This window comes from Rickettsia sp. Tenjiku01, assembly GCF_001653015.1.
GTDB lineage: Bacteria > Pseudomonadota > Alphaproteobacteria > Rickettsiales > Rickettsiaceae > Rickettsia > Rickettsia rickettsii.
Genome location: NZ_BCMR01000003.1, coordinates 57,174 through 114,687 on the forward strand (window position 1 = coordinate 57,174; position 57,514 = coordinate 114,687).

The window sequence follows — 57,514 nt, forward strand, 5'->3', positions numbered from 1 at the left end:
AGATTAATATTTTTTAGAAATTTCTCAGTTTCATTAGGTAAATATTCTATTTTTACTTTAGTTATACCTTGATTTTTAAATGCTAAAATTTCAGCCGCTTTTTGAGAAACATCTATTATACGATTTTTCTTAAAAGGACCTCTATCATTAACCATTAAAATTACTGCTTTATTATTGGCTTTGTTGGTAACTTTAACTAAGCAAGGGAGCGGAAGAGTTTTATGTGCAGCAGTTAATAAATTTCTATTAAATCTATCGCCATTAGCTGTTTTTTTACCGTGAAAACCGTCTTTAAGTCCACCGTACCATGAGGCATAACCTGTTTCGGTAAAAGATTTAGGGTTGTGAGGTTTGTAAGTCTTTCCTTTTATTTTATAATTTTTACCGACTTTATAATGTCCTTTATAAGTGAGATTATGAGGATCATCTTTTGATAATTCTTTGTAAGCATATTTGTGGGAATAAGGTAATCTTTTTGAGGTATTACAACCGCTTAGACCAAAACAAAAAATTAACAAAAGTAATAAACCCTTTGCATAACTTGCTCCTAAAGGTAATTTGTATACCTTTGATACTTTAAGATTTGGTAAGTCAAATTTCGGGATTTGTCTGTGTTCACGTATTTTTATACGCTGTGCAGGCTCACCACTTATTTGATTTCCAACTTTTGAAATATCTGCGGTATACGTCAATCCGGTACTCGCATCCTCACGTACTAAGGTGTATGCTGCAGTGCTACATGCCGTGTTTCCGTCAAATTTCTCTTTATTATCTTCATTCTGCAAGAGGTCTAATTTAAATTTATGATTCTTCACTATTATCATTATTTGTGTTAAAGTTATTCATTATTTTAGCGTAACACACAACTTTTTCAACCCCTTTTATTTTTGATGCAATAGAAGCAAGCTTTTCTAGCTCTTCTTCTGATCTTGCAACTCCAAATAAATAAACAATATTATCTATAGTTAGAATAGTATAATTAGCAAATTTAATGTCTTTTCTGACTAAATTTTTAGCTTTAATTTGCGTGGTTATCATACTATCTTTAGTATATTGGGCTAAGTCAAAATGATTACTGTTTTTATTTACTTTCAACTCATTAATAACTTCTTTTACGCTTTTTTGATTCCAAGCAATTTCTATGGCTTTTAACGCATCAGATTCTTTTTGAATATTTCCTGTTAATAATACTCTTCCTTGTGATACTTCAACCTTTATTTTAGCACCTAAATCTCTAAAATTATTTTTTACTAAATCAGCTTTAATGCTGGCAGAAATCCTTGAATCATTTAATGTTTCAGATATTGGTTGATCTTTTGAAGCAACAATGCCGGTAGTGGTTGCTGCGGTAAAAATAGCAGGTAAACAAGCAGATAGACTAAAAGAAAGAGCTATAAAAATTAGAACTCGTAATATCATAACAAGAGTACCCTATGATTTTTAAAAAGATTGTATTTGTTCAAGAATTAACTGTTTGTTTATTATAGTACCGGACAATTTTTAAAAAGCCATCGGTGTTATCTCTGTGAAAGCAGGAATCCTGTGTCATCCCGCGACTTGATCGTGGGATCCAGCTTAAAATACTAATAATATTAGTATTTTAAATTGTTTGTATGGACCCCGTCGTCAAGCCACGGGGTGACACAGTGGATTTTACCGGTCCATGCAACAACACCTACGCTAAAGTAAAAATAGTAAGGTATTATATCTCATATCTTACTATTCGGTAATTTATTCTTTAATAAAAGAGGTAATTGCAGTAAAATAAATATAAAAGTAATAGGTATTACACCGAATACTTTGAATTTTACCCATGTTGCATCTGAGCAATTACGCCAAACTACTTCATTAACTACAGCCATAAAAAAGAAAAAAGCTGCTGTTCTATAGCTTAAGGTTATCCAACTTTCTTCTTTAAGACGTACTATACTCTCTAAAGCATATTTGATAAAAGGATTTTTTCTTATACCGCTCATGAGAAATATTATTCCAAAAATAACATATAATATAGTAGGTTTGATTTTTATATACATTGAATCGCCGCTAATTAAAGTAATGCTTCCCGAAACTAATAAAACAGTCGTAGAAATAATAGAAAGCTTGGATACTTTCTTATCTATAACATAACAAAGGGTAATACAAATAACAGAGGTAATAAGCATATAAAGAGTAGCGTGTTGTATACCGCCTCCATAAAAAAAGCCTGCAAAAAATGCTATTACCGGACCAATTTCTGATAAAAGTTTTAACATATTTAATTTAATTGTTCTCTTTGATAAAATTAATTTGATTCATTTTTTTGTACTGATATTAAGTTATTTTTGGAATATCTTAATTTTATTTGTATGAAAATATTTATCAGTAATATAGTAGTAAAATACGCCAGTACTTGTAGCCCGTTAGGTCTTGCAATATAACCGGTAACAATATGTAAGATTTTACCTATCATACTTCTATCTGCTACTAACCATGAACTATCCCAAAGTTGATCGGATAAAAACATAATTAGACCGGAAGAGGTTAAAATACCTGCAGCACTTGCTGCAAATCCGCCTGCTATTAGCATTAATAATATGGTAGAGATTTTAAAAATATATTTTTGATTAGCAATCTTAATGAAACCGAAATATATTACTAAACCAAGTAAGAAGCCACTTGTAGCACCTATTATCACTCCTTGCAAGTAAATACTGCTTGATATTGTTTCAACTGAAGATATACTATATACTAAAATAATAATTTCTGCACCTTCTCGTAATATAGTAGTAGCAACTAAAAAAAACAACATGAAATAACTGGCATTACCTTCATGAATTTTTACTGATAAGTCGTTTATATGTTGCTTTACTTTTATACCGTAACCTTGCATCCATATTATTGTCCAGCTAATCAGAATTGTTATTAGTATCATAATTCCGGAATCGAATAACTCGTCGCCTATTCCGCCAAAAGATAAAGATAATTTACGTGTAAAAAATGCAAAAATTGAAGCAAATACTACTCCAAGCATTACTCCAGCAATAATATAAAGACGAGATTTTTCGATTTGTTTTGTTACGACGAGTATTACACCAAGTAATAAGGATATTTCTAAACATTCACGAAACACTACTAAAGCAATTTTAAACATATTTTTTATCTAATCATTAACAATTATAAAACCCTGAGCCGTATCTTGATGAAAATCTCCAAAAAATTCATATTTTCCGGACTTGAGAGGTGCAAGTATAATATGTATTGACTCATTTGGCATAACTATTTTTTCACGATGTAAATCATGACTTTCAAACTCTTCTACCGTATCATCTTTATTATGCACAATTAACCTTATCTTAGTCGCTTTTGGTACTTCAACTATATTCGGAACAAATTTATGATCTTGTATAGCTATCTTTACTTCTAATATATTATCGTTTGTTTTATTATCGGAACTCTTACTTGTAGAGATATAAATAATTACTGCTAAAAATATTAAACCTACTAATATAATAATATTTTTGTTTTTTTTAATAATTTCCATACTATAATTAAAGTTTAAAGTAAGATGCTTATATACTCGTTTAATTTGAGTTTTAAATTTTTAATAATTACAAAATTTATCCTGCAATTTTTATTAATGCTATAAGATATACAATTATTATCATTATGACAAGGATAGATAATAAAATATAATTTTTTTGTCTTTGACTTTTATTTTGTTTCATATTTATTTAATTTTGTTTAAAGTCTCCTAGTTCAAGCAAAAGATATTCATTTATCGGTAACGATTCATGAGAAATAATTTTATTTATGTTAGAACCTAAAGTTTTAAATGTTTTGCCTTCAGCAATAACACTGCGTGTTCCAATCGTTACTTTACCTTGCAAGGCGTAAGAAAAAATTAAAGGATATGTAATATCGCCGATTTTCATATCTATTTGTTGTCCTTTTGCTTTTGAATCATATAGTATTTTACCGTTTGATAAGCGAGTAATTTTAGCATTAAAGCTTACTTTTTCACCACATAATAAAGGAACACGATAAGCTATCTCATCGTCATAAATTTTAACTTCATTACTTTTAACAAAATTTTGCGGTAATATGGATTTTAAAATTACATTAACTTTATAATTATAAGCATCATCGAAGATAATATTATTACTATTATTAACAGCATATTTTGCCGGAATAATAGCTTCTCGTGCTTCTCCTACCATCATACCGATTATTACATTATCTAAGCCAAGCATTACAGGAGCAGAGCCTAAAGTAAAAGTCTTAGTATCTTCAGATATTAAAGTATTGTTCATATCTGATATTTGATAAAATACGGTAACTACATGTCCACAAGAAGCGGGACCGATATTACCGCTACCGAGCGTATTAATTTTGAACAGTGTTTTTACTAAATCCTTACGTACTTCAATAGTGTAATCATTAGGATTGATAGGTCCATTTAACGGTTGTAAAATATTTTCAAAAAATGCTTTCCCTTCTTCGGTTTTAAGAGCATTTATTACTATTTTTGAAACCGTACGTTCAAATAAGTTGCCGTTTAATGAAATAGGAGGTTCATTATTTATACTAGTTTGGTTTTCATCGGTAGATGAATTATTTGAAGCCGTTTGCTCTACAGTTGTAAGATTATTGTTGTCGGGAGATATTTTTAACTTTACTATATTGTAAAGTATTAGAATTACAATTATTAAAGATAAAAATTTTTGCATATATATAATATTTTAGTATAACAAAGTTTACTATAACAATCAATTACTTAATAATCAAATGAGAATAAAAATAATTTGATTAATAAAAATAATTGATTTAAATTTAGATGCAGAATTTTATAAATATAGTGGTGAAAAGTGAAAAAATTTATATTTTGTTTTTTATGTTTATGGACATTAAACATATTTGCTGCTTCTAAAACTTACCCTAATAAGCTTAATCGTTGTAAAATTACTAGAAATATATTTAATGATTATGAACCGAAAGTTTTTGAAACTACTAATAATTTATTACGTAAAACAGGAAGATTATCAAAATTTTACGGTGAAAGGATATTAATTAAAGGAAAAGTATTAGATCAAAATTGCGTGCCGGTTGCGGATGCTAAAGTTTATTTATGGCAAGCAGGAAGCGGGGGTAAATATCCTTACGAACCTTTAAAAACTAGAGTTGATAAAAGAAGATTTACAAGTAAAAGCGATTCAAGTTTTACCGGTTCCGGTATTGCTACTACTAATAATAAAGGAGAATATTACTTTATTAGCATGTTGCCTTATACATCTTCTCGTTATTTGAGAAGTGCAAATATAAGAATAGAGCATCCTAGTCTTACTACTCTCGAAACACGCTTAGACTTATCTGCTCAAAATATGTGTGATAATGAGTGCGGTGAAGTAAATCCGATATTGATCGAACCGCAAGAAAATATGCCGTCTTATTGTTTTGACTTAGTTTTGCAAGGTACGACGTTTAAGAGGTATTGATACAGTACGTCATTGCGAGGAAAATTACGCAGTAATTTGACGAAGCAATCTCAGGATATTTGACGAGATTGCCACGCAGTCTACGACTGCTCGCAATGACGTTTTGCCTCTTTCTGCGGTGCTTCTAAAGGCTTTTTTATACCACAACTACATAATGTAAGTGCTAATACGAATAAATAAAATATCTTCATTATTATAAATTATTATATGACCTTAAGAAATTATAATAAATATCTTATATATATTATAGTATTTTTATTATCTATAATAATTTTTATTCCTAAAATTCATGCTAGGCTCTATGAGCAGCCTAAGGATAAATTAGCATTTTTAAGAGGTTCAAGCGTTCCTGATAATATAATTTTTTTTGATGAAGAAAAAAATCAATATTCTCTTGATCAGTTTGAAGGAAAGACTATATTGTTAGTGTTTTGGGCTACTTGGAGTGCTCCTTGTGTCAAAGAAATGCCTGACCTTGATATCTTGCAAAAAGATTTTAGGAAATTACCTTTTTCAGTAATTCCTATTTCAGAAGATTATCAAGACATAAAAGTTGTGAAAGAATATTTTAAAAGCTATCATATAAGATATTTGCCGATTTATCATGATTATAGAAATGAATTATTTAAAGCCTTAGGGGTTGTTAGTTTGCCGACTAGTATATTAATAGACCCAGACGGCAAAATAGTAACTAGCTTTGTTGGCAATACAAATTGGTATGACGAAAAAGTTAGAGGTACTATTTTATCTGCCATTTCCGGAAATTATCCTGAACCTAAAAATAGTTATAACGCGCAATCTCTGAATAGACCGGCTAAGCCTTTGCTGCCAATAAAAAAGGATGCTCTATAGTAACTCCAAGTAAATAGACGAAGTGTAATTTGGAAAAGAGCAAGGAGTCTATAAGGCGAGGAGCAGAGCGTATACTTAATAGGTGAGTACCACAGATCTTATAAGACAACATAGCCAATTTTTCAAATGAAACGAGTATATTAAATTAAAAATGAGTAAAATTAATGAATGAAGTAAATAAATCAACTATGGCGAATGCTGAATTTGATCAGATAATAACCAAACGACAGATAAGTAAATTAGATCAATTATTTGCTTCGGTTTTTGGTAATTCTAAAGAGGTGATTGCCGTTTTACGCCTTAGCGGTGTTATCGGTAAAGTAAGTACTATGCAATCGGGACTTACGTTAGAATCATTAAATGCTCTAATAGAAAAAGCTTTTAAAATAAAGAAATTAAAAGCATTATGTTTAATTATTAATTCTCCCGGCGGTTCTCCGGTACAATCTGAACTTATTGCAAAACGTATTCGTGACCTTGCTGAAGAAAATAAAATAAAAATTTATAGTTTTATTGAAGATATGGCGGCTTCAGGCGGATATTGGCTGGCTTGTAGCGGTGACCGGATATATGCTTTGCCGAGTTCGGTTATCGGTAGTATCGGAGTAGTATCAAGCGGATTCGGTTTTCATGAAGCAATTAATAAACTTGGGATAGAGAGAAGAGTGTATACGGAAGGCAAGAATAAATCAGTATTGGATCCGTTTAAACCTATTAATAAAGATGATCTTAAAATTATCAAAGATTTGCAAAAGCAGGTTTATGAACATTTTATAGAATATGTAAAAACAAGAAGAGCAGGGAAGTTAACTCAGCAAGACGAAATTTTATTTAACGGTGAATTTTGGGCAGGGCAAACGGCGCTTGATTACGGCTTAATTGATGGCATAGGTGATATGTATAGCGTAATGAAAGAAAAATTCGGTGATAATATTAAGTTTCAATATCTGTGTGCTAAGCAACCTTGGCTTAAAAAGAAACTTGGTATGGGAAGTAAGATATTAACCGATAATCTTGCTAGTTCTTTAATTGATGCGGTAGAAAATAAAATTATTAACGATAAATTTGATATGAAATAATATGACAATAACACAAGTTAAAATTAAAAAACTAGAAAATTTTTCCGGCAGTCTGCCGGAATATGCTACAGAGCATAGTGCGGGGATGGATTTAATAGCCGCAAACGAGCAACCTATAACAATAAAAGCAACCGCAATACAGCTAATTCCAACAGGCATCGCTATAGCACTACCGGATTCGTTTGAAGCCCAAATAAGACCCCGTTCGGGTCTTGCCGTTAAGCACGGTATCACGGTTGCTAATTCACCCGGTACTATTGATGCAGATTATCGAGGTGAAATAAAGGTCATTCTTATTAATCTCGGTAAAGAAGATTTTATTATAGAAAAAGGCATGCGAATTGCACAGATGATAATCGCAAAGTACGAACGTATATTATGGGAAGAAAGTAGTAGTCTTATGGAAACGATGCGTGGTAGCGGTGGCTTTGGTTCTACCGGTGTTTAGTGGGTCTCTATGTCATTCCCGCGTAGGCGGGAATCCAGAAAATTAACCTTAATATTGATACAAAAATTACATATTAGATAAACCTATAAAAAATAAGTTTTTTATAGGTTTTACTGGATTTCTGCTTGCGCGGGAATGACATCAACGAACCATACAACAATGCTTTTAGTAGTTCGTAATGACTATTAGGTATCCACGCAACAAATCATAAAACTTATGAAAATCACAATAAAATTGTTAACCTCTATATTGTTGTTATTAGCTTTGAAAGTAAATGCTAATTCTGATGCTGTAGATAATGTTAAGCAAGTTTTTACCTATATCGATCAAAAAAATTGGTCACAAGCCGAAGATTTAGCTCTAGAAGTAAATAATAAAATTTTAACAAAAATTGTATTTTCTCAGAAATATTTAGATAATAAATATTCAGATAATAGTTTTGAACATGTAATAAGGTTTTTATGCAATAACCCGGATTGGCCTCAAAATAAGCTGCTTGAAGAAAGAGCAGAAGAATATCTAAATAATAATACAAATAAAAAAGTAATTGTTGATTGGTTTAGTAAACATCCTCCTCTTACCGGCAAAGGTTATAAATTTTATGCGGTAGCTGCAAGTAGTTTAATCAAAGATCAGAAGATATTACTACCTATTATTAAAGAGGCTTGGGTATACGCTAATTTCACTCCTGAAGAAGAAAATGCATATTACAATAAGTGGCATAAATATTTAACTGCGAGTGATCATTTAGAGCGAATAGAAGAACATTTATGGAAAAATGATATTAGATCTGCTGAGCAATCCCTGAAATATGTAGAGCAAGGTTACCGTAATTCTTTTAAAGTCCAAATTGCGATTATAGGTAAATCGCCAAATGCTGAAAAGCTTTTTAAAAGTGTTCCTGAAAAATACTATACTTCCGGTTTATTATATCGTTATTTAGATTTGAAAAAAATGCAAAAGCCGACAAAGGAAATTATTACTTTGTTTAAGAAAGCTAAAAATAACCGTAAACATTTTGCTAAATGGTGTCGTATTCAGTCCTATTATGCTCGTGAATTCATCGATTACAAAGATTTTGCTAATAGCTATAGAATGGCAACGCTTCCTTTTGCTACTTGTCCTGAAACTATAAGGGAGCAGGAGTGGCTTGCGGGCTGGCTTTCTTTAAGTTTTTTAAAAAAGCCTGATCAAGCATTAGTACATTTTAATAAGTTTATTAAAGTTGTTAAGACTCCGATTAGTTTGGCACGTGGGTTTTATTGGCTCGGTCGTACTTATGCAGCAAAAGGCGATAAGCAAACGGCTAGAAAATTTTACGAGCAGGCAGCTAAATATTCTTTTACCTTTTATGGGCAGGTAGCAAATATTGAATTAAATAGGACAAAGTTAGTTTTACCTCCTATTCCCGTAATAACTTCTGAAGAAAGGAAAATTATAGAAAATAAAGAGATTATTAAAGCAATAAGGTTATTGGTTAAATATAATAAAAACTACTTAGCCCTGATATATTCCAAAGCAGCAATGAAAAATACTAAAAATTCTGCAGAAATTCAAATAATTGCGAATATTATTAAAGCAAATAATAATACTAATCATATGGTTGAGGTGGCAAAAATTGCTGCCCAAAATAATGCTTTTATTCCGGATTGTGCTTTTCCAACGCCTTATAATCTAGTAGGTTTGCCTATCCCACCTCATTTAACTTATGGAATAATTAGACAAGAATCGGTTTTTGATCATAAAGCAGTAAGTTATGCAAATGCTATGGGTCTCATGCAACTTATTAAAGGTACTGCTTGTGATACCGCAAGATCCATAAATGTTAAATGTAATGTAGCAGACTTAACTAGAAATCCGGTATATAATATTAAACTTGGTGCGCATCATTTCAAAAAATTATTAGATAATCATAAAGGTTCTTATATTCTATCCATTGCTTCTTACAATGCCGGAAGTCATAATGTAGTAAAATGGATAGATAGGTTTGGTGATCCAAGGGATATAAAAGATACAAGAAAAGTTATTGACTGGATAGAACTGATACCTTATCGAGAAACAAGAGATTACGTTCAAAGAGTACTTGAAAATGTTCAGGTTTATCGGGTAATCTTAAATAAGAATAGTAGTTTGTACTTTAAGCGTGACTTACATGCTTGTGATATAGCAAAAAGTTAATTTCTATTAGTGTTTTATTTTGACATATAGTAATATATATGTATAACATGGACACTAATTAAAAACTATGAATTAAGGAGGAGAGTATGAAAAAATTAGAGCAACACTTTAAAAAACAGCGCAATAATACCGATATTCAAGTAAAGAAATATAAAAACGATCTTAATGTAATCGGCATTAGATATGACCATAAATTTGCACATGTTGCAGTTCCAAATCATGCTACCGGCGGGTTTGAATATTTTAAATGGGATTGGATGACAAGCATTACGGGTAGTCATTCAGAAATAGTACCAAGATTTAAGACAATAGTAAGCATTTTAAAAGAAGCTAAAAGTAACCCAGCCCAGTATGAAAACTTAGTATCTAACTTGGATGCTAGTACTCAAAATGCACTTGAGGTTACTATTAAGAGTAATAATATTACTGTACCGACACAAGACACTAATAAGGTAATGTCAGAAATATTATTAGGAATGCAAACATGGCTAGATACAAAAAGTCATATCCCTATGGACCTTAAACAAAAATTCTTAGATTTAGGTTCTAATCATTTAGCACTATTCATAAAAGCTGCTTATAACAAATTTAACAATACGTGGATAGTTAAAGAGTTTGTTGATAATGCTGTAAAAACTGGAGAAGAAGGTAGAAAATATCTAGCCGATTGTGATTGTAGTTCAACTGACCAGCTATGGACAAAGCTTGTTGAACCTATAATAGAAAACCTTAGAATAAGCGAAAATTCAACTGATAAATCTGAAGATGATGAAATATCAGAGGCTTTGGCGAATAAACTTGGAGCAAAAGTAAAGACTTTAGCACTATCTAATACTCATGAACTACCAGCACAAAAAGAAGCATTAAAGCTTGTATATGATATGAGGAAAGGTAATTTAGATAAAGTTAATTTTTTTGGTCAGGACGATACTGTATTAGGTTGGTTTGTAGAATATAGTGGCCTTACTATTGACCAAATCAAGGCTAAAGCAGTAGAGATTGCCGGTGATGATGTTGCTTTTTATTTAGAATAGCTTCGTAAGGTTATTCTCATTTTCTATGTCATTTCTGTTCCCTTTTATGTCATCCCTAGCTAAAATGGGAATCCAGTGCTTGCCTCTGTCATAGCGTAGCTTGTCCACGGTATCTAGAAAAAATAAAATAAAGACTGGATGCCGTGGTCAAGCCATGGCATGACATAGTAGGTTTACCTGTTCATATAACAATACCTATCAATTATATTCATGATTCTTAAAAATATATCTTTACTAATAATATTATTTTTTTCAATATCAACTTTTTCTGCTGGTCATAGTCTAAAAAATATCTCTATTACTGTTGTTGCTCCGGCAACAGGAGCGGATAATAAAACCTTGTCGGATTTAAAAAATATTAATGGACTAAATTTACAAATTTCTTCTAAGTGTTTTGCTAAAGGTAAGCTACCCTTTCTTGCAAGTAGCGATGCAGTAAGATTTAATTGCCTGCGGGATGCATTATTTGATGAGTCTGATAATATAGTATGGAGTTTACGAGGTGGTTACGGTTCTGCGAGAATAATTCCCGATTTACTAAAGTTATCAAAACCAAATACAGAGAAAGTCTTTATAGGATATAGCGATATAACAGCGTTACATCTTTTTCTATCACAAGAATGGGGCTGGAAAACTATTCACGGCAGTAATATAGCCGATCTCTTAAAGCCGGAACAAGATCAAGGTAATTTTACCAAGCTTGCTGAAATATTAAAAGGTAAAGTAAAGCAGGTTACTATAGATAATTTAGTGCCTCTTAACGATATAGCAAAATCAAGTGATCTTGTTAACGGCAAACTAACAGGCGGTAACTTAACTATGGTACAGACTAGTATAGGAACGAGTTGGCAAATAAAGACTAAGGGCAAAATTCTTTTTTTAGAAGATGTGAATGTAGCTCCTTTTAGATTAGATCGTGAGCTTTTACACTTAAAGCAAGCAGGGTTATTTGAGGATGTTAAGGCTATAATATTTGGTTCATTTGGTAAAGATCTTGATGCCACAATGTTAGTGCTTCGTAATTTTGCAGATAGTTTAGATATACCGGTATTTAAAACAAATAGATTCGGTCATGAAAAAATTAACGATCCGATTATTTATAATACGAATAGTAAGATTATTAAAAGTAAAGAATTTAAGTTAGTGATGGGGTTGTAAGCACTATTGCGAGCAGTTGCTAAGCCGTCATTGCGAGCGACTGAAAGCCTTGTTGCATGGTTTGTTTATGTCATATTCCCGCGTAGGCGGGAATCCTAGGGTAAAGCGCAATAAATCGAGCTTTAAAAAAAGTTTTAAAGTACTGGATTCCTGCCTACGTGGGAATGACATCGAGTCTTAAGTTGACACCCATGCACATGCGCAGGAATGACATAATTAGCCTATCGACTCAAATGCGAATAATCATTATACTTTGATAAATTCAAATCATAAGAAAAGAATTTATTTGTAATATAATGTTCAAGTAATTTTACTAATCCGGCTTTATGTCTATTTAAAGTCTCGATGCTTAAAGCTATTTCCGTTGTGTGCACATAAGGTTCGGTACTAGTTATTTTTACGTAGGCGATAGTAATATTGTTATTTATAATTGGATTCCTGCTTTCGCGGGAATAACACAAAAGGGGCTGGGGATGACATAAAAGGGACAGAGAATTACATTTCGTAAATCCGTTTTCTAGTAACATCAAACTTTCTATGATAAGTTGCGGCGAGAGTCCAAGTTCTATTTCTTTCTTAGTCGGAATAGTACCGGTCTTATAATCTAGTATAGTTATATTGTTTGATTTACTTATTTCAATTCGGTCAGCTATACCGATTATTTTTATATCTTGACCTACAATATTTAGCCGTAACTCCCCTTTAGTTTCAAAATAGATTTCTTTGCAGTTTTTTCGGCGTTCTATATCAAATAAAATAAAAGCTTTGCTGAAAGCCGTGAGTTTTATTTGCCAAGTTTTTTTTGTGTAGCTTGGTAAAATAGTGCTATATAAAATATGATTACCGATATTTATTAAAGCATTTTGTTTATCAAGCAAATTTAAATTGATATATTGTTTGTCGTAATTTTTAGAATATTCCTCTAAAACTTTATGAATCAAATTACCGAAATCCGATATTTTAGGCTCTTCCCATATATGATCTTTTTTACGTAGTCCAAGAATTTTCTTAGCATAAAAACCGTATGGGTTTCTTATTAATGTTTCTATTTCGGTTACTGATAAGGTGGTTGGGAAAGAGGGGCTGTGGATCTCAATACTCTTGTTATACCGTGGCTTGACCACGGTATCAATATAATTACTGGACCCCGTGATCAAGTCACGGGGTGACACAGAACCTTTTGCTAGCTTCAAAAATAAATTACTCGGCACTGACAGTTTCCCATCATATTTTTTAGCATTCAGTATAACTATTTGCTTATTTTGTAGAAATAAATTGAAGTAATCTGAATATAGAGTAGGGACAATTTCATCGTAATCTATATTTAGTATCTGCAAGGCTTTCTTGCTAAGCCATGGGTGAGCTTTAGCACTCAGTGTCCAGTTTTCATTATTAAAATGCGGTAATATAATTAAGTCAAATTCACATAATACTAAATCTTCAGGCCGTCCTATAATAATACTAGCAGCGTCGGTATTTTTGTAATATTTGATATTAGAAAGTAAAAAAGAAAAAATTTTAGGAAAATCCTTTTTATCCGTTGAATTTATATATTTACTATATGCAGTTAAATTTGTTAAAAACTCAAGTAGTTCTGCTCCTCCTTCTTTTTCCCAAATAGTAGGCAAAAGTTTTTCAGTTATTTCTTTAGTTAAGGTTAGAATAGCTTGTATATTATGTGGAGTATCGGTAAATAAAATATCTATTAAGTTACGGCAATACTCTCTTATATCCTCATTATCAAATTGTAATTGCAATAAATATTTCGGTGAGGATATAAAACGATTTTTATTAGATAGCATTAACTCTAACTGCTGCACAGTAGGGCAGTTAATTAAAGGATTTTTAAGTAATAAAAATAGAAGTTTTAAATCAAAATTATTACATAATATTTTAATAATGGAAGTTAGTAATTCACCTATATTAGTAAGCCTTAAGTCATTACCTAGTAGATCTTCATATTTGTCTAAAAAATCACAATATACTCTTTTAAGCTTATTATTATTTGTAACGATTGCAATCCGTCTGTCTTGATTACGGCTACATATATAAGATATTTGTTTAGTTTCTTCATAAATGTCATTAGGTTCATAATAAGATATACCATCGCTAATCTGTTTGGATGCAGGATTATAGTGAATTATGTAATCCTTTAATTCTTCTTCAAATCTTTTTAACAAAATATTAGGCTTGAATATTCCGGCGAGTATTACCTGCTTATGTCCTGTTTTTATTTTTATTATTTCTTCTTGTAATAGCTTTAATTTATAAACTGCTTTAGTTTGTTTTTGAGTAAACGATATTTCTTCTTGCCATCTTAAAAAGCAATATTCTAGAAATTTATAAATCTTTTGCCAGTAGTTAGAATTGTTATAGACTTCAATTAATTTTATATCAATATTATTGATTATAAGATCATTAAACAATTTTCTTAAAAGTTCTGCAGCTTTTAATGATTCATTTTTATTCAAAGGTAATTCTTTATATTCGGTGATAATGGATGATAAAATAAGTAATTCTTCTATTTTAGATATATAATCCGCATCGGTTTTTTTTGAAATAAGAGAATTAAAAGGAATAATGATAGGTAAGTTAATTTTATATTTATCGGTTAAAATCTTCTTTAATTCTAGGCATGAGAAATTATTAGGCAATATTATTTGAACTTTTGTATCTTTACCTAATTTATCAATGATATACTCAGCAAAACTTTTCAAAAAAGAATAATCAGCAGTCATAAATAATGTTTTTGACGATAATATAGCAGATCAAAGGTCCGAAATCTTATTTAAAATGATAATATAGTACAATAAATAATATTTGATTATTAGTTTCTTATTAAATATATTAATTTACATTTAATAAATAAGGTATCATATGAAAATTTTTATTATATTATTTACTATTATTCTCTATAATATCATGAGCTTATGCTAATAATTTAAACTCACATATAGCTTATTGTGATAATATACAAGTAGAACAACAAGAAGATTTGGTAATACAAAAATTGGTTAAACTATTTGTGACTGAAATGAATTATATTATTAGCGGCTGTTTACAATAATGGGATGTGCAAGATAATCGGGTAAAATATTCAATTGCTTGGCAAGAACAATGTGGACCTGTAAGTTTATGGTCAGTATCAACTAGAAGGCAATGGTAGAGGTTCTACTTTCGTATATGAACGCTCTAAAAATTCCGTATGTTGTTGGCCGCTTGGATATGAATATAATAAAGCGTTTGTAATATGTTCATCTAATGATGTTAAAAACTAATATTTACTTACTAACTTTTACGAATTCTTTAAATAATTCTAAATCTACTCCATTATCGTTAAGATATTCAGGATGCCATTGAACGCCGATAACAAATTTATGTTTCGTTGATTCAATGGCTTCAATTATACCGTCTTCTGCTGTTGCAGATACGATAAGATCATTACCAAGTTGTTTAGCAGCCTGGTGATGAGTCGAATTAACCATAGTGTGTAGCTGATTATTAGCTATTTTAGCAAGTTTAGTATTTGCTTCTATATTAATTGCATGCGAAACGATATTTTTAGGCGAAGGTTGTGTATGATTAATTACAGTTTCAATATAATCAGGAATATGTTTAATAAGTGTACCCTTAAAAATAACGTTTAATAACTGCATACCTCGGCATATTCCTAAAACCGGAATATCTCTCTCTAATGCTTTCTTTAAAATTAATATCTCAAAATTATCACGTTCTTCATTAGAAACTACTATATCTTCGGCGTATTCCGACTCATAAAATTTAGGATGTATGTCCTCATCACCGCCTGGCATTACAACACCATCAACAAGTTCCATAAGCTGATTTATTGTATCACTTTGATAAGGTAATAATAGCGGTACACCGCCGGCTGCAATAATTGCATCGGTATAGTTTCTTCGCAAGGCGTACCATGGAAAAGCAGCGTAAGTATATTTTTCACAATTTTGAGCTAAATCAGGTGTAACACCTATTATCGGTTTTTTATACATATTTATTCTCGTTTTATTATCATTTTATTATTTTTCTGTCAGCTAATGCTTCATAGTACCGGACAGTTCATAAAGGTCCTGTCATTGCAAGCCAGCATTTATGCTGACGTGGCAATCTCAGGAGTGTTTTTTATATTATCTTATGAGATTGCCGCGTCGTTGCTAACGGCAACTCCTCGCAATGATGATGACTTGGCATCCACGCAGCAAAGCCACTATTACCCCTCAATATGCGGTGGTGTTTCAAAAGTATGGAACGGCGGTGGTGAGGTAAGTGTCCACTCTAATGTGTCTGCTCCTTCGCCCCAAGGATTATTTGGACAATCTTTGCCGTATTTTAGCGTATAGAAAACGATAAATACAAAATAAAGGGCAGCAAACATAGAAATACCTGCTCCTATCGACGAAACCATATTCCAGCCGGCGAAAGCTTCAGGGTAATCCGGTATTCTTCTTGGCATGCCCGCAAGACCTAAGAAATGCTGCGGGAAGAAAGTTAAATTAACGCCTATAAAGGTAATCCAAAAATGAATTTTGCCTAAAATGTCCGGATATTGTTTACCAGATATTTTGCCAAACCAATAATAAAAGCCTGCAAATGCCGTAAATAAAGCACCGAGCGACATCGTATAATGGAAATGTGCAACAACATAATATGTATCGTGCAGAACTCTGTCAAGTGCCGAATTTGATAGGATTATGCCGGTTACGCCGCCGATCGTAAATAATATAATAAATCCTATCGCAAATAGCATAGGAGTTGGGAATGTAATCGAACCACCCCACATAGTCGCTATCCAGCTAAATATTTTAATACCCGTCGGAACTGCTATAATCATCGTTCCGGCAGTGAAATATATAAGTGCATTATAAGAAAGTCCAACAGTAAACATATGGTGAGCCCATACGATAAATCCAACAAAGCCTATGATCACCATAGCCCCGATCATACCTTGATAGCCGAATATAGGTTTGCGTGAAAAAGTTGAAATAACTTGACTTACTATACCAAAGCCTGGAAGTATTACGATATATACTTCAGGATGACCGAAAAACCAAAATAGATGCTGAAATAATACAGGATCACCGCCGCCGTCAGGCTTAAAGAAAGTAGTTCCAAAATTACGATCTGTAAGTAGCATAGTAATAGCTCCACCAAGTACCGGCATCGCAAGAATTATTAGAAATGCGGTAACTAAAATAGACCAAACGAATAACGGCATCTTGAAAAGTCCCATTCCCGGAGCTCTCATATTAAAGATAGTAACGATTAAGTTAATTGATCCAAGGATTGACGATAGACCGGTTAAATGTAAACTGAAAATAGCCATATCAACGGCTGCACCAGGGTGACCGCTTAAATTACTTAAAGGAGGGTATAGCGTCCAGCCCGTTCCTGGCCCACCGTCAACAAAAGCTGATCCCATAAGTAAAAGAAAAGCAGGCACTAGTAGCCAAAAACTGATATTGTTAAGGCGTGGAAATGCCATATCGGGAGCCCCTATTAACAGAGGTACAAAATAGTTACCAAAGCCACCGAACAAAGCCGGCATAATCATAAAGAATACCATAATAACCGCATGTGCTGTGATAAGCACGTTATATAGCTGGAAATCATGATTTAAGAAAGTGCCGCCGGGCATTGCAAGCTCTAACCTAAAAAGCAGTGAGAACAAACCTCCGACAATTCCGGCAAAAACGGCAAATATGATATACATAATGCCGATATCTTTGTGATTGGTAGAAAAAAGCCATCGCCTCCAACCGTGTGGGGTGTGGTGGCCATCGTGATAAATTTCGGTAGTAGTTATATCCATAATTATTATTCTGCCTGTTTTAATTTTTCGATATCTGTTCCAACAATTGCCGGAATATTCCGAGTGATTTTATCATAATCCCAATCCCACCATTGAATTTCAAGTAATTGCTCAACTATCTCATCAGGCAATCTATATCTTTGCAGGATTACCGACAACAATACTATACTAGTACCCATAGCAATAGCACAAAATTTTCCTATAATCCATTTAACAAAATAAGCTCCTCTAACATTTTCATATTCAAATTTCTCAGGGTGATTAGCGTCATTGTAATAAGTGTAATCTATTATATTTAGATTATGGATAAAATGTAAAAATATCGTTTCTTTTGCTTGTTTAGGAAAAAGATGGGGATAAGGGTTATTGTGGTTAGTCATATATTAAAAAATTTAAAGTAATAGTTTTAGTTTATAAAATACTTTCGTTATAAATTACCATGCTTCTTTACCTGCTGAATCATCACTACTTCATAATTTCTTGATGTCGATTAGAATCGGTTATATCGTTTAGTAATTTATCTAGTTCAGATATTTTTGTATTATAATTTTCCATAGAACTTCTAAATATAATTAGTTAACTGCCAATTTTGGCTTCTTGCCATTCATAGCAGTCTTATTCTTGCTTGCAATCCAATTGTCGAAATCCTCTTTACTTACTACTTCTATAGCAATCGGCATAAAGCCGTGATGGATGCCGCATAGTTCGGAGCATTGTCCGTAATATACGCCTTTTTTAGCCACTCTTGTCCAGGTTTCGTTTATTCTGCCTGGGACTGCGTCTATTTTAAATCCAAGTGATGGAACGGCAAAACTATGTATTACGTCACCTGCGGTAATGAGAAACCTTACAGTAGCATTTTCAGGGATAACAATTCGATTATCAACATCTAATAATCTTTTGTGGTTAGGTTTTAAATTCTCATCAGAGATCATTACGCTATCAAATTCTAAATTATCATGATCAGGATATATATAATGCCAATACCATTGATAACCTACTACTTTAATAGTTAAATCCGTTTCGGGTATTTTTTCGGCATGACGCAATATTTTAAAAGACGGCACTGCAATAATAACTAAAATTATTATAGGTATTACAGTCCAAATTATTTCTATTAAAACATTATGTGAAAATTTTGCCGGTACGGGATTATTTTTTGCATTAAATCTGATGCATACAAAGCCAAGTAATCCGGCAACAAATAAAACAATAGCTGTTGAGATATAAAGCAGAAAATTATGAAAATGATGTAATTCCTCCATAATCGGACTTGCCGGTGGCTGGAACGTTACTTGCCAAGGTAACGGCTCGGAAGCAAAGCAATTACTGCTAACAATCAAAAAACAAATTAAAGTAATAGACATTTTTCCAAATTTTGCTTTTGGAGGTAATGTATAAGTCAATCCGGTACTCGAATTCTCACTTACGCTTTTGTACTCTGCGGTTCGAGTGGAAGTGTCTTCTTTAAATTCCTCTCTATAAGCTGGTTGGGAAAGATGTCTAATAATATTTTTCATAGCACATATAAAGTTATTTATATTTAATATAAATGGATATACACTTTTATTAAAGTAAAAATCGATAAATTTTTGTAAAAACTACATATTTTTAATAATATTTGAGCTAGAAAGTGTACCTATATTAGACTGTTGCAGTAAGTCAATAACTTCTATTACTTTCGCATTTCTTAATTTTGCTTGAATTTATTTATTAACTGAGGATCGTGCTTTGTTACGGCGATTACAGAAGGACAAATATTTTGCACTAACCGAGCATAATCATTAAAATCTTTTAGTTTAGGTAATATAAGTACTTTATCAACAAATGTGAAAGAACTTAAAATTTTTGCTCGTTGTAATTGATTATGGATAGGTTGACGTTTTTTATATTTAATAATTGTTTCATCCGGCTCTAAAGCAACGATTAAGTATTTACCGTGTTTTTTAGCTTTGCGTATAAATTCTATATGACCGTAATGTAATAAATCAAAACAACCGCCTACTAGAACTATTTCACTATTTATAGGACAGTTTTTATTTAAAGAAATATTCTCATAATATTCTATTTGGGTAATTTGAAAGTATTATGGCTAGATGAGCAGGACATAAGATTTATAAAAATTAATAAAAATAGGAAAAGTCTAGGCATAATATTTATCTATATAAGTTAATAGAAATTAACTTATATTAAAAATTAAATTTTAATCAATAAAAAACTAATTAAGACAGAAATAAAACAAAATTTTACAATTTTCTATTGTAATTTGTTTGTATATAGTTCATACTATTATTAGTAATGAAAAATTGATTCAAATAATCTTCAGAGCAATTTTAATGAATGATACCGCACTATCTTATGATTTTAATGGCATATTACCATCATCTTTTATTAGTGCACGTCTCAGGAAAATCCTCACCTCTGCCTCCTTATTATTATTTATAGGATTAGTTGTTTTTGTCTCTTTTGCCGTTAATAATTATGTTAACAACACTTTATCCATAACTTTAGTACAACCTGATAGTAGTGAAGAAGAAACAATTGCATTTAAAGAAGTAGTAGTAAAAAAAGGCGATACTATAAAGTCAATTTTGATAGAACAACATATCCCTAAAAATGAAATAGACAAAATTGTAAGTTTAATAAAAGAGGGAAAATTATCTTCTGCTCTTAAAATAGGGCAGCAAATTACTTTTGAATATGAAACAAAAATTATCGAAAATGAGGATGAAGATTTAACCTCAGAGGTAGCATTCTTAAATAAAATCGTTATAATTATCGATAAGCTAAAAACTATTGAAGTAATTAGAGAAGGTGATAATTTTAAAGTTGAAGAAATTGTAGTACCTTTAAGTAAAAAAGTTGCTAAATCGTCGGTAAGTATTGAAGCAAATTTTATGTCAGCTCTTAAAAAACTGGGCTTATCGGATAACAGTATAATAGAGCTGATTAATGCTTATGCTTATCAAATCGATTTTCAGCGTCAAATAAAAAGCGGTGATACTGCAACCGTAATAACGGAAAAATACGTAACGGAAGATGGTAAATTTTCCCACCACGGTAAAATTCTATATGTTTCATTAAATCTTTCAGGGAAAGAATATAATATATATCGTTATTCTCATGATAATAACGCAAATAATCATGCATTTTTTTCCGAAGACGGTAAAAGCGTAAAAAGAAGCTTACTTAAAACTCCGCTAAAAGTTATAAAAGTTTCTTCACATTACGGTAATAGAAAGCATCCGATACTCGGTTATACTAAAATGCATAAGGGGGTTGACTTTGCAGCTCCAACCGGTACGCCTATATATTCCGCAGGAAACGGAGTTATAACAGAAATAGGTTGGAAGTCGGGTTATGGAAAATTTATTCAGGTAAAACATAGCGGTACGCTATCTACTGCTTATGCGCATGCTTCAAATTTTGCAAAAAATTTAAAAGTGGGAAGTATCGTAAAACAAGGACAAATCATCGCATATGTCGGAAGTACCGGCAGAGCTACAGCTCCACATTTACATTATGAAGTTAAAATTGATGGCAAACATGTTAATCCTATGTCAGTTAAAACAACACCGGGTATAGAATTAAACGGACAAAATTTAGAGAAATTTAAACAATTTAAAAAAGAAATAAAAACTTTAAGTGTTAAGCTTGATAAGGAATTGCAAGCTGATAAAGCAGCCACAGTTTCATTGTAGAGTGAATCCTTGTCATACCGTAATCAACTTGGTGTTGTACGACTCTTAATGTCATTCCCGCGAAAGTGGGAATCTAGTAAAATCTATAAAAAACTTGTTTTTTATAGGTTTATTTTATCAAATATATAATTTTGTATTAATATTAAGGTTGTTTTTTCTGGATTCCCGCTTTCGCGGGAATGACATTTACAATTATGCTCTCACTACTAAAAAAACTATATCTCACATTTGCTCGTAGTAGTCGTATAATAATAACCTTAGTGATTATTGATCAGTTAAGTAAATGGTGGTTTATTGATAATTTGAGATGGAAGCCGGGCTTAATGCTTAAGGTTACTTCTTTCTTAAATATGGTTTATACTTGGAATTACGGTATTAGCTTTGGTCTAATGCGTGAATATTATCAATATAGCAATGTTATTTTCTTAATAACGAACACGATTATTGTCTGTTATTTATATTATTTGATGATACGTTCAAAAACGATCGGAAGCTTTGCCGGTTATAGCTTTGTAATCGGCGGAGCTGTTGGTAATCTAATTGATAGATTTTTTAGAGGAGCAGTTTTTGACTTCATCCATTTTCATTATCAGAATTATAGCTTCCCCGTATTTAATTTAGCTGATTGCTTTATTACAATAGGAGTAATTATCTTAATAGAAGATTATTATAGTACTAAAAAAGTTATTGAAGAAAAGGCTAAAGGGAATTATGATAATGCTCAAGTTGAAGCTATGGCTAAAAAAATTCGTAATACCGATAAGGGTGCTAACGATAAAATAGCCTCCTTGCAAAATTAAACTTATAGAGAGGAATTTGAAGGAAACACAGAACGCAGAACCGTAGCGTAGTAGACCTACGTGAGGATTCAAGTACCGGATTGACGTACAAATTACCTCTAGAAGTTATTTTGCAAGGAGGCTATTATAATTTTAATTTATAGGTGTTTAAGTGAAAAAGATTTTTTTATTATTTACTGTCTTATTAATTACTTCTGCTTGTAGTAAAAAGTTAAAAGAAACCGTAGGTATATCAACAGTTGGACCTAATGAGTATCAAGTACAGCGTGCTAAAGCACTAGAAGTTCCGCCTCATTATTATTTACCTGATCCTAGGTATAGCAAAACAACTTACAGTAATGTAAAAGGACAAGGTGAATTTAATGAAGGTGAACAAGCATTAATGCAGGACATGCATTAGTATACTTGATCAACTTCAAAAATTGGCTACGTCGTTTTACAAGATCTGCGGTGCTTACATATTAAGTATACGCTCCGCTCCTCGACTTGTAAACTCCTTGCTCTTTTTGAAGTTGATCTTCATATACCTGTTCTTGAATACTAAGACTGCAATGTTTTTTCAAATTAATTCATGAATTCTCATACAAAACAAAAAATAGGTGTTTTTGGGCTTGGTAAAACCGGTATATCGGTTTACGAGGAATTGCAAAATAAATATGATGTAATTGTTTATGATGATTTAAAAGCAAATAGAGATATATTTGAAGAATTATATAGTAAAACCGCTATCGCTGCTTTATCTGATTCAAGATGGCAAAATTTAGATACAATTGTCTTAAGTCCTGGAATTCCTTTAACGCATGAGATAGTCAATATTGCAAAAAGTTTTAATATTCCAATCACTTCCGATATAGACTTATTATTTGCAAAATCAAAAAACTTAAAATTTATAGCTATAACCGGTACAAACGGTAAAAGTACTACTACTGCTTTAATAAGCCATATCTTAAATAGTAGTGGTTTAGACTATCCGGTTGCCGGTAATATTGGAGTTTCTGCTTTGCAAGCTAAAGCAAGTAAGGATGGATATGTACTTGAATTGTCTTCTTTTCAGCTAGATCTAGTAAAAACCTTTACAGCTAAAATAGCCGTGCTGCTTAATATAACTCCCGACCATTTAGATAGACATCAGGATATGACCTGCTATATTGCAGCAAAATCTAAGATCTTTGATCGAATGGATCAAGAGAGTTATGCGGTAATTAATATCGATAATGATTATTGTCGTGAAGTCTTTATAAAATTGCAGCAAGAGCAGCGTATAAAGCTAATTCCTTTTTCGGTTACTCAAATTCTTGAAAACGGTATTTCGGTAGTTGATGATAAAATTAGCGCTAATTTTTTTGATGATATAAGTTTTGAATTACAGCATAATTCAGAAAGTTTTAGACAAGATGAATTTCAAGGTGAGCCTGCGGAGCCGGAGTGTATAAAAATACGTGAGCACAGGCGAGACCTGCAAAATTCGCTTGTATCAAGCTTTATGCATTATGCTGTACCTTTTAATAAAAACCTGCAAGGAGTTCATAATTGTGAGAATATTGCAGCAAGTTATGCAGTAGCTAAAATAATAGGAGTAGAACCTAAAAAAATACTTGAATCTATAAGTAGTTTTCAAAGTTTACCTCATAGAATGCAATATATCGGTAGTATAAATAATATAAGTTTTTACAATGATAGTAAAGCGACAAATGCCATATCTGCCGTGCAATCAATTAAAGCACTCGATAATATTTACTGGCTTGCGGGAGGAATCCCTAAAGAGGGTGGTATTGAGGAAATAAAGCCTTATTTCAGTCAAATTAAGAAAGCTTATTTTTATGGTCAAGCTAAAGAAATATTTGCAAATTCTGCTAAGAATATAGTAGATTTTGTAATATGTGATAATCTTGAGCAGGCTTTCGATCTTGCTTATAAGGATGCAGTAGGTGATAACGCGGAGGTAAAAAATATCTTGTTAGCACCTAGTTGTAGCTCATATGATCAGTTTAAAAATTTTGAAGAGCGTGGCGAGTTGTTTATAAAATTGTGTAGTATCCTGTCACTCCGTGGCTTGACCACGGTATCTAGTTAAAAATACTAAATAATATTAGTATTTTTTATTGTTTTTCTGGATACCGTGGTCAAGCCACGGAGTGACATCGAGGGTGTTTTCCGATCCATGTAATAACATTATAAATATAGCCATAATTGAATAACTATAATATGAATAACGAAATATCTAATAACTTTATAAAATTATGGTGGCGGAGTACCGATAGGCAAATAATAATTTCTTTAATTATCTTATTTGCTTTTAGTCTAATGCTTGTTACTACCTCAGGTTCAGTAGTAGCAAGTAGAATAGGTCTTGAAGAAAGTTATTTTGCATCTAGACAAATATTTTATTTAGCTGCCGCTTCAGGACTTATATTATTATTTTCATGTCTTAATAAAAAATGGTTAAGGCGTTTTGCAATAGTTGGATTTATTGCTAGTATAGTTTTATTAATAGCAGTTAAATTTTTCGGCTATGAAGTAAAAGGCGCAGTGCGATGGATTAATATTCTCGGTCTATCTATTCAACCTTCGGAATTTATCAAACCGTTTTTTGCAGTTGTTACGGGCTGGATATTATCGCTAAAATTTAATGATGATTTTCCAAGTTTTACGATTTGTGTAATACTTTATTCTATTGTTGCTATTCTCTTAATTATTCAGCCGGATTTTGGAATGCTTGTAATGATTACGGCAGTTTTCGGTATTCAACTGTTTATTGCGGGTATGCCGATATTGTGGATTGTTTTAGCCGGTTTTTTAGGAATGATAGGAGTAACTATTGCTTATTTTTGGTTACCGCACGTAACGCAAAGAATTAATTCGTTTTTAGATCCAGATAGTAGCGAGAATTATCAAGTTAGTAAGTCTCTTAAGGCGTTTGAGCATGGCGGGTTATATGGACGAGGTCCAGGGGAGGGGGCAATCAAGCAGGTACTACCCGACTCGCATACGGATTTTATTTTTGCTGTAGCAGGTGAGGAGTTTGGAGCTATTATTTGCCTTATTGTTATAGGTATATTTGCTTTTATAGTATTAAGAAGTCTTATTAAGTTATTAAACGAAACAGATAAATTTGTACAATTCGCTGCTAGCGGTATAATTGCACAATTAGGGCTTCAGGCAATAATTAATATGGGTGTGACTTTACATTTACTTCCTACTAAAGGTATGACATTACCGTTTATTAGTTACGGTGGTTCTTCAACGCTTGCAATAGCTATCGCTACCGGTATGCTTCTTGGCTTTACAAGATACCGAACGCCGTTAAATTCGTACAAAATTCGTAATATTGAAATATGAAAAAAATCATTTTGGTAGCAGGAGGGACGGGGGGACATTTTTTTCCGGCAGTTGCTCTTGGAGAAGAATTAATCAAACGTGGCTATGAAGTTCATTTTATTACTGATTTAAGATGCAAACAATATATAAAGCAGGATATGAAAGTAATTTTTCATATCCTAGATTTAAAACGCTCAGGTAATATTTTCTTGTTTTTACCTAGGTTATCAATTGCAGTTTTAAAGGCTATTAAATTATTATATAATATGAAGCCTTCCGTTACTGTAGGATTTGGCGGTTATCCTGTTATAGCTCCAATGTTTGCGGCAATTTTTTTAAGAGTACCGATTATAATTCATGAACAGAATTCTTACCTTGGAAAGGTTAATAAATTTTTTGCAAGCTTTGCTAAAAAGATAGCTATTTCTTATGAAAAAATAAAGAATTTACCGGAATTTGCAAAAAGTAAAATAGTAGTTACCGGTGGGGTAGTTAGAGAGAATATTAGGGAATTAAAGGTTATGGAAATGTCGTCCCGTGGCTTGACCACGGGGTCTAAAAAGTCTTTAATAAAAGTACTGGACTCCGTGGTTAAGCCACAGAATGACAAGCTTTTTACAATATTCATCTTTGGCGGTAGTCAAGGAGCTAAGTTATTTTCAGAGCTGATACCTGCAAGTATCCAAATTTTGATGCAAAAACAGCCAAGTCTTGAATTAAATATAATCCAGCAAGCGGCATTAGATGATCAAGTAAAAATAAAAGATATATACTCGAAATTAAACATTACCTATGAATTTGCTGAATTTTTTGATAATATGGCATTGCAATATAAAGAAGCCGATTTAGTGATTTCAAGAGCAGGAGCATCTACTATAGAAGAATTGACCTATATAGGGTTGCCGGCAATCTTTATTCCACTGCCTAGTGCTGCGGATAATCATCAATATTACAATGCACAATTATTGGAAGATGAAAAAACAGGATGGTGTTTAGAGCAGAATAATATTTCTGCAGGAAAATTAGCAGATAAAATACTCGATTTGATAAGTAATCCAAAAATATTAGAGGATGCTTCACAAAATTTATTAAAAAGAAGAAAAGAAGGGCATAAGCTATTAAGTAACCTAATAGAAGAGGTGATTTAGATTTTGTTTTCCGTCATTGCGAGGAAAGACTGTAAGTTTTGACGAAGCAATCTCGTGCTAAAGTCCTGAGATTGCCACGCTCCTTTTAGTCGCTTGCAATGACGGGGTGGAGACATACAACAAGACCAAAAATACCTCAGAATAACAATAATTTAATTAAGCACATAGCAGTTCGGCTCTTTATTCTTGCAAGTTTGGCTATTATGTGGCATTAATCATATTAGACTTTCTGCATAACTTGCTTCTAAGGGTAATTTGTGCATCGATCCGGTACTCGTATCCTCACGTACCAAAGCGTACGCTGCGGTGCTGCGTTCCGTGTCTTCTACAAATTCCTCCTTATTAGCTAAGTTGTACAGGAAGTCTAATAAAAGTTTTGGAATAATATAAATATATGTTAAAAAAAATTATAATATTATTTTTAGGAATGTTTTTACTTTCAGCTTGTACAGATAATTTTAGAAGCTATTTTCAAAGATCAGCAAATAACAGATTGGTTGATAGCAAAGGTGCTAAAGGCGGCAAGAGAAAACCTGTATATAATAATAAATATATTACTTTGGCTAAAAAGAATATAGTAGAAGATAATCTTGATTATGATAACGATGATGACTATGATAGTGATAGTCCTTTAAGAGGAGAAAGTATCGATCCTGTAAAGAGAAATCGTGAAATGTATCTTAAGATGATTAAAAGGGATATAGCCAGGCAAAAAGCAGAAGCCGGTTTCGCTGAATCCGATGATGATATGACTTTAAGTAGAGCAAATAAAAAGGTTAGAAAAGACGATAGTGATAAAGAAAAAAAGATACAAGAGGAATTAAATCAGATAAAAGCCATGCTTAGAGAAACTAAGCGTGATATATCAAAATATACTTGTCCAAATGCTGTAGTAAATCAAAATTATGCCCCGCCCGTTACAAATTATGAGCCTGTAAATTATCCACCGGTAAAAAATAGTAAGCCGTATAATAACAATTCTAAGGTAAAGCAAAAATTTATCCGTGAAGATGATGATAACGGCAGTAATGCTTGTGCGATATAATAAGCCTATTCTTAGCTAAAAGCAGAAATCTCCAGTCTTTAGATATATACAGCAATCTCTGATATGATATATTTATCACTACCCATAGGTTTATTATTTATTAATAAAAATTAATATTTGAATATAGAAATATGTTAAATTTATTAATAGGTATATTATGACAAGTAAACTCTCAGCAAGTACTGCTAGTCTTACCTTTATAAAAGGCCTTCAAAACCCTATTGTTACTGAAATAAAAGAATAAAATTACATTTTTTTTAAAGATCAAGAGCTTGAAAAAGCTTACGGTATGGCTTCAGATGATGTTTCTATTCAAGCAACAAGAGAACAGATATTATATGCTTTAAGAGCTGTGGAATCTGCAAAACAACATTCAACAGACAAGACACAAGCATTTATTAAATGACTACGGTATTTGTGTTGCTTACTCATTTGCTAATTATAAAAGAAGCGGTAAGGACATACTAGAATATGGAATATATTAAGGCATATATTCTTGAAGCATATATAAAAGAAAGTAATAAAAATGATACTATGGAATTGTTTGGTAAACGAGAAGTAAGAGACTATTTAGATCAAAAGTCTTGAGTTAGTAAGCACATCGCCTGTACCGTCTACTCCTTCTACAACGGACAAACGGACACATTTAATTATGATAGTGATGAAATTACGGTTGCTGGAGAAGAGAAAACGACGCCGAATACTGAACACGCTTGATACCACTGTCACGCCGTAGCTTGTCCACGGGAGCTAGTCAAAAATACTAATAATATTAGTATTTTTAGTTATTTTCTGGATAGCGTGGTCAAGCCACGGTATAACGCCGAACGAGTTTCTCGCGCCATACAACAACATTAAGATTTCCAATTTAATTCCGGATAGTTTCTAATTTCAGCTTTATAATTGCTATGCTTTAACCATTTCTTAGCTGTTTCTAAATATAGGCAAATTATTGGTGTGATGTATAAAGAGTAAGTAATTACAATGTGAGTAAACCTCCCACTACTGCAGGCCCTAGTGATCTTCTCTCTGTTCTTGTTGCTCCGACTCCAAGCGCAATAGGCATAGCTCTCATTAAGGCAGCTAGGGTAGTCATCATAATCGGTCTGAATCGTATTATACATGCTTTATACATTGCTTCATGCCGAAGATTTATTGTCAGTTCTCTCGAGTGCTAAGGCAAAATCGATAATCATGATAGCGTTTTTCTTCATTATACCGATTAACATTATAAGTCCGACAAATCCGTACATATCAAGTTCGCTATTAAATATTAGTAGAGTGAGTAATGCTCTCAATATAGCGGTAGGTAGTCCTAAAAGTATAGTTATAGGATGCACAAAACTTTCATATAACATGCCACCAAGGATGATGTAAATAACTATAACGGCAAGTCCAAGCAATAAGCCAAGATCGGAAAAAGATGACTGACATGCCTGAACTGTTTCTTGGAAGCTTCCCGTAATCGTAGCCGGCATTTGTAACTCTCTTATTGCTTGATTAACTTTTGGAACGGCATCACTCATTGAATATTCATCTTGCAGGTTAAATGATACCGTAACTGAAGGTAATTACCCGAAATGTGAAATACTAAGCGGGCCAACAGTATTAACAATTTTAGCAAGGGTAGTTAGCGGTACTAAATTGCCGCTTGCGGAGTTAATATTGACTAAAAATAACATTGACGAATCTGTTTGATATTTAGGATCTAGCTCTAAAATAACGTCATATTGAGCTGTTGGGGTATATAATGTGGAAATCTGCTCAGCACCGTAAGCTGCATATTAAGATATTCTGGACGTGCTCGACTGATATACCGAGTTTTGCAGCCTTATATCTATCAATCTGCACTAAAGTTTATGGCTGTGCTATTTGTAAATCCGAAGTTACGTCAATAAAACCTGGCAGCCGTGCGAGCTTGTCCTTTAATTTCGGTGCAAAGCTAAATAGCACATCTTGATCGAGTTCTTGCATAGTATATTGATATTGGCTTTTGGTTGCTGGTCCGTCGATCGTAATAGTAGGTATGTTCTGGATATATACCCTTAAACCTACTAAATGATTTAGTTTTGAACGTAACTGATCTATAACGGCGTCAGCTCCTATTCTTTGATCACGAGGTTTTAAGCTAATCAAAATCGTACCCTGATTTACAGCAGAGTTTCTACCTGAAACACCTACGGCAGAAAAAAATGAATCTATATTAGGATTTTTAAGTAATACATCACTTACTTGTTGCTGTTCTTGCACCATCGCATCAAAAGAAATAGTTTGAGCGGCATCGGTAAAAACTAAGATTTGTCCCGTATAGGAATAAGGCATAAAGCCTTTGCGTACTTTCCCAAATAAATAAGTCGTTGCGATGATTACTAAGAGAAAAATATAAGCATAGTAGTTTTTGAATGCTCTACTACTGTTTTTAGACTGCTACCATATTTTTGTTTGACATATTCAAAGGCTTTTTCGGTTAGTGGTAGGTCGTCATTGCGAGGCGTCAAAGACGCCGTGGCAATCTCGGTTGGTTGCCCTGAGAGTGCTTCGTCACTACGTTCCTCGCAATGACGATCCCTCAAAAACACATTACATAACATAGGAGTTACGGTTATCGAGATAATTCCCGAAAGCAAAATAGCGGTAGTAATAACAACGGCAAGTTCGTGCAGTAGCTTCCCTAAAATGCCGCTCATAAATAATATTGGGATGAATATCGTCATTAGGGATAAAGTCCTTGAGACGATAGTAAATCCTATTTCTTTAGTACCGTTAATACATCCTGCTATTTTACTCTCGCCTTTTTCCATATGTCGTGTGATATTTTCAAGCACTACTATTGCATCATCCACGACAAAACCCATCGCAAGCGTTAGAGCCATTAAAGACATATTATCGATGCTATAACCGAATAGATATATAAAGGTAAAAGTACCGACAACTGATAAAGGAAGGGCAATAGTCGGAATAATCACGGACCGTCAGTTATGTAGAAAGAGAAATATAGCAATCACTACGAGTATTAAAGCGAGTAGCATAGTAAAATTGGTATCATTCACCGATTCTCTGATATAGACATTGACCTATCAAACATGATATTAATATTAATCCCCTCAGGGATTTGCCTGCGAAGCAACGGCAATATTTCTTTTATAGAGTCGACTATTTCAATAGTATTAGTATCCGGTTGTTTTTGAATAGCAAGTATTACCCCCGGCTTATCTCTATACCAAGCGGCTATTTTATTATTAGCTACGCTATCAATGGTTTTCCCAATATTTTTAAGAAAAAGCGGATTACCGTTTTTATAAGTTAATATTAACTCATTATATTCTTTAACATTTTGTAATTGCCCAGGGGCTCTAATGCTTGAGTAAATATCTGTACCGTATAAAGCTCCGGTCGGTAAATTAACGTTAGCAGAGCTGATAATGTTTGATACTTGGTCAAGCCCTATATTATTTGCTGCCATTTTAACAGGGTCAATCTGCACACGTACTGCATATTGCTGTGAGCCGTAAACTTGTATCTGTGCAACACCCGGCAGTATAGATAAACACTCAGCCATAATTGTTAATAGTCCACGGTATATAAGGGGAAGAGTCTCAGAGGTTAAAGATAAATAAAATATAGGTGCGTCGTCAGGATTTACTTTACAATATGAGGGCGGGGTAGGTAAGTCGTTCGGTAGTTGCTTGTATGTCTTGTGCCACTGCATCTATATCTCGGTCTAAATTAAACTGCAAAGTAATTTGAGTAGTACCGTTACTATTAACCGAACTCATCGAGTCAATATCTCGTCGAGCATTGCTTTTCAAGCGGTAATGCAACTGAAGACGTCATAGTAGTAGGGTCAGCTCCAGGCAAGTTTACTGAAACCGGAATAGTCGGGCAGTTGATGTCAGGTAAAACGCTTACCGGTCATATCCTATAGCCGAATGCTCCAAACAGCAAAATAGTGACCATGAATAAAGTAGCAAGAACCGGACGCTTAATAAATATTTCTGAAATACCCAATTATTTTTTCCTGTTTTATGGATTTTGTCCGTCATACATATCGTCATTGCGAGCGACTGTAAGACGCGTGGCAATTTCATGAAATAATGACAATCTCCTAAGATTGCTTCGTCAATTACTTTGTAATTTCCTTGCAATGACGATTTGACTCTACTCCTCCCTAACACTCACCTCTGCTCCGTTAGATAATCGTAGCTGCCCGTTGGTGATTACCGTTTCTCCCTCATCTATACCGCTTTTAATAACAATAAAATCATCATTAGAAAACACTATATCTATATTCTTGACCACGGCTTTATTATCTTGATCGACAACAAATATATAAGGACCTTGAGTGTTAGTTTGCATGATTTTAGACGGAACTATTAAAGCCTCTTGTTCGATGTAAAGCGTGAGGGATACACGAACATACTGTCCCGGCCATAATATTTCGTTTTGGTTAGGTAGTGTTGCTTTAACTTTGATAATGCCGCTATTTGGATCAATCGCATTAGCGACAAAAACGATCTCACCGTCTTTAATTTCTTGGTCGCTTACGGTTCTAACCGTCAAAGCTCAATCATTAGATTTTTGAGATTTATTAATACGATCGAGATATTTTTCAGGTACGGAGAAGCTGACATAAATAGGCGATCTAGTATTGATAGTTACTAGACGCACAAAATCCGGCGATACTAAATCACCTATATCCACATTATTCTCACTAAGTTTACCATCAAAAGGAGCTACTATTTTTGAATACTCGATTTGTAAATTAGCGTCTGCAATAATTGCTTTATCGCGTTCCACGGTGGCCCTAAGCATATTCATATTAGTTAGCATCTGTAAATACTGCTCTTCCGAAACGGCTTTTTCCTCGTATAAAGCACGATATCTTGCCTCTTCTTACTTAATATTAATTAAGAATCTTTAAACCGTTATGTCAATATAGACTATTATTTTTTCAACTAACTATTTTTATAATTACGTAATAATGTTGCTATAGCATATTTTAGAAAGCTTGATATAAGTGAATTTTGCAGGATTCGCTTGTTGTGTTCACGTATTTTTATAAGGTGTAGGCTCACCCTTAAATTCATCTTATCTGAAGCTTTCTAAAATATGCTGTAACTTTTCAGAAACAACTTTAATGTCATAATTTTGTTTGAGAGTAAGGTAGGCGTTTTTAGAAAATTCTTGTGCTTTTATAGGGTTCTCTATTAGATAGACAATTTTTGCTGCTAAATCTTCAGCAGAGCCGGCTTTACAAATAAGCCCGTCTTGCATGTCGTTTAAGATTGCTGCAGGCCCTTCAGTATCTGTACTAACGATAGGCATGCTTGCCTCCATTGCTTCAAGCACTATAATTCCAAACGGTTCATGAAGAGACGGTAAGCAAAAAATATCTATTTGTTTAAAGAATTTATTTCTATCGTTAACCCATCCCGTAAATGATATTTGATCTTGTAAATTAAGTTTATGTGCTAAAGCAATTAAATTATCTTTTTCCTCGCCGCTTCCACCTATAACTGCATGAAGATCATATTTTTTTTCTTTTAAAATTTTGATAGCTTTAATAAAAACATCAACACCTTTCTTAGCTACAAATCTTGCTAGTACACCAAGTACGACAGGTTTTCTATATGTTTTATTTGGAATAAAGTCTTTAGCAATATTTATCATATTCGGTAGGATGCATATCCTAGATGCGGCAAAGTAATTTTTTAATAAAAATTCTTTCATATGATGCGTCAAGGCAATAACAAAATCACATTTACGTAGTCCTTTTAAACTATAATTATGAGCGATACCGATTAATTTTATATTTTGTGATTTAGCAAATTTACTAAAATTTATTGCTCTATTACCGTGTGCTATAATTATATCGGGTTTAGTCTTATGAATTATATACTTAAAAATAAGTACCGAGAGTAAATCAAATGGTACTATATTAGGTAGTTTTAAGCTTTGTTTGTGTAGAAAGGAATTTATTTTTGCCTTGTAAGAAGTGATATTTATAACCTCAATTTTTTGCATCTCTAAAGCAATGCTATAATCTAAAAATGCTTGTTGAATGCCGCCAAGGTCACGACTTAGCATAATATTAAGGATCTTCATTACTTTAATTGCTCGATTTCTTTTTCTGTTAAACCGGTAAAATCTATAATTTTATCTAAAGGTTTATTTTTTGCTAACATTTTTTTAGCTATAGAAATTTTTTGTTTTGCTTCCCCTCTGGCTTCCCCTTTAAGCTTCAGCATCCATAATTTTCTGCTCTTCTACGGCTAGATTATCCATTTCGGTTTTTATCATTTTTTCATAAGTATTTAACTCTTTTTCAGACCAACTAGCTTGATCCAAAGCATAAAAAGCTTTTTTAATAATAAAATCATGACCTATCAAATTATCCATTTCTTCTAGAGTGCTTTCATGTGCATGTTTAAAGAAATATGCCCATTTTTCTTGAAGGTTCTCTAATTGATCTAATTCTTTATTAAATTTCTTAAGCTCTAAAAAGATAAAATAAAAATCTTGTAGGTTGTTCTCATAAGTTTTAGTATCAAGTAATCTATGATCTGATCTCCAATCTTTTTTATCGGGCAATAAAATAAAATCGGCAATAGCTAAGAATATTACTCCTCGAAGTTTTGCATATACTGCCATTTTGTTTATGATCTTCATTTTTGTTTATTATTTTTCTTGAATAGGCCTTTGCTGTATAAAGCTGAGCTCGTTTTTCAAAACCTGGATGTTTGCTGACCTGCATCTCTACAATAAATTGAGTACCGTATTTATCTCTACATAATACCTCAGCTATAGATTGTCTATAAGCAGCGATATCGGAACCTTAGATTTTTTTAAAAAGTAACTTCGGTAATTACTTCTTTTCCCGTATAACCTAAAATGTGATTTAGAAAATGAATAAGTATATCCTTATTTTTTTCTGTACCGAAAATTTTTAAAAATGTATAGTTATTTTTAGGGTCTAAGAAACGTGAAATTAGCATAATAGTCTATATTTTTATATATCATCACTTCATTATAGCAAATTCCAAGAAATTTGCTATAATACAATTTCCTAATATGTAAATCATTATGATTAGTAAAATTAATTTTGTAAAAATGCATGGTCTCGGTAATGATTTTGTTATTGTTAACAAACGAGATTTATCAAGTTCATATGATTTATCGCAGTTAGCAAAAAATATGGCTGAGCGTCATACAGGTATTGGTTGCGATCAGTTTATTCTTTATGAAGAGCATAATGATTTTTATGAAATGATTATATATAATATAGACGGCTCTAGTGCTAAATTATGCGGTAATGCTACAAGATGTTTAGCCAAGTTAATTTATCTTGATACGGGAAAGCAAGATATTACCATAATGGTAGGCAATAAAAAATTGCTATGTAATGTTAATGATGAAAATAATATTAGCGTTAATGTAGGAAGCGTGAGTTTTAATGAAGCTTGGATGCCAAGTCGTGATAAAGTTTGGGAGTTTGCAGAGCGTTATATGATTGATTTAAAGGAAACTATTTGCGTTGATATAGGTAATCCGCATGTAGTTATTTTTAGTAAGTTAGAACCTCAAGATCAAAAAATTGTTGGTGAAAGATTGCAGGCTAAGGAATTATTCGCAGATGGGGTAAACGTTAATTTTGCTGAAGTAAAAGATAATAAAATCTATTTATCCGTTTGGGAGCGGGGGGCAGGGTTAACGCTTGCTTGCGGAAGTGGAGCTTGCGGTAGTTTTGCTGCCGGTTTAAAGTGCGGTTTTATCCATTCACCAAGTACTATAGTCTTTAAGCACGGTAACCTTACTATGAAAGAAGAAAACGGTAATATAATAATGCAAGGGGCAGCTACGCTTGTAGCACGTGGGGAATATTATTGTGAGCAATAATTTAAGACAAAACGTAGTAACATTTGGCTGTAGACTTAATATTTACGAAAGTGAGATAATACGAAAAAACTTGGAATTGTCGGGTATCGATAATGTAGCAATATTCAATACTTGTGCGGTAACTAAAGCAGCTGAGAAACAAGCAAGACAAGCTATACGCAAGGCTAAAAAAAATAATCCTGATTTAAAAATTATTGTTACCGGCTGTAGTGCTCAAACAAGTCCGCAAATGTACGGTAATATGCCGGAAGTTGACAAAGTTATAGGTAATGAAGAGAAGTTATTACCTAATTACTACCAAATTACCGATGCAAAAATAACAGTTAACGATATAATGTCGGTGAAAGAGACGGCAAGTCATTTAGTAAGTAGCTTTGACTGTAAGTCTCGTGCTTTTATTCAGGTACAAAACGGTTGTGATCATTTTTGTACTTTCTGTATTATCCCTTATGGTAGAGGCAAAAGTAGATCAGTAGCAATAGGAGCTATAGTAGAGCAGGTAAAGCATTTGGTATTAAACGGCTTTAAAGAAGTAGTTTTTACCGGTGTCGATGTCACGGCTTATGGTAGTGATTTGCCAGGAAGTCCAACATTCGCACAAATGATTAAACGAGTGTTGAATTTAGTTCCTGAATTAAAGAGGCTGAGATTATCTTCAATAGATGTTGCAGAAATAGATGATGAACTTTTTGAGCTTATAGCTTATAGTGAAAGGATAATGCCGCATTTTCATATTAGCTTGCAAGCAGGTGATGATATGATATTAAAACGTATGAAAAGACGTCATAATAGAGCCAACGTAATAGAGTTTTGTCGGAAGCTGCGGACAATAAGACCGGAAGTATCTTTTGGTGCGGATATTATAGCTGGTTTCCCGACTGAAACCCCTGAAATGTTTGAAAATACAAGAAAATTAATTTCAGAAGCGGAATTACAATATTTACATGTTTTTCCTTATTCGGAAAGAGAAGGAACGCCTGCAGCACGTATGCCACAAGTACCTAAAAATATAAGAAAAGAAAGGGCAGAAATTTTAAGGCAAGAAGGGCAAAACCAGTTGACCGAATTCTTTAAAAAACATATAGGACAGAAAGTGGAGTTATTAGTAGAGAATAATAATATTGCCCATACCGAAAATTTCATTCCGGTAAAGCTAGATAAACCTTTAGAAATAGGGCAGATATTTAAAGCGAAGTTGGTGGGGATAGAAGAGAATTATATGAAGTGTATGTTGGTTTAACGTCATTGCAAGGAGGTATTGTTGCGTAGATACTGAAGGTCGTCATTGCGAGGAGCCGTAGGTGACGCGGCAATCCAGAAAATAATTAAAAAATTCTGATTTACAGAATTTTTAACTGGATTGCTTCATCAATTGCTATGCGATTTCCTTGCCATGACGGATAAACAGGTCCACACAACAATGCCCGCTCGCAATGACGTTCTACCGTACAATAAAAAATCAAAAACAAAAAAACAATCATGGAAAATATAGAAACAATATTAAGGCTTGCTGAGGACAAAATCTTATTAGTACAAAACTTAAAAGCTCTGCAAGAATATAAAGTAGCATTTTTAGGCAAGAACGGTATAGTGACCGGTGAGCTTAAAAAATTAGGTAGTTTAAATGAACAGGAACGTAAAGAATTTGGCTTAAAAATCAATAAATTAAAAGATAATATACAGAATATAATAAAAGCAAAAGCAGAAATTTTAGAGGAGCAGGAACTAAATTTTAAACTTGCTGCCGATAAAATTGATTTAACAATCCCTGCACGGAGATATAAACAAGGTTCTATTCATCCAATAACACAATGTAGTGAGGAGTTAATACAAGTATTTTCGCAGTTTGGTTTTACTATAGAAAACGGACCGAATATCGAGAATGATTTTCATAATTTTACCGCTCTCAATTTTGAAGATGATCATCCCGCAAGGCAAATGCATGATACTTTTTATTTGAAAAGTCAGGAAAATAATAAGCCGCTGTTATTACGTACTCATACCTCAACAGTGCAGATTAGAGCTATGAAAAACGGCAAACCGCCTTTTAGGTTTATAGCACCGGGTAGGACTTATAGATCGGATTCGGATATGACGCATACGCCAATGTTCCACCAAATAGAAGGGCTTGTTATGGATAAAAATATCAATATGGGACATTTAAAATATGTTATCACGACATTTATAAAAAGCTTTTTTGAAAATTCTAATATTGAATTACGTTTTAGACCCAGCTTTTTCCCATTTACCGAACCTTCTGCCGAAGTTGATATTCGGATGAATAAAAACGATAAATGGCTTGAGGTCCTCGGTTGCGGGATGGTTCATCCCAACGTGCTTAAAAATGTTGGTATTGATAGCAGCGAGTATCAAGGTTTTGCTTTTGGGCTTGGAGTAGAGCGTTTTGCAATGTTAAAATATAATATCAAAGATTTACGACAATTTTTTGAAGGAGATATGCGTTGGCTTAAACATTATAATTTTGGGAGCTTTGATATACCGAATTTAGCAGGAGGGCTTACGAAATGAAATTTACGTTATCATGGTTAAAACAATTTTTAGAGACATCGGCTTCAGTTACTGAAGTTGCCGAAGCCCTAACAGCTATTGGCCTTGAAGTGGAAGAGGTGATAGATAAAGCGGCGGAATTACAAAAGTTTGAAGTAGCATATATTACAAATATTAAACCTCACCCGTCAGCTGATAAATTAAAGCTTTGTGATGTTGAGACTAAAAGCGGTATGCTGCAAATAGTTTGTGGTGCGCGTAATGCAAGAGCAGGTATAAAAGTAGTACTTGCAAATATCGGAATAGAAATACCAAACGGTAAATTTAAGATTAAGGAGTCTGTTATTAGAGGCGAAAAAAGCTGTGGTATGCTTTGCTCTGAAGAGGAATTACTGCTAGCTTCAGAGTCTGAAGGGATTATAGAGCTATCTGAAGATGCCGTAGTTGGAGAGAATTTTACTAAATATTATGGTTTAAATGATCCTATATTTGTTATTAACGTTACTCCTAATCGTGGTGATGCACTTGGAGTTTACGGCATCGCAAGAGATTTAGCAGCTAAAGGCATAGGAATACTTAAAGAGCTAGAAATTGCGGCAATAAAGAGTACATTTATTTCTAAAATGAAGCTTAACGTGCAAGATAAGGAAGCCTGTCCGTTATTTACTTTTAGAGAGATAAGAAATTTAAAAAATAAACCAAGCCCTGATTGGTTACGGAAATTATTAAAAAATGTTGGGGTAAAAACTATTTCAAGTTTAGTGGATGTAACAAATTATATTTCCTATAGCTTTGGGCAGCCGATGCATGCTTACGATGCAGATAGGATAAAAGGGGGAATTACTGTAGCACGTCATTGCGAGAAGCGTAGCGACGAAGCAATCTCAGGACAACAAAATGAGATTGCCACGGCTGCTTTGCAGCCTCGCAATGACGTAGCTAAATGCCACGCCCTAAACGGCAAAGAATATTTACTTACAGAACATGATTTAGTTATAAAAGATGAAAGCGGTATTCAAGGTCTGGCCGGTGTCATTGGTGAGGCTGATAGTAGTTGTACTGATAGTACGACTAATATAATACTCGAGGCTGCTTGTTTTAATGCTAAAATGGTTGCAGCTAGCGGGCGAAGGTTCCAAATTGATACGGATGCTAGATATCGTAATGAGCGTAATATCGATAGAAATTTTACGGAAAAGGCTTTGGATATAGCAACTAATCTTATTTTGTCAATATGCGGAAACGGTGAAGTATCGGAAGTAGTGAAAGTCGGTGAAAAAGAGTCACAAAAAAAACCTTTAGATTTTTCAGCATGTTATTTAGAAAAAATTACAGGAATTAAACTAAATATCAAAGCGATAGAAGCCATATTAAATAAACTAGGATTTATTACGGATGTTAAAGGTGAGATTATAAAGGTAATAGCTCCTTCTTGGCGTCACGATATAACTATTTTAGAAGATATAGCTGAAGAAATCGCTCGTATTTACGGCTATGATAAAATAGAGAGTATAAAATTACCCGAACTAGACCAAGATAATAATAAGCTAAGAGAGCATAAAAGAATATCTAGTTTTAAAAGGATATTAGCAAGCAAAGGCTATGATGAGGTAGTAACTAACTCTTTTATGAGTAGTGAAGATGCAAAGTTGTTTGCTGAATTAAAAGAAGAGTTATTTTTGCTTAATCCTATTAGCATAGGAGACAATTATATGCGTCCTACTATACTGCCGAATTTGTTAAGTATAGTAAGTAAAAATCTAGCACGCTCTATAAAAGATATGGCTTTTTTTGAAGTTGGACCAAGTTTTATAGATTTAAATACGGAAGCAACTTATTTGACGGCAATTATAAGCGGTTCATATAATAATAAAAATCCTCATTCGCTTGGACGAGGCTATGATGTTTTTGATCTTAAAGGCGATTTAGAGTTGGTAGCTGATTATGCAGGACTATCTATAGATAAATGTATAGCAACAAATGGGACAGCATTGCCACAATATTATCATCCAACTAGAGCAGTAAATATAGGGCTTGGTAAAAATTTATTAGGTCATTTTGGGCAGATACACCCTAAAATCTTGAAATATTACGATATTAATCAGGAAATATTTGCATTCGAGCTAAATATTACGAATTTGCCGTTGATAAAAGCTAAATTTGGTAAAAGAGACGAATTTGCAGTATCGGATTTCCAAGCTAATTTTAGAGATTACGCATTTATTGTTGGTCAAGATCATAGAGTCGGTGAAATAATATCATATATAAATAATTTTAATAAAAAGCTTATCAAATCAGTTATATTATTTGATATTTATACCGGTGATAAATTACCTGAAGGTAAAAAATCTATAGCGGTTAAAATAGAGCTACAAGCAGATGATCGGACGCTATCTGATACTGATTTAAATTCGTTCAGTAAAGATTTAGTTGTTGCCATCTCACAAAAATTTCAAGGAACATTAAGAGAATAACAATATGTTAAAATTAATAGTTGAAACAAAAACATTAGTTCAGTCCCTAGGGTTTGCAAGTTCCGTTGTTGAAAAACGTAATGTAATATCTGAATATGCAAACATTAAATTATCGGCAAAAGACAGCAATCTAGAGCTTAGTTCTACTAATATGGATTTGTACTTAAGTCAAAAAATAGCAGTACAGGTAGTAAGTGAAGGTGAATGTACCGTTTCTACGAAAACTCTAAATGATATAGTCCGAAAACTTCCGGATTCCGAGCTTACATTAACAGATCTCGGTACAACGGGACTTGAGATCAAAGGAAAAAATTGTAAATTTAATTTATTTACTTTGCCGGTTAGTTCTTTTCCTGCAATGGATAGTATTAATCCTGAAGCAAGTTTTAAAATTTCCTGCACGGATTTTGCTAAAATAATCGAATCGACAAAATTTTCGATTTCTTTAGATGAAACTCGTTATAATTTAAACGGTGTTTATTTACACATAAAAGACAAAGAGTTTTGTTCGGCAAGTACCGATGGGCATAGACTTTCGATTTCATGGGTAACATTAGAAAAACAAATAAAGAATTTTGGAGTTATATTACCGCAAAAAAGTGCAGAGGAAATTTTAAAAATCGTTAAAGATCCTAAAAATATAAATGAAGATATAGAAATTTTATTAAATAGCAATAAGATTAAATTTATATGTAACGAAAATACTATTATGCTATCAAAGCTTATAGACGGTACTTTCCCTGATTATAGTACTTTTATTCCGGAAAGCAGCAGCTCAAAATTAGTAATTAATCGAAAAATGTTTGCAGATAGTATAGAAAGGATAGCGATAATAACCGTTGAAAAATTTAGAGCAGTAAAATTATCGTTATCTCGTGAAACCTTAGAGATTAGTGCCGTCGGTGAAGCAAGAGGTAACGCAAAAGAGGTTATTAATTCTTCACAAGATAAGGAAAGTTTTTATGAATATAATAGTGATGAGTCTTTAGCTATAGGCTTTAACCCGCAATATTTGGAAGATGTCTTAAAAGCAGTGAAATCGGATTTAGTAGAACTATATTTTTCAGATGTTTCAGCACCGGTACTTATTAAATTTCCTGAGAATCCTAAAGATATTTTTGTCGTCATGCCTGTTAAGGTGTAAGTGTTATGAGAACCGGAATATATAAGCATTACAAAGAAAAATTATATCAAGTTATAGATACTGCAACATACTGAAACTTTGCAAGAGTTATATGATAATTTCCAGCTTCTGGGTAAGGCCGCTTGAAATGTTTAACGAAAAGGTTTTATTACACGGCAAAAATATTCCACGTTTTGAATTTATTTCTGAGAAATAATTAAATCTGCCCTATGTTATTCCCGCATAGGCGGGTATGACATCGAGTGGTTTTTTTTGAGTCATATAACAATGCCAAAGAACAGTGGGAAGAAATAATTTTTGACTAATAGCTAAAGCTTCTCTATTATTTCCCTCAAGCACACTAATTAAATATTGGTTATGAAGAAAATTATCGGATTATTTTTTGTAATTATACTTAGTGCAATAAGTACTAGTATCTTAGCGGGTGATTATCCAAAAACAGAACGAGAGCAGAAATGGGACGAAGTAGGTTCTATAGCAGGTGAAGAAGGATTAGTGTTTAGACCGGGTAGGGTTAAGAATGAATCTACTAAAGCTGTAGGAGGTTCAGTTAATAAATATCTCTGGCAAGCAGCATTAGAGACTATCAGTGTTGCTCCTCTTGCATCAGCCGACTCAAACGGCGGCGTGATTATTACGGAATGGTATAGCCCACGTTCTAATCCTAATTTTCGATTTAAAATAAATATATTTATTAAAGACGATGTAATCAGCCCTGATTCAATCGAAGTGAAAGTATTTGAAGAAATGCTTAAAAATAAACAATGGGTACTTAATGAAAACACCTCAAATCTTGCTATCACGATTGAAGATAAAATTTTAAGAAAAGCTAGAGAGATATATATTAATAGTGTGAGGTAATAACAGTATTGCCGTCATTGCGAGGAAATTACGGAGTATTTGATGAGATTGCCGTGCAGTCTACGACTGCTCGCAATGACAATACAGTATATAAATTAAAAAAATATGAACCAAATAGAACAAAAATGGCAGTACATTTGGCAAGAAGAAAAAGCTTTTGAGGTATCAAACGCGAGTAGCAAGCCAAAATATTACGTACTTGAAATGCTACCTTATCCTTCCGGTAAAATCCATGTAGGTCACGTACGCAACTATTCTATAGGTGATGTTATTGCAAGGTTTATGACTATGCAAGGTTTTAATGTGCTTCATCCGATGGGCTGGGATGCTTTCGGGCTACCTGCCGAAAATGCCGCAATAAAAAATAATTCTCACCCAAAAAAATGGACATATTCTAATATCAAGAATATGAAAAAGCAGCTAAAATCTATGGGCTTTTCTTATGATTGGTCTAGAGAGATAAATGGTTGCGATCCTGAGTATTATAAACATGAGCAGAAATTCTTTTTAGAGCTTTATGAACGAAATCTTGTTTATCAAAAAGAATCATTTGTTAATTGGGATCCGGTTGATAATACCGTGCTTGCGAATGAACAAGTTGTAGACGGGCGTGGTTGGCGTTCAGGTGCAATAGTTGCAAAACGTTATTTAAAGCAATGGTTCTTAAAAATTACCGATTATGCTGAAGAATTATTAAACGAAATTCAGAATTTAAAAGAGTGGCCTGAAGCTGTTCGGTCTATGCAAGAGAAATGGATAGGTAAATCGATAGGTGCTAATTTGCATTTCAAAATTAAGGATAATGAAGAGACTACTATAGAAGTATTCTCAACCAAACCTGAAACCATTTTTGGTGCTAGCTTTATAGGCATTGCCTTTAATCATCCGATAATAGAGCGGTTAGTTTCTAAAACACCTGAAATACTCGCTTTTATAACTCAATGCTCGCATATTACAAGAAGTAGCGAACTAGAAAAGGCTGAAAAGGAAGGTGTATTTACCGGTCTTTTTGTTACTCATCCTTTCGATTCAAATATAGTTTTACCGGTTATTATTACTAATTTTGTGCTAATGGATTATGGCACTGGTGCAATATTTGGTTGCCCTGCTCATGACGAATGTGACCATGAATTAGCTGTTAAAATGAATTTATCTATTAAACAAGTAATTAAAGCAGATATGGATGTACAAAAGACCGCTTATACGGAAGATGGAATTTTAATTAATTCGGATTTTCTAAACGGCTTAACTAGTAACGAAGCAAAACAAGAAGTCATCGGAGAATTTGAGAAACTAGGCATAGGTAAACGCAGCGTAAATTATCGTCTAAAAGATTGGGGGATTTCAAGGCAGCGCTTTTGGGGATGTCCTATTCCTATGATTCACTGCGCAATTTGTGGCATAGTGCCCGTACCTTACAAAGACTTACCCGTTACTTTACCTGATGATGTAAATTTTGACGGTCACGGTAATCCGCTTGATCATCATCCTAGTTGGAAACATGTTAATTGTCCGAAATGCGATAAGCCGGCTGTGCGTGAAACCGATACTTTTGATACATTTTTTGAATCATCTTGGTATTTTACGAGATATTGCAATAGCAATGCTACAGAGATGACTGATAAAAAAGCTTGTGATTACTGGCTACCGGTCGATAAATATATAGGCGGCATTGAACATGCGGTAATGCATTTATTATATGCAAGGTTTTTCACAAAAGTAATGAACGAACAGAATTACGTAAGCGTTCGAGAGCCTTTTAAAGGGCTATTTACTCAAGGTATGGTGCTGCATGCCACTTACAAAGATGAACATAATAATTGGTTATATCCTGAAGAAGTAGTTAAAAAGGGTAATGAATTTTTTCATAAAGAAAGCAATAATAGAGTAGTGCAGGGACGTATTGAAAAGATGAGTAAGTCTAAAAAGAATCTCATCGATCTTGAGACAATGCAAGAGCAATATGGGGCAGATGCTATTAGGCTTTTTGTACTGTCCGATAGTCCGCCTGAGAAAGATCTAGAATGGTCGGCAAGCGGTATTGAAGGCTGCTCACGTTTTATTAATAAGCTTGAGTATATGTTGAAGGCGATAGATGCTTTAAAAGATGATGTGAATAGCGAGGTTAATAAAGAGCTTAATAGGTTAGTACATTTTACAATAAAGCACGTCGCCGAAGATATAAAGCATTTTGCCCTAAACAGAGCAATAGCACGTATGCGCGAGCTTTCTAATGCTATATCTGCTGAAATATCCAAAGATAAAATTGATGTTAAAACCGTAAGGCATGGCTTTAATGTTTTAGTACAGCTACTAAATCCTTTTATCCCGCATATTACGGAAGAAATTTGGCAAAAGCTTGGCAATAAAGAGCGATTATATAATTTGTCTTTTCCTGCATTTGATGAATCAATGCTAGAGTTAGATACATATATTATGGCAGTGCAGGTTAACGGCAAACTCCGTGATACCTATGAGTTTAAAACTTCCGTAAGTGAAGATGAAATAAAGCAAGTTACCGTCAGTCTGCCAAAGGTACAAAAGTTCTTAGAAGGGAAAGAGCCGAAGAAGATTATCCTCGTTCCTCGTAAAATTGTGAATATACTCGTTTAATTTGGAAAATTGGCTACGTCGTTTTGGTAAGTCTTCGGATGCTCACGTATTAAGTATATGCTCCGCTCCTCGGCTTACAGACTCCTTGCTCTTTCCAAGTTAAACTGCGTCTATCTACTTTTTATTGATCAGAAGTATATTATTTTTTGAATCTGTCATCCCGCGACTTGATCGCGGGATCTAGTTTAAAATACTAAAATTATTAGTACTTCAAGTTGTTTTTAAATACTGTAGTCAAGCCGCAGTATGATACCTAGCATACTTTTATTGTATTACCACCATACTAACCCAAAAAAAGTAGTAGTATGACCTAAAACTACCTCCTTATGTTTATCGAATGAAGCGTCATAATGCTGCTTCGTCTCATTTATAAAATTACTGTTTGCAGCACCCTTATAATTCTGATAAGATGAAGTTTCATAATGCCGCTTCTAAGGTAATAGTAAATATTGTTTATTAGCATTAATACTTTTATCTATTATTTGGCTGCCTACCAAAATGCGGCAAAAACACCGCCATCAATACTTAAAGTGTCTTTTTCTGTTTCACAAGTTATTATCCTAGGATAACAGAGGTTTGCTATACTATCTAGACTTAGATTTAAATTTGACTCTGAATCTAGCACGTCTATTTTTTTTCTATTAGTCATAAAGATCCCCTTTTAGTTACTAATTAATTAAACTTTTTGTATAACTTGCGTCTAAGGGTAAATTTGTATATCAATCCAGTACTCACATCCTTACGTATTTTTATGTACGCTGCGGTGGCAAGTGTTTCGGTGTTTCCTTCAAATTCTTCCTTATTAGCTACATTATGCAATAAGTCTATTGTAGGCTCAGTAATTTAAAAAAATCAATTAGCTACTAATAGACTGTCTGTAATAAATTTTAACCGGTAATTTAATTTTTTTGCTGTAAATTATAAGATTTTTTTGAAATAGGAACTGCTATTTCTGCAATAATCTTCAATTATTAATTAAAATTTATTACAGATAGACTATTAAATAGTGGGCCTGATTTTATACCTGAAGTCAATAAATGGTATTAATAAATTAATGCATGAAAATATCGATTTCATTCCAACCGATAAGGTCTAAATTAGCTCTTATCGGTAAAAAACGGAAAATATCTTGGGCAAGTTCATACCTATTTTCTTTAAGTAGCATTTTTTGTAAAATATCTTTTAACTGATGCAAATAAAGCACATCTTTTGCTGCATATTCTTTTTGTTCTGAAGATAAATTATCCGCACCCCAATAGGAAGATTGTTGTTGTTTTGAAATATTTATATTAAGCAATTCTCGGCACAAATCCTTAAGCCCATGACTATCGGTATAAGTTCTAACTAGTTTTGAAGATATTTTAGTACAAAAGATATTTTCTAAATCTATACTTAAATATTTTTTTATGGATGCTAGATCAAATCTAGCAAAATGAAATATCTTACATCTAGTTTTATCTAGTAATAATGCTTTTACATTAGGAGCTGTATAATCTTGATTTGTAAAATGAACAAGATGAGCTTCACCATTGCCGTTACTAAATTGTAGCAAACATAGTTTATCTCTATGTAGATTTAGTCCCATTGTCTCGGTATCTATAGCTAGATCTCCTTCAAGTTCAAAATTATTAGGTAGGTCGTTTTGATAAATTTTTATAGTCATAAATGATTTTTAATTCCTTTGAATCAATAATGTTGTTGTGCGGATCGAAAAACGCGTTCTGTGTCATACCGTAGCTTGACCACGGTATCAAAAAAAAATTAAAAAAGACTGGATCCCGCGATCAAGTCGCGGGATGACAACAAAGTTTTGTTATTGGTGATTAAACACCTGCTCATTTGGAGCAGCTACTCCTAAAACTTTCTTTGCTTGTTCTTCTAACATATCTTTATTTAGAGATTCCGTTCGAAGTAATTTGACGTTATGTTCAAGTTCTACTCTTTCTGCTCGTAAGCCTTTTAGTTCATCATAAGCTTTTTCAAGCTGCCTATTTACTTTTAAATATGCAATAATCCCTTTGTTACCATATATGCAATGAAAAACAAAATATCCAAGCAGTAAAGCTAAAAAGATATTTAAAATTATTTTTTTAGAATGATTATTTAAATGTATTATCATAAATATATCTTCATAAGAAATAATATCAGAGCGGTTAAAATAATACTATCAAATCTGTCTAGCACTCCTCCATGACCGGGTATTATATGACCGCTATCTTTAATATTAAATTTTCGCTTAAAATATGAAATAAATAAATCACTTAATTGAGCTATTAATGCTAATATACAACTAATTATAAACAAATAAATTTTATTTGAAAAATAGTAATTTTCAATATGAAAGTTTGGTATAAAACTAACTAATACCGCAACTAAACCTGTTGATAATACTCCCGTCACTAAACCGCTCCAGGTTTTTTTAGGACTAAGTTTCGGAGCAAGTTTTGCTCCTTTAAAAGTTTTGCCTCCAATCATAGCGAAAGTATCTACCGACCACATTATGCAAAAATAAAGCATAATAAGCCATCTATTGGTATCTTCCATACTTAAAAATATTAATAGGCTTATAGGAATCGGAATAATAATTAGCCCGATTAATAGATCAGGAATAGAAGAGTAGGTCATATTATACCATTCACTTAACATTCCGGTACCTACTAATATCATTAGAATATAGAATAAAGGCTTACACCATAATATAGCTATGACAAATAACGGAACTAAAACTATACCGGACAGGATTCTTAAATATATGTTTGATTTTTGTTTATCTTTTACCAAATGTTCTTTTCCTTTTTGAGTAATCATTTATAGCTTCTTGTATATCATATTTATTAAAATCAGGCCAATATTTGGGTGAGAAATATAATTCAGCATAAGCTGCTTGCCAAAGCAAGAAATTACTGATGCGATAAACCCCGCCCGGTCTTATTAATAAATCTACATCCGGCATTTCAGGATCATATAAAGCGTGTTGTATATCGCTGTCACTTACTGCTTTTTTACCGCTTGTAATAATTTTTGTGCAGGCATCAACTATTTCTTGACGACTTCCATAACTAAAAGCTATACAAAGCGTTATTTTATTATTATTTTTTGTTAATTCTATAGCATTATTTATTTGTTTTTGCAATGAGCTACTTAATAAAGTCAGCCTACCTATTACTTTTATTTTAACGCCGTTTTTATATAAATTATTTAATTCGGTTTTTAAATAAATACTTAATAATCTTATTAAGAAATCTACTTCCGTGCTTGAGCGTTGCCAATTTTCGGAAGAGAAAGTATATAAAGTTATATAAGGTATGTTAAGGTTAAGAAACTCAGGCAGTAATTCACGAATTTTATCGGCTCCTGCTTTATGCCCTTCAGATTTTGTTAAGTTATGCTGATCTGCCCAACGAGCATTACCGTCCATTATTATTGCTAAATGTTTTATGTTAGTCATTATTTTATATTTTAGATGTTGCTGCATGGCTCGATTTTTCCGTCATTGCGAGCGACTGCAAGGAGCGTGGCAATCTCATGAAACAATATAAAATTTCTGAGATTGTCACGCCCTCGGCTTTGCCTATCATTGTAATGACGATTTGGTATCTACACGGGAATGACATCGGTAGTCATATTTTAGGTATTTCGATTCTTACCGATAGCCCGCCTAAATCCTTGCTATCTTCTAAATAAATAGAGCCTTTATGATCGTTTATTATTTCTTTAGTAATAGCAAGCCCAAGCCCTACGTTACTTGCATTATCAAGCTGTCTTGCTTTATCCGATCTATAAAATGGTTTAAATACAAGGTGTGTTTCCGTATCATCTATACCGGGACCGTTATCCTCAATAATTATAGCTACGGTAGATGAATTATCTTTTGAGGATATCTTAATTTTAGTTCCATATTTTATAGCGTTACCGATTAAATTAGACAAGGCTCTTTCAAAAGAATGCGGCTTAATGCATACTTCTAGTTTATCTAAATTAGTAGATTTTATAAATTCAATATTTACATGTGGCCATTTGTTAAAAAAACGTTCCATCCAAGGTAATAATAAAATGTCTTCAAATTCTTCTGTATTTTCACCTTTAGCAAAATCTAAATAAGAATTTATCATTTGCTGCATAGTTAATATATCTTGTTTTAACCCTTCGATTTCTTCGCTTTCTTCCATCAATTCAAGTTGTAGCTTCATTCTTGTTAAAGGAGTTCTCAGGTCATGAGAAATCATAGCAAGCATAGTGGTTTTTTTAGTAATTTGTTTTTCAATACGAGCTTTCATTTTTAAAAAAGCAAGCCCTGCTTTTCTTATTTCTAAGGCTCCTGAAGGTTTGAAATTTTTGCCTTTTAAAACACCGCGCCCAAATTTATCCATGCTATCCGCAAGAGTGAGTATTGATTTAATTTGATTTTTGGAGAAAATAATAGAAACAGAAAGTAATATAACAGTTAAAGATATAATCCATAAAACAAATATATATACTGTAGGATTAAGTAGTAACTTTGCAGGAAAAGTAATATATAATACTCCATCTTTTAATTCTAAAAACACTTCAATTTTATTTTCCTTATTTAGTTTAACTATATTTTTTTCATGGATTTTTGTAGCTAAAATATTTTTGAATATAGTTAAAGGTTCACCTAATTTAGGCTGTTTTATAGATAACTTTTTATTAAGCTGAAACTGATAAGATAAATTAAGATAATTTTCCGATAAATGGGTTATCTCTCTTGAATTATTTCTATGTTCTTTAATCAATGATTCTATTTCATTGATAATAATAGTACTAGTATAATATGAAACATTATACCAATGACGATCGTAAAACAAAAATATAGCAACGATTTGTCCTATTAAAATCGGAATGATTATAATAAACATAAACCGTACAAATAATGTTCTCGGTAAAGCATATTTCAAAGAGCTTGATACAAGCGAATTTTTCAAGATTCGTCTGTGCTCACGTATTTTTATACGCTGTGTAGGCTCGCTTTTAAATTCATCTTGTCTGAAGCTCTTTGAAATATGCTGTAATAATTTAGATATAAAGTGCATAGCCCTCATTACGCACAGTTTTTAAATATTTCGGCTCTTTTGGGTTGTCTTCTATTTTGCTTCTTATTCTTGTAATTTGTACATCGATAGAACGCATACTAAGCCCTCCCATTATTTTTGACAGTTCAAAACGACTGGTAGATTTACCGGAATTTTTTATTAATATCTCAAGTAATTTTTGTTCAGTAGAGCTAAGAGATACAATTTGATTATTCTTGGTAAATTCTTTTGTATCGGAATTATAAAAATTATTGCCGAATTTAATTATATTCGTTTCTTTTTTAAAGTTATTATAATTATTGATTAAGTTATTTATCCGAAGTAATAATTCTCTCGGTTCAAAAGGTTTAGTTATATAATCAGAGGCACCGGCTTCAAGTCCTTTAACACGGTCATCGGCTTCCGATAAAGCAGTAAGCATAACTATAGGAATATTATTACCGGCATCCCTTATAGTAGTAGCAAAATCAAGCCCTGTTATTTCAGGTAACATAACATCTAAAATAATTAAATCATAATTAGAAGTTTTTAATAGATTTTTAGCTGCTATGACTGAGCTTGCCGTTGATACTAAAAACGCGTTTTTATTTAAAAATTGCTTTAAAAGTGCTAATATTCTGCTATCATCATCAACGATTAAAATATGTGCTTTGTATGTATGCATACTCGTTTAATTTAAAAAAATTGTATTTCACTATTGTCATCCCGTGGCTTGACCACGGGATCTTATGTCGCAGGCTGTGTTCTGAGATCCCGCGATCAAGTCGCGGGATGACGTTAAATACTACTGGATTCCCGCTTTCGCAGGAATGGCATAAGAACTACGGCCGTATAGCTCATGACGATTGACAATACTTTAATATAAATATAGGTTAATGACAATGATAAAACTAGAGCAAATTTTTTGGCATGTTTGGATTAACGGTGATTTAGTTCCTTATCAATTTGCAAGGATTCATGTTTTGACTCATAGCCTGCATTATTCAGGATCGGTATTTGAGGGTGAGAGAGCTTATAACGGCAAAGTTTTTAAACTAAAAGAACATACGGCAAGATTAATAAAATCAGCAGAAGCATTAGGTTTGAAAGTACCTTATAATGTAGACGAGATAATAAAAGCTCATGAACTTGTAATAAAACAAAATAATATTAAGGATGCATATATAAGACCGCTTATTTGGTGCGGAGACGAGTCGCTAAATATCACTAATCAGTATTTATCTACTAATCTTTTGATTGCCGGTATTCCATCTATGCTGAGGTCTTGTGAGAAAGGTATAAATTTGCATGTAAGCCGCTGGCGTAAAGCAATGCCTGATAGCACCCCGGTACAATCTAAATCCGCCGCTCAATATAATATGGCAATAACAAGTAAAAAAGAAGCTAAGGCTCTTGGCTATGATGATGCATTATTACTTGATTATGCAGGGTATATTGCTGAATGCACTACAACAAATATTTTCTTTGTTAAAGATAAAATATTATATACTCCAATTGCCGATAGGTTTTTAAACGGTATAACAAGACAGACTATTATTGAAATTGCAAAAGATTTAGGTCTAGAAGTAAAAGAAGAGCGTTTAAAATTAGAGCAAATAGAGGATTTTACCGGATGTTTTGTTACAGGCACGGCAATTGAGGTACAAAATATTGATTCTATAGATCTTGGCAATAAAAAGATTATTTTTGATGATCATAAAATTGCAGATCGTTTGAAAGAAGAGTATAGGCGTGTTGTTAGGGAGTAGAAGAAACGTCATTGCGAGCAGTCGTAGACTGCGTGGCAATCTCATGAAATAATAACAATCTCCTGAGATTGCTTCGTCGAATTACTACTTAATGCTTCTCGCAATGACGATTTAATAAGCTAAACAATTAAAATCAAAAAAATCATGCATAACATATTTAAAGGTTTAATTACCGCACTTATAACACCTTTTAAAGATAATAAGTTAGACTTATATGCTTTAGAGAGAATTGTAAAACATCAAATAAAGCATGAAGTCGATGCAGTATTAATTGCAGGCTCAACGGGAGAAAGTAGTAGTTTAAGCTTTGAAGAATATAAATTATTATTGCAAACTAGCGTAGAAATCGTTAATAAGTGTATTCCTATAATAAGCGGGTGTTCATCAAATAATACTACTTATGCAAGAGCACTTGCAGCGGAATCTACAAAAATCGGCGTAGATGGTTTTATGGCTAGTCCACCATCTTATGTCAAACCTACCCAACACGGGATTTATAAGCATTTTGAAGCATTGCATGAAGCGTGTAATCTACCTATTATGTTATATTCAGCTCCAACTAGAAGCGGAGTAGATTTTTCTGATGAGACAATATTGAGACTTAGCAAGCTACCGCGTATTTTAGCATTAAAAGATTGTGGTGTAGATTTAGAACGTCCATTGCGGATCAGAACAACAGTTAAAAAGGATTTCAATATTTTAACCGGTAATGATGAAGTAGTCTTAGCTTTTAACGCTCAAGGTGGGGTGGGGTGGACTTCTGTAGCCTCTAATATTGTTCCTAATATATGTAAAGAGCTATTAGAAAAATGGAATAAGAACGATACTAAAGGAGCATTAGAAATCCATCAGAAATTACTACCTTTATATAAAGCATTATTTGTAGAATCTAATCCGATTCCGATAAAATATGCTGCACATTATTTAGGTTTATGTGAAAATGAAATTAGACCCCCATTAACTGAAGCAAGCGATAGTGCCAAAAAACAAATTGAAAACATCATAACATCACTATCTATAAAAATATGACCGAATATAAGAAAGTTATTGCACAAAATAAGAAAGCCCTTTTTAATTATTTTATTGAAGAAAGATTAGAAGCGGGTATTGTATTAAAGGGTAGTGAAGTACGGTCTCTGCGTCAAGGCAAAGCTTCTATAGAAGAAAGTCATGCGGCAGATACCGGACATGAGGTATTTTTGTATAACTGCCATATTGCAGAATATGAAAAAGCGAATAGATTTAATCATGCTACTCGTAGACCGCGTAAATTATTGTTGCATACTAAAGAGATAAAGAAAATTATCGGTAGAATTAGAATAAAAGGCTATACGCTAGTAGCTCTTTCTATGTATTTTAATAAAAACAATAAAGTGAAAGTTGAACTTGGTATTGCTAAAGGTAAGAAATTACATGATAAAAGAGAGTCAATTAAAGAAAAAGACTGGAAAAGAGATCAGAGCAGATTAATAAGACAGAAGTAATGGACTTTGCTACACCGGATGACAAGCCGGCTTTGTTACATAGCTCGTTTTATGTCATTCCCGCTTTTGCGGGAATGACATATAGAATTACTTAGACTTTAGGAAGATATTAAATTTTAAAAAAGGTATTTATGCAGCATATTATAGGTAAAATATTGGTTATATTTATAGTTATAATAGGAGTTTTATTTGTTTTCAAAACAATGAAAACTTATTCTACAAATCCGGTTTCCGTTGAGGTTAAACAAAGCGAAGATGCAAGAAAATGTGAAGAGGAAAGAGTACAAGAAATAATCAAAGATTATTTGCTTAAAACTCCGGAAATAATAATAGAATCAATAGAAGGGTTGCAAAAACGTAAAGTACAGGAAAATGAGACTAAAGTTAATAACTATATAAAAGATAATAAGTTAAATATTGAAGATAGCACAAGCTTTCCTGTTATAGGAAATAAAGACGGTGATGTAACAATAATTGCTTTTTATGATTACAATTGTTCTTATTGTAAAAAAGGCGATGTTTCTATAAATGAATTATTGCAAAACGATCCACAAGTTAAAGTTGTATTACGACCGCTTCCTATCCTTGGAGATGTTTCCGAATATCTTGCAAGAATAGTTTTAGCCGTTTATAAGGTTAATCCAAGTAAATTCAAAGTTGTTCATGATGAATTAATTATAAAAATAAGAGATGTTTCTAAGGAATCTATAAAAGAATTATTAACTGAGAATGGCTTAAATGCTACGGAAATTGAAGAAATTGCCGATAGTAATGAGATTAAAGATTTAATTACTCAAAATATGAAAATAGCTAGAAGTCTTAGAATTCAAGGAGTACCTGCGTATATAATCGATTCAAAATTAATACCGGGGTTAATAGAGTTCCCACAATTACTAAATATAGTTAAAGAAATTAGGGATAATTAAGAGTGCTTAAGAATTGTTGCGTAGACCAGTAAATGCTTTTTATGTTATATCCCCGTGAAAGCATTGTTGCATGGATACCAAATCATCATTGCGAGGAGCGAAGCGACGTGGCAATCTTGTCAAGCATCCTGAAATTGCTTCGTCAATTACTTACGTAATTTCCTCGCAATGACGACCTTCAGTCTCCACGCAACAAGGCCTAGTAGGAATGACAGCAATTGCTCTTGAATAACTTTAGCCTTTATTTAGTAAATCTAACATAGTTTTACCGATATCGGCAGGGGATCTAGTTATAGTTACGCCGGCACTTTGTAGAGCTTCAAGCTTATCTTCGGCACTTCCTGTTTTGCCGACAATAATAGCTCCGGCATGTCCCATTCTTTTACCTGGAGGTGCTGTAATACCTGCAATAAAGCTTACTATAGGTTTCTTGATTTTTGACTGCTTGATAAACTCAGCTGCATCTTCTTCTGCATTACCGCCAATTTCACCGATCATAATAATTGCTTTTGTTTCATCATCTTTCAAAAACATCTCAATACAATCAACAAAATTAGTGCCGTTAACAGGATCGCCGCCTATACCGACACACGTAGATTGTCCAAGTCCTACTGCTGTTGTCTGTGCTACTGCTTCATAAGTTAGAGTACCTGATCTTGAAACAATACCTATTGTTCCTCTTTTATGAATATGCCCAGGCATAATACCAATTTTACATTCACCCGGTGTGATAACTCCAGGGCAGTTAGGACCGATTAATCTAGTTTTAGAACCGACTAAAGCACGTTTTACTTTCACCATATCAAGCACCGGAATTCCTTCCGTTATACATACTACTACTTCAATTCCGGCATCGATTGCTTCTAATATCGAATCAGCGGCAAAGCCGGGCGGAACATATATAACGCTTGCATTTGCACCGGTTTTTGCTTTTGCTTCATGTACGGTATTATATACAGGTAAATCAAGGTGAGTATGACCGCCTTTACCGGGTGTAACACCGCCAACCATGTTAGTGCCGTACGCTATCGCTTGTTCAGAGTGAAAAGTTCCTTGTAAACCAGTAAAACCCTGACAGATAACTTGTGTTTTTTTATTTATTAATATTGCCATGTTAAATAATGTTTATTGTTTTTATTTTACTTTGATGTTATCCCCGGGACTTGATCGCGTGATCCAGTCCTTTTTTAATTTTTTTATGGATACTGTGGTCAAGCCACGGTATGACACTGAACTGGTTTTTCGAGGCATACAACAAGGTCAATGCCTGTATAGCTCATGATGGTTATCTACCGTATCGCTTCAACTATTTTATTTGCCGCATCTGCTAAATCATGTGCTGGTATTATTTCTAAACCGGAATTTGATAAAATTTCTTCGCCTTTTTCAACGTTTGTACCGGCTAAACGAACTACTAACGGTACTTTTATACCTATGTCTTTTGCAGCGGCAATAATCCCTTCTGCTATAATATCACAACGCATGATACCGCCGAAAATATTAACTAGAATCCCTTGTACTTCTTTATCAGATAAAATTATTTTTAAAGCTTCTTTTACACGCTCACGATCAGCTCCACCACCGACATCCAAGAAATTAGCAGGCGCAGCACCGTAAAGTTTAATAATATCCATAGTGGCCATGGCAAGACCGGCACCGTTAACCATACAACCGATATTACCATCCATTTTAATATAGCTAAGTCCTGCATTTGCTGCTCTAGTTTCTAGAGGATCTTCTTCATCATGATCAAGCATTGCCGTAATATTCGGATGCCGAAATAAGCCGTTATCGTCAAAAGTAATTTTTGCATCTAAAGCTAATAAGTTCCCGTCGCTATTTACAATTAATGGGTTGATTTCAATTTGTGCTGCATCGGTTTCAATAAAAGCATTATAGACTGATCTTACTATTTCTTTCATCTGTTTAGCTTGGTTATCCTTAAAGCCTAACTCATAAGCTATGCCTCGCATATGAAAATCTTGTAAACCGGTTGCAGGATCAACGGAAAATTTAATAATTTTTTCCGGAGTTTTTTCTGCTACTTCTTCAATATCAACTCCTCCTTCTGTAGAAGCTATAAAAGTAATACAGCTAGCCGATCTATCAAATACTATACTAAAATAATATTCTTTTAAAATATCACAACCTGATTCGATATAAAGACGGTTTACTTTTTGTCCTTGAGGTCCTGTTTGATGCGTTACTAAATTAATACCAAACATGTCATGAGCAACTTTTTTGGCTTCTTCTGTACTCTTAACAACCTTAACACCGCCTGCTTTACCTCTACCACCGGCATGTATTTGTGCTTTAACCACATATACTTCCGTATTTAATTTATCTATGGTTTCATTAATTTTTTCGGTTTTCGTAACAACTAGCCCGGTGGAAGTAGGTACGCCGTATTGTCTTAAAATCTCTTTTGCTTGATATTCATGAATATTCATTTTAAATAATTTATTTAAATTGCTATTAATTTTTATGGATAAGATGCATTTTTAACTTCTCGTACTATGTCTTTATCAAAAGTGATAAACTTATTAGCACTATTGACTTCTCCTTCTGCAATAATCATATAATCGGCAAAGTCTGCTTTACCTTTAATATATTTCTCAGTAGCTAATATTATTATGTCTTGATGCCCAATGATAAAGCCGGAATTATCAATAAGATTAATTACTGCTTCATAAATTTCCTGGCGAGTAAATTTATTTACTTTTAGCACCCATACAAATTCAAGTAATACA

At 33.0% G+C, this 57,514-nt stretch carries 60 protein-coding genes and 7 pseudogenes (2 of these 67 only partly in view); 28 read left to right on the forward strand and 39 right to left on the reverse strand.

Going from position 1 to position 57,514, the window contains the following annotated elements; translation table 11 throughout:
* The 6 genes from TENJIKU01_RS00735 to TENJIKU01_RS00760 form a co-directional block, all read right to left on the reverse strand.
* A protein-coding gene (locus tag TENJIKU01_RS00735; RefSeq protein ID WP_064428822.1) for a septal ring lytic transglycosylase RlpA family protein crosses the window boundary here: on the reverse strand, window positions 1-824 show its 5' portion. 139 nt of this gene lie to the left of the window's left edge; only the first 824 of its 963 coding nucleotides appear in the window; it begins with the start codon at window positions 822-824; its stop codon lies beyond the left edge, outside the window.
* Window positions 802-1,419, reverse strand: a complete 618-nt coding sequence (locus tag TENJIKU01_RS00740) for a BON domain-containing protein (protein ID WP_064428823.1) — start codon at window positions 1,417-1,419, stop codon at window positions 802-804. The genes TENJIKU01_RS00735 and TENJIKU01_RS00740 overlap by 23 nt, the downstream gene beginning before the upstream one ends.
* A 290-nt stretch (window positions 1,420-1,709) precedes the next feature.
* Window positions 1,710-2,252 carry a septation protein A gene (locus tag TENJIKU01_RS00745; RefSeq protein WP_064428824.1) on the reverse strand — a complete coding sequence of 181 codons (543 nt, stop codon included), beginning with the start codon at window positions 2,250-2,252 and terminating at the stop codon, window positions 1,710-1,712.
* A 29-nt stretch (window positions 2,253-2,281) separates the two neighbouring features.
* Complete coding sequence (locus tag TENJIKU01_RS00750) at window positions 2,282-3,130, reverse strand: FTR1 family protein (RefSeq protein WP_010977176.1); 849 nt, start codon at window positions 3,128-3,130, stop codon at window positions 2,282-2,284.
* Between the two features lie 9 nt (window positions 3,131-3,139).
* Window positions 3,140-3,520 (reverse strand): cupredoxin domain-containing protein, encoded by a 381-nt coding sequence (locus TENJIKU01_RS00755; protein ID WP_064428825.1) that lies wholly within the window; start codon window positions 3,518-3,520, stop codon window positions 3,140-3,142.
* Window positions 3,521-3,710: 190 nt separating this feature from the next.
* Window positions 3,711-4,706 (reverse strand): FKBP-type peptidyl-prolyl cis-trans isomerase, encoded by a 996-nt coding sequence (locus TENJIKU01_RS00760; protein ID WP_064428826.1) that lies wholly within the window; start codon window positions 4,704-4,706, stop codon window positions 3,711-3,713.
* 138 nt (window positions 4,707-4,844) lie between these two features.
* Here TENJIKU01_RS00760 and TENJIKU01_RS00765 point away from each other — a divergent pair, with 138 nt between their 5' ends.
* From TENJIKU01_RS00765 to TENJIKU01_RS00795, 7 genes are all read left to right on the forward strand, one after another.
* Window positions 4,845-5,471, forward strand: a complete 627-nt coding sequence (locus tag TENJIKU01_RS00765) for a dioxygenase (protein ID WP_064428827.1) — start codon at window positions 4,845-4,847, stop codon at window positions 5,469-5,471.
* A 207-nt stretch (window positions 5,472-5,678) separates the two neighbouring features.
* On the forward strand, window positions 5,679-6,323 hold the full coding sequence (locus tag TENJIKU01_RS00770) for a TlpA disulfide reductase family protein (RefSeq protein WP_064428828.1): 645 nt from the start codon (window positions 5,679-5,681) through the stop codon (window positions 6,321-6,323).
* Window positions 6,324-6,487: 164 nt separating this feature from the next.
* Window positions 6,488-7,402, forward strand: a complete 915-nt coding sequence (locus tag TENJIKU01_RS00775; protein WP_064428829.1) for a S49 family peptidase — start codon at window positions 6,488-6,490, stop codon at window positions 7,400-7,402.
* A gap of 1 nt (window position 7,403) precedes the next feature.
* A complete protein-coding gene (gene dut, locus TENJIKU01_RS00780; protein ID WP_064428830.1) occupies window positions 7,404-7,850 on the forward strand; it encodes a dUTP diphosphatase in 447 nt (148 codons plus the stop codon).
* 216 nt (window positions 7,851-8,066) lie between these two features.
* Entirely contained in the window at window positions 8,067-10,028 is a 1,962-nt protein-coding gene (locus tag TENJIKU01_RS00785) for a lytic transglycosylase domain-containing protein (RefSeq protein WP_064428831.1), read from the forward strand.
* 86 nt (window positions 10,029-10,114) lie between these two features.
* Entirely contained in the window at window positions 10,115-11,062 is a 948-nt protein-coding gene (locus TENJIKU01_RS00790; RefSeq protein ID WP_064428832.1) for a hypothetical protein, read from the forward strand.
* Window positions 11,063-11,272: 210 nt separating this feature from the next.
* The gene (locus TENJIKU01_RS00795) at window positions 11,273-12,220 is read left to right on the forward strand and encodes an LD-carboxypeptidase (protein WP_064428833.1); all 948 of its coding nucleotides are present in this window, start codon (window positions 11,273-11,275) and stop codon (window positions 12,218-12,220) included.
* Window positions 12,221-12,441: 221 nt separating this feature from the next.
* On the opposite strand, the gene TENJIKU01_RS00800 is transcribed toward TENJIKU01_RS00795, so the two are convergent.
* From TENJIKU01_RS00800 to TENJIKU01_RS10435, 6 genes and pseudogenes are all read right to left on the reverse strand, one after another.
* Window positions 12,442-14,958, reverse strand: a complete 2,517-nt coding sequence (locus tag TENJIKU01_RS00800) for a PD-(D/E)XK nuclease family protein (RefSeq protein ID WP_064428834.1) — start codon at window positions 14,956-14,958, stop codon at window positions 12,442-12,444.
* A 543-nt stretch (window positions 14,959-15,501) separates the two neighbouring features.
* Window positions 15,502-16,230 carry a gamma-glutamyl-gamma-aminobutyrate hydrolase family protein gene (locus TENJIKU01_RS00805; protein WP_064428835.1) on the reverse strand — a complete coding sequence of 243 codons (729 nt, stop codon included), beginning with the start codon at window positions 16,228-16,230 and terminating at the stop codon, window positions 15,502-15,504.
* 218 nt (window positions 16,231-16,448) lie between these two features.
* Window positions 16,449-18,047, reverse strand: a complete 1,599-nt coding sequence (gene ctaD, locus TENJIKU01_RS00810; RefSeq protein ID WP_064428836.1) for a cytochrome c oxidase subunit I — start codon at window positions 18,045-18,047, stop codon at window positions 16,449-16,451.
* A gap of 5 nt (window positions 18,048-18,052) precedes the next feature.
* Window positions 18,053-18,427: a hypothetical protein gene (locus TENJIKU01_RS00815; protein ID WP_064428837.1), complete on the reverse strand. Its 375-nt coding sequence runs from the start codon at window positions 18,425-18,427 to the stop codon at window positions 18,053-18,055.
* 192 nt (window positions 18,428-18,619) lie between these two features.
* Window positions 18,620-19,567: a cytochrome c oxidase subunit II gene (gene coxB, locus TENJIKU01_RS00820; RefSeq protein WP_064428838.1), complete on the reverse strand. Its 948-nt coding sequence runs from the start codon at window positions 19,565-19,567 to the stop codon at window positions 18,620-18,622.
* Window positions 19,568-19,737: 170 nt separating this feature from the next.
* Window positions 19,738-20,156, reverse strand: a pseudogene (locus TENJIKU01_RS10435) (adenylyltransferase/cytidyltransferase family protein).
* A 227-nt stretch (window positions 20,157-20,383) separates the two neighbouring features.
* On the opposite strand from TENJIKU01_RS10435, the gene TENJIKU01_RS00825 reads away from it, so the two are divergent.
* The 7 genes and pseudogenes from TENJIKU01_RS00825 to murG all read left to right on the forward strand — a co-directional run bounded on the left by TENJIKU01_RS00825 (window position 20,384) and on the right by murG (window position 27,014).
* Window positions 20,384-21,748 carry a M23 family metallopeptidase gene (locus TENJIKU01_RS00825; RefSeq protein WP_064428839.1) on the forward strand — a complete coding sequence of 455 codons (1,365 nt, stop codon included), beginning with the start codon at window positions 20,384-20,386 and terminating at the stop codon, window positions 21,746-21,748.
* Between the two features lie 194 nt (window positions 21,749-21,942).
* Window positions 21,943-22,548, forward strand: a complete 606-nt coding sequence (gene lspA / locus TENJIKU01_RS00830) for a signal peptidase II (protein ID WP_064428840.1) — start codon at window positions 21,943-21,945, stop codon at window positions 22,546-22,548.
* Between the two features lie 3 nt (window positions 22,549-22,551).
* Window positions 22,552-22,655 (forward strand): annotated as a pseudogene (locus TENJIKU01_RS08120) (palindromic element RPE1 domain-containing protein); the annotation flags it as partial.
* 44 nt (window positions 22,656-22,699) lie between these two features.
* Window positions 22,700-22,948: a DUF3035 domain-containing protein gene (locus TENJIKU01_RS00835; RefSeq protein ID WP_064428841.1), complete on the forward strand. Its 249-nt coding sequence runs from the start codon at window positions 22,700-22,702 to the stop codon at window positions 22,946-22,948.
* A gap of 171 nt (window positions 22,949-23,119) precedes the next feature.
* Complete coding sequence (murD, locus tag TENJIKU01_RS00840) at window positions 23,120-24,622, forward strand: UDP-N-acetylmuramoyl-L-alanine--D-glutamate ligase (RefSeq protein ID WP_064428842.1); 1,503 nt, start codon at window positions 23,120-23,122, stop codon at window positions 24,620-24,622.
* A gap of 131 nt (window positions 24,623-24,753) precedes the next feature.
* The gene (ftsW, locus tag TENJIKU01_RS00845; RefSeq protein ID WP_064428843.1) at window positions 24,754-25,887 is read left to right on the forward strand and encodes a putative lipid II flippase FtsW; all 1,134 of its coding nucleotides are present in this window, start codon (window positions 24,754-24,756) and stop codon (window positions 25,885-25,887) included.
* The gene (murG, locus tag TENJIKU01_RS00850) at window positions 25,884-27,014 is read left to right on the forward strand and encodes an undecaprenyldiphospho-muramoylpentapeptide beta-N-acetylglucosaminyltransferase (RefSeq protein WP_064428844.1); all 1,131 of its coding nucleotides are present in this window, start codon (window positions 25,884-25,886) and stop codon (window positions 27,012-27,014) included. Before ftsW ends, murG begins: the two co-directional genes overlap by 4 nt.
* A 233-nt stretch (window positions 27,015-27,247) precedes the next feature.
* Here murG and TENJIKU01_RS06935 read toward each other — a convergent pair.
* Window positions 27,248-27,382 (reverse strand): annotated as a pseudogene (locus TENJIKU01_RS06935) (palindromic element RPE1 domain-containing protein); the annotation flags it as partial.
* 26 nt (window positions 27,383-27,408) lie between these two features.
* Here TENJIKU01_RS06935 and TENJIKU01_RS00855 point away from each other — a divergent pair.
* On the forward strand, window positions 27,409-28,059 hold the full coding sequence (locus tag TENJIKU01_RS00855; protein ID WP_064428845.1) for a hypothetical protein: 651 nt from the start codon (window positions 27,409-27,411) through the stop codon (window positions 28,057-28,059).
* Window positions 28,060-28,593: 534 nt separating this feature from the next.
* Window positions 28,594-28,776 (forward strand): annotated as a pseudogene (locus tag TENJIKU01_RS10450) (hypothetical protein).
* 36 nt (window positions 28,777-28,812) lie between these two features.
* Here TENJIKU01_RS10450 and TENJIKU01_RS10845 read toward each other — a convergent pair.
* The 15 genes and pseudogenes from TENJIKU01_RS10845 to TENJIKU01_RS10480 all read right to left on the reverse strand — a co-directional run.
* Window positions 28,813-28,914 (reverse strand): annotated as a pseudogene (locus tag TENJIKU01_RS10845) (permease); the annotation flags it as partial.
* Window positions 28,915-29,038: 124 nt separating this feature from the next.
* Window positions 29,039-29,194 carry an efflux RND transporter permease subunit gene (locus TENJIKU01_RS10045; protein WP_255374145.1) on the reverse strand — a complete coding sequence of 52 codons (156 nt, stop codon included), beginning with the start codon at window positions 29,192-29,194 and terminating at the stop codon, window positions 29,039-29,041.
* Between the two features lie 4 nt (window positions 29,195-29,198).
* Window positions 29,199-29,910, reverse strand: a pseudogene (locus tag TENJIKU01_RS10050) (efflux RND transporter permease subunit).
* 6 nt (window positions 29,911-29,916) lie between these two features.
* Window positions 29,917-30,381, reverse strand: a complete 465-nt coding sequence (locus TENJIKU01_RS10055) for an efflux RND transporter permease subunit (RefSeq protein WP_064428846.1) — start codon at window positions 30,379-30,381, stop codon at window positions 29,917-29,919.
* Between the two features lie 47 nt (window positions 30,382-30,428).
* Entirely contained in the window at window positions 30,429-31,025 is a 597-nt protein-coding gene (locus TENJIKU01_RS10060) for an efflux RND transporter permease subunit (protein WP_082894438.1), read from the reverse strand.
* Between the two features lie 80 nt (window positions 31,026-31,105).
* Window positions 31,106-31,768: an efflux RND transporter permease subunit gene (locus tag TENJIKU01_RS00885; RefSeq protein ID WP_082894439.1), complete on the reverse strand. Its 663-nt coding sequence runs from the start codon at window positions 31,766-31,768 to the stop codon at window positions 31,106-31,108.
* The gene (locus TENJIKU01_RS09320) at window positions 31,704-31,835 is read right to left on the reverse strand and encodes a hypothetical protein (RefSeq protein ID WP_064428847.1); all 132 of its coding nucleotides are present in this window, start codon (window positions 31,833-31,835) and stop codon (window positions 31,704-31,706) included. Before TENJIKU01_RS09320 ends, TENJIKU01_RS00885 begins: the two co-directional genes overlap by 65 nt.
* Window positions 31,836-31,839: 4 nt before the next feature.
* On the reverse strand, window positions 31,840-31,917 hold the full coding sequence (locus TENJIKU01_RS10460) for a hypothetical protein (RefSeq protein ID WP_255374155.1): 78 nt from the start codon (window positions 31,915-31,917) through the stop codon (window positions 31,840-31,842).
* A gap of 300 nt (window positions 31,918-32,217) precedes the next feature.
* Window positions 32,218-32,619, reverse strand: coding sequence for an efflux RND transporter periplasmic adaptor subunit (locus TENJIKU01_RS09330; protein WP_227779791.1), 402 nt, complete (start codon window positions 32,617-32,619; stop codon window positions 32,218-32,220).
* Window positions 32,620-32,622: 3 nt separating this feature from the next.
* Entirely contained in the window at window positions 32,623-32,871 is a 249-nt protein-coding gene (locus TENJIKU01_RS09335; RefSeq protein ID WP_227779793.1) for an HlyD family efflux transporter periplasmic adaptor subunit, read from the reverse strand.
* A gap of 276 nt (window positions 32,872-33,147) precedes the next feature.
* Entirely contained in the window at window positions 33,148-34,164 is a 1,017-nt protein-coding gene (locus tag TENJIKU01_RS00900; protein ID WP_064428848.1) for a glycosyltransferase family 4 protein, read from the reverse strand.
* Window positions 34,164-34,307 (reverse strand): hypothetical protein, encoded by a 144-nt coding sequence (locus tag TENJIKU01_RS10465; protein ID WP_371440150.1) that lies wholly within the window; start codon window positions 34,305-34,307, stop codon window positions 34,164-34,166. Before TENJIKU01_RS10465 ends, TENJIKU01_RS00900 begins: the two co-directional genes overlap by 1 nt.
* The gene (locus tag TENJIKU01_RS10470) at window positions 34,294-34,728 is read right to left on the reverse strand and encodes a PD-(D/E)XK nuclease family transposase (RefSeq protein WP_371440151.1); all 435 of its coding nucleotides are present in this window, start codon (window positions 34,726-34,728) and stop codon (window positions 34,294-34,296) included. Before TENJIKU01_RS10470 ends, TENJIKU01_RS10465 begins: the two co-directional genes overlap by 14 nt.
* The gene (locus TENJIKU01_RS10475) at window positions 34,640-34,885 is read right to left on the reverse strand and encodes a PD-(D/E)XK nuclease family transposase (RefSeq protein ID WP_082894441.1); all 246 of its coding nucleotides are present in this window, start codon (window positions 34,883-34,885) and stop codon (window positions 34,640-34,642) included. The genes TENJIKU01_RS10470 and TENJIKU01_RS10475 overlap by 89 nt, the downstream gene beginning before the upstream one ends.
* Window positions 34,886-34,904: 19 nt before the next feature.
* Window positions 34,905-35,054 (reverse strand): PD-(D/E)XK nuclease family transposase, encoded by a 150-nt coding sequence (locus TENJIKU01_RS10480; protein ID WP_082894442.1) that lies wholly within the window; start codon window positions 35,052-35,054, stop codon window positions 34,905-34,907.
* 88 nt (window positions 35,055-35,142) lie between these two features.
* On the opposite strand from TENJIKU01_RS10480, the gene dapF reads away from it, so the two are divergent.
* The 8 genes from dapF to leuS all read left to right on the forward strand — a co-directional run bounded on the left by dapF (window position 35,143) and on the right by leuS (window position 45,555).
* Window positions 35,143-35,955 carry a diaminopimelate epimerase gene (gene dapF, locus TENJIKU01_RS00910; RefSeq protein ID WP_064428849.1) on the forward strand — a complete coding sequence of 271 codons (813 nt, stop codon included), beginning with the start codon at window positions 35,143-35,145 and terminating at the stop codon, window positions 35,953-35,955.
* A complete protein-coding gene (mtaB, locus tag TENJIKU01_RS00915; protein WP_082894443.1) occupies window positions 35,930-37,195 on the forward strand; it encodes a tRNA (N(6)-L-threonylcarbamoyladenosine(37)-C(2))-methylthiotransferase MtaB in 1,266 nt (421 codons plus the stop codon). Before dapF ends, mtaB begins: the two co-directional genes overlap by 26 nt.
* Before the next feature lie 239 nt (window positions 37,196-37,434).
* A complete protein-coding gene (gene pheS / locus TENJIKU01_RS00920; RefSeq protein ID WP_064428851.1) occupies window positions 37,435-38,484 on the forward strand; it encodes a phenylalanine--tRNA ligase subunit alpha in 1,050 nt (349 codons plus the stop codon).
* Window positions 38,481-40,937 (forward strand): phenylalanine--tRNA ligase subunit beta, encoded by a 2,457-nt coding sequence (pheT, locus tag TENJIKU01_RS00925; RefSeq protein ID WP_064428852.1) that lies wholly within the window; start codon window positions 38,481-38,483, stop codon window positions 40,935-40,937. Before pheS ends, pheT begins: the two co-directional genes overlap by 4 nt.
* Before the next feature lie 4 nt (window positions 40,938-40,941).
* Window positions 40,942-42,081 (forward strand): DNA polymerase III subunit beta, encoded by a 1,140-nt coding sequence (gene dnaN / locus TENJIKU01_RS00930; protein ID WP_064428853.1) that lies wholly within the window; start codon window positions 40,942-40,944, stop codon window positions 42,079-42,081.
* Between the two features lie 127 nt (window positions 42,082-42,208).
* Window positions 42,209-42,277: a hypothetical protein gene (locus TENJIKU01_RS09345; protein WP_231839134.1), complete on the forward strand. Its 69-nt coding sequence runs from the start codon at window positions 42,209-42,211 to the stop codon at window positions 42,275-42,277.
* A 161-nt stretch (window positions 42,278-42,438) separates the two neighbouring features.
* The gene (locus tag TENJIKU01_RS00935) at window positions 42,439-42,942 is read left to right on the forward strand and encodes a DUF3576 domain-containing protein (RefSeq protein ID WP_064428854.1); all 504 of its coding nucleotides are present in this window, start codon (window positions 42,439-42,441) and stop codon (window positions 42,940-42,942) included.
* Between the two features lie 105 nt (window positions 42,943-43,047).
* The gene (gene leuS / locus TENJIKU01_RS00940) at window positions 43,048-45,555 is read left to right on the forward strand and encodes a leucine--tRNA ligase (RefSeq protein WP_064428855.1); all 2,508 of its coding nucleotides are present in this window, start codon (window positions 43,048-43,050) and stop codon (window positions 45,553-45,555) included.
* Here leuS and TENJIKU01_RS10485 read toward each other — a convergent pair.
* From TENJIKU01_RS10485 to TENJIKU01_RS00970, 8 genes and pseudogenes are all read right to left on the reverse strand, one after another.
* Window positions 45,552-45,648, reverse strand: a pseudogene (locus tag TENJIKU01_RS10485) (palindromic element RPE5 domain-containing protein); the annotation flags it as partial. The gene leuS and the pseudogene TENJIKU01_RS10485 sit on opposite strands and share 4 nt — an antisense overlap.
* Window positions 45,649-46,045: 397 nt before the next feature.
* Entirely contained in the window at window positions 46,046-46,204 is a 159-nt protein-coding gene (locus tag TENJIKU01_RS08750; RefSeq protein WP_172795000.1) for a hypothetical protein, read from the reverse strand.
* 402 nt (window positions 46,205-46,606) lie between these two features.
* The gene (locus TENJIKU01_RS00945; protein ID WP_064428856.1) at window positions 46,607-47,218 is read right to left on the reverse strand and encodes a ribonuclease D; all 612 of its coding nucleotides are present in this window, start codon (window positions 47,216-47,218) and stop codon (window positions 46,607-46,609) included.
* A gap of 150 nt (window positions 47,219-47,368) precedes the next feature.
* A complete protein-coding gene (locus TENJIKU01_RS00950; protein ID WP_012150781.1) occupies window positions 47,369-47,674 on the reverse strand; it encodes an FtsB family cell division protein in 306 nt (101 codons plus the stop codon).
* On the reverse strand, window positions 47,671-48,363 hold the full coding sequence (locus TENJIKU01_RS00955) for a phosphatidate cytidylyltransferase (RefSeq protein WP_064428857.1): 693 nt from the start codon (window positions 48,361-48,363) through the stop codon (window positions 47,671-47,673). Before TENJIKU01_RS00955 ends, TENJIKU01_RS00950 begins: the two co-directional genes overlap by 4 nt.
* Window positions 48,323-49,030 carry a polyprenyl diphosphate synthase gene (uppS, locus tag TENJIKU01_RS00960; RefSeq protein WP_172795001.1) on the reverse strand — a complete coding sequence of 236 codons (708 nt, stop codon included), beginning with the start codon at window positions 49,028-49,030 and terminating at the stop codon, window positions 48,323-48,325. Before uppS ends, TENJIKU01_RS00955 begins: the two co-directional genes overlap by 41 nt.
* 145 nt (window positions 49,031-49,175) lie before the next feature.
* Window positions 49,176-50,606, reverse strand: coding sequence for a palindromic element RPE3 domain-containing protein (locus TENJIKU01_RS00965; protein ID WP_172795002.1), 1,431 nt, complete (start codon window positions 50,604-50,606; stop codon window positions 49,176-49,178).
* Window positions 50,590-51,270: a response regulator transcription factor gene (locus TENJIKU01_RS00970; protein ID WP_064428859.1), complete on the reverse strand. Its 681-nt coding sequence runs from the start codon at window positions 51,268-51,270 to the stop codon at window positions 50,590-50,592. Before TENJIKU01_RS00970 ends, TENJIKU01_RS00965 begins: the two co-directional genes overlap by 17 nt.
* 211 nt (window positions 51,271-51,481) lie before the next feature.
* Here TENJIKU01_RS00970 and TENJIKU01_RS00975 point away from each other — a divergent pair, with 211 nt between their 5' ends.
* The 4 genes from TENJIKU01_RS00975 to TENJIKU01_RS00990 all read left to right on the forward strand — a co-directional run bounded on the left by TENJIKU01_RS00975 (window position 51,482) and on the right by TENJIKU01_RS00990 (window position 54,764).
* Window positions 51,482-52,354: a branched-chain amino acid transaminase gene (locus TENJIKU01_RS00975; protein WP_064428860.1), complete on the forward strand. Its 873-nt coding sequence runs from the start codon at window positions 51,482-51,484 to the stop codon at window positions 52,352-52,354.
* Between the two features lie 144 nt (window positions 52,355-52,498).
* Window positions 52,499-53,383 (forward strand): 4-hydroxy-tetrahydrodipicolinate synthase, encoded by an 885-nt coding sequence (gene dapA / locus TENJIKU01_RS00980; protein WP_064428861.1) that lies wholly within the window; start codon window positions 52,499-52,501, stop codon window positions 53,381-53,383.
* Entirely contained in the window at window positions 53,380-53,838 is a 459-nt protein-coding gene (gene smpB, locus TENJIKU01_RS00985; protein WP_064428862.1) for an SsrA-binding protein SmpB, read from the forward strand. The genes dapA and smpB overlap by 4 nt, the downstream gene beginning before the upstream one ends.
* A 131-nt stretch (window positions 53,839-53,969) precedes the next feature.
* Window positions 53,970-54,764, forward strand: a complete 795-nt coding sequence (locus TENJIKU01_RS00990) for a DsbA family protein (protein ID WP_064428863.1) — start codon at window positions 53,970-53,972, stop codon at window positions 54,762-54,764.
* A gap of 234 nt (window positions 54,765-54,998) precedes the next feature.
* Here TENJIKU01_RS00990 and sucD read toward each other — a convergent pair whose 3' ends face one another.
* From sucD to TENJIKU01_RS01005, 3 genes are all read right to left on the reverse strand, one after another.
* A complete protein-coding gene (gene sucD, locus TENJIKU01_RS00995; protein WP_064428864.1) occupies window positions 54,999-55,877 on the reverse strand; it encodes a succinate--CoA ligase subunit alpha in 879 nt (292 codons plus the stop codon).
* Window positions 55,878-56,053: 176 nt separating this feature from the next.
* Complete coding sequence (sucC, locus tag TENJIKU01_RS01000) at window positions 56,054-57,214, reverse strand: ADP-forming succinate--CoA ligase subunit beta (RefSeq protein ID WP_064428865.1); 1,161 nt, start codon at window positions 57,212-57,214, stop codon at window positions 56,054-56,056.
* Between the two features lie 32 nt (window positions 57,215-57,246).
* On the reverse strand, window positions 57,247-57,514 hold the 3' portion of the coding sequence (locus tag TENJIKU01_RS01005; RefSeq protein WP_064428866.1) for a PIN domain-containing protein. It continues 122 nt past the right edge of the window; only the last 268 of its 390 coding nucleotides appear in the window; its start codon lies beyond the right edge, outside the window; it ends in the stop codon at window positions 57,247-57,249.

What these genes read in the sequence shown, in the direction of transcription:
- TENJIKU01_RS00775 (WP_064428829.1), top strand. Translation starts at nt 6,488, where the DNA reads ATGAATGAAGTAAATAAATCAACTATGGCGAATGCTGAATTTGATCAG.
- TENJIKU01_RS08750 (WP_172795000.1), bottom strand. Translation starts at nt 46,204, where the DNA reads ATGACTAATAGAAAAAAAATAGACGTGCTAGATTCAGAGTCAAATTTA.
- uppS (WP_172795001.1), bottom strand. Translation starts at nt 49,030, where the DNA reads ATGCAGCAACATCTAAAATATAAAATAATGACTAACATAAAACATTTA.
- TENJIKU01_RS00790 (WP_064428832.1), top strand. Translation starts at nt 10,115, where the DNA reads ATGAAAAAATTAGAGCAACACTTTAAAAAACAGCGCAATAATACCGAT.
- dapF (WP_064428849.1), top strand. Translation starts at nt 35,143, where the DNA reads ATGATTAGTAAAATTAATTTTGTAAAAATGCATGGTCTCGGTAATGAT.
- TENJIKU01_RS09320 (WP_064428847.1), bottom strand. Translation starts at nt 31,835, where the DNA reads ATGAGTTCGGTTAATAGTAACGGTACTACTCAAATTACTTTGCAGTTT.
- TENJIKU01_RS10480 (WP_082894442.1), bottom strand. Translation starts at nt 35,054, where the DNA reads ATGCTAATTTCACGTTTCTTAGACCCTAAAAATAACTATACATTTTTA.
- TENJIKU01_RS00785 (WP_064428831.1), top strand. Translation starts at nt 8,067, where the DNA reads ATGAAAATCACAATAAAATTGTTAACCTCTATATTGTTGTTATTAGCT.
- pheS (WP_064428851.1), top strand. Translation starts at nt 37,435, where the DNA reads ATGGAAAATATAGAAACAATATTAAGGCTTGCTGAGGACAAAATCTTA.
- dapA (WP_064428861.1), top strand. Translation starts at nt 52,499, where the DNA reads ATGCATAACATATTTAAAGGTTTAATTACCGCACTTATAACACCTTTT.
- coxB (WP_064428838.1), bottom strand. Translation starts at nt 19,567, where the DNA reads ATGAAAAATATTATTAGACATCTTTCCCAACCAGCTTATAGAGAGGAA.
- ctaD (WP_064428836.1), bottom strand. Translation starts at nt 18,047, where the DNA reads ATGGATATAACTACTACCGAAATTTATCACGATGGCCACCACACCCCA.
- TENJIKU01_RS00975 (WP_064428860.1), top strand. Translation starts at nt 51,482, where the DNA reads ATGACAATGATAAAACTAGAGCAAATTTTTTGGCATGTTTGGATTAAC.
- leuS (WP_064428855.1), top strand. Translation starts at nt 43,048, where the DNA reads ATGAACCAAATAGAACAAAAATGGCAGTACATTTGGCAAGAAGAAAAA.
- TENJIKU01_RS00955 (WP_064428857.1), bottom strand. Translation starts at nt 48,363, where the DNA reads ATGATTACTCAAAAAGGAAAAGAACATTTGGTAAAAGATAAACAAAAA.
- ftsW (WP_064428843.1), top strand. Translation starts at nt 24,754, where the DNA reads ATGAATAACGAAATATCTAATAACTTTATAAAATTATGGTGGCGGAGT.
- TENJIKU01_RS00855 (WP_064428845.1), top strand. Translation starts at nt 27,409, where the DNA reads ATGTTAAAAAAAATTATAATATTATTTTTAGGAATGTTTTTACTTTCA.
- TENJIKU01_RS00745 (WP_064428824.1), bottom strand. Translation starts at nt 2,252, where the DNA reads ATGTTAAAACTTTTATCAGAAATTGGTCCGGTAATAGCATTTTTTGCA.
- TENJIKU01_RS00815 (WP_064428837.1), bottom strand. Translation starts at nt 18,427, where the DNA reads ATGACTAACCACAATAACCCTTATCCCCATCTTTTTCCTAAACAAGCA.
- TENJIKU01_RS00800 (WP_064428834.1), bottom strand. Translation starts at nt 14,958, where the DNA reads ATGACTGCTGATTATTCTTTTTTGAAAAGTTTTGCTGAGTATATCATT.
- TENJIKU01_RS10465 (WP_371440150.1), bottom strand. Translation starts at nt 34,307, where the DNA reads ATGCTGAAGCTTAAAGGGGAAGCCAGAGGGGAAGCAAAACAAAAAATT.
- TENJIKU01_RS10055 (WP_064428846.1), bottom strand. Translation starts at nt 30,381, where the DNA reads ATGCCTTATTCCTATACGGGACAAATCTTAGTTTTTACCGATGCCGCT.
- TENJIKU01_RS00950 (WP_012150781.1), bottom strand. Translation starts at nt 47,674, where the DNA reads ATGATAATACATTTAAATAATCATTCTAAAAAAATAATTTTAAATATC.
- murD (WP_064428842.1), top strand. Translation starts at nt 23,120, where the DNA reads ATGAATTCTCATACAAAACAAAAAATAGGTGTTTTTGGGCTTGGTAAA.
- TENJIKU01_RS00935 (WP_064428854.1), top strand. Translation starts at nt 42,439, where the DNA reads ATGAAGAAAATTATCGGATTATTTTTTGTAATTATACTTAGTGCAATA.
- TENJIKU01_RS00965 (WP_172795002.1), bottom strand. Translation starts at nt 50,606, where the DNA reads ATGCACTTTATATCTAAATTATTACAGCATATTTCAAAGAGCTTCAGA.
- TENJIKU01_RS00885 (WP_082894439.1), bottom strand. Translation starts at nt 31,768, where the DNA reads ATGCAGTGGCACAAGACATACAAGCAACTACCGAACGACTTACCTACC.
- TENJIKU01_RS00770 (WP_064428828.1), top strand. Translation starts at nt 5,679, where the DNA reads ATGACCTTAAGAAATTATAATAAATATCTTATATATATTATAGTATTT.
- lspA (WP_064428840.1), top strand. Translation starts at nt 21,943, where the DNA reads ATGCTCTCACTACTAAAAAAACTATATCTCACATTTGCTCGTAGTAGT.
- smpB (WP_064428862.1), top strand. Translation starts at nt 53,380, where the DNA reads ATGACCGAATATAAGAAAGTTATTGCACAAAATAAGAAAGCCCTTTTT.
- sucD (WP_064428864.1), bottom strand. Translation starts at nt 55,877, where the DNA reads ATGGCAATATTAATAAATAAAAAAACACAAGTTATCTGTCAGGGTTTT.
- murG (WP_064428844.1), top strand. Translation starts at nt 25,884, where the DNA reads ATGAAAAAAATCATTTTGGTAGCAGGAGGGACGGGGGGACATTTTTTT.
- TENJIKU01_RS10045 (WP_255374145.1), bottom strand. Translation starts at nt 29,194, where the DNA reads ATGTATAAAGCATGTATAATACGATTCAGACCGATTATGATGACTACC.
- TENJIKU01_RS09335 (WP_227779793.1), bottom strand. Translation starts at nt 32,871, where the DNA reads ATGCTTAGGGCCACCGTGGAACGCGATAAAGCAATTATTGCAGACGCT.
- TENJIKU01_RS00750 (WP_010977176.1), bottom strand. Translation starts at nt 3,130, where the DNA reads ATGTTTAAAATTGCTTTAGTAGTGTTTCGTGAATGTTTAGAAATATCC.
- TENJIKU01_RS00970 (WP_064428859.1), bottom strand. Translation starts at nt 51,270, where the DNA reads ATGCATACATACAAAGCACATATTTTAATCGTTGATGATGATAGCAGA.
- dnaN (WP_064428853.1), top strand. Translation starts at nt 40,942, where the DNA reads ATGTTAAAATTAATAGTTGAAACAAAAACATTAGTTCAGTCCCTAGGG.
- dut (WP_064428830.1), top strand. Translation starts at nt 7,404, where the DNA reads ATGACAATAACACAAGTTAAAATTAAAAAACTAGAAAATTTTTCCGGC.
- TENJIKU01_RS00945 (WP_064428856.1), bottom strand. Translation starts at nt 47,218, where the DNA reads ATGACTATAAAAATTTATCAAAACGACCTACCTAATAATTTTGAACTT.
- TENJIKU01_RS00795 (WP_064428833.1), top strand. Translation starts at nt 11,273, where the DNA reads ATGATTCTTAAAAATATATCTTTACTAATAATATTATTTTTTTCAATA.
- TENJIKU01_RS00755 (WP_064428825.1), bottom strand. Translation starts at nt 3,520, where the DNA reads ATGGAAATTATTAAAAAAAACAAAAATATTATTATATTAGTAGGTTTA.
- sucC (WP_064428865.1), bottom strand. Translation starts at nt 57,214, where the DNA reads ATGAATATTCATGAATATCAAGCAAAAGAGATTTTAAGACAATACGGC.
- TENJIKU01_RS00760 (WP_064428826.1), bottom strand. Translation starts at nt 4,706, where the DNA reads ATGCAAAAATTTTTATCTTTAATAATTGTAATTCTAATACTTTACAAT.
- TENJIKU01_RS00825 (WP_064428839.1), top strand. Translation starts at nt 20,384, where the DNA reads ATGAATGATACCGCACTATCTTATGATTTTAATGGCATATTACCATCA.
- TENJIKU01_RS00805 (WP_064428835.1), bottom strand. Translation starts at nt 16,230, where the DNA reads ATGTATAAAAAACCGATAATAGGTGTTACACCTGATTTAGCTCAAAAT.
- TENJIKU01_RS00740 (WP_064428823.1), bottom strand. Translation starts at nt 1,419, where the DNA reads ATGATATTACGAGTTCTAATTTTTATAGCTCTTTCTTTTAGTCTATCT.
- TENJIKU01_RS10470 (WP_371440151.1), bottom strand. Translation starts at nt 34,728, where the DNA reads ATGAAGATCATAAACAAAATGGCAGTATATGCAAAACTTCGAGGAGTA.
- pheT (WP_064428852.1), top strand. Translation starts at nt 38,481, where the DNA reads ATGAAATTTACGTTATCATGGTTAAAACAATTTTTAGAGACATCGGCT.
- TENJIKU01_RS00990 (WP_064428863.1), top strand. Translation starts at nt 53,970, where the DNA reads ATGCAGCATATTATAGGTAAAATATTGGTTATATTTATAGTTATAATA.
- TENJIKU01_RS00900 (WP_064428848.1), bottom strand. Translation starts at nt 34,164, where the DNA reads ATGAAGATCCTTAATATTATGCTAAGTCGTGACCTTGGCGGCATTCAA.